This is a genomic window from Amycolatopsis sp. NPDC051061 (genome assembly GCF_040682935.1).
GTDB lineage: Bacteria > Actinomycetota > Actinomycetes > Mycobacteriales > Pseudonocardiaceae > Amycolatopsis.
Map to the genome: position 1 here is coordinate 1 of NZ_JBFBBZ010000056.1, position 57,328 is coordinate 57,328.

Sequence of the window (57,328 nt, forward strand, 5' to 3'; positions counted from 1 at the left end):
GGCAGCTGGCCGCACGCGGGACCGAAGACGTCGGCGTTGGTGGTCATGCCGTTCGACGCACCCGAGTCGGCGCTGGACGACGGTGCGGCCATCGAGGACGACGGGGCGGGGGCGCTGGAGCTCCCGGAGGAAGCGTTGTCGCTGCTGCCACACGCGGTCAGGGTGAGCGCGGCGGCCGCGGTGAGACCGATTCCGGCAATACGAAGCTTACGCACGAAAATCACTCCATGAGGTGAATGAAAGCGGCTATTCCCTTGCGGGGAACTCTTTGACTGCTGGTTATTCGGGGCCTGTCCCGGAACGGATTGGTCGTTCGCGAAAGATTTCTCAGGCGGCGGTGAACGTGACGTTGTGCCAGCCGGTCGCGCCGTCGGGCACCGTGCCCGCGCGCATGTCGGTCTGGGTGTAACCGGACTTGTCGGTGGCGCGGCAGAACACCTGGTGCACCCCGGCGGACAGGTCGACCTCGGCCCACCACATCCGCCAGGTGTCGAGGTTGACCTCCTGCGACAGGGTGGTTTCCCGCCACGGCCCCTGGTCGACGCGGACCTCGACCTTCTCGATCCCGGTGTGCTGCGCCCAGGCGACACCGACCACGCGCACCTTCCCCGCGGGCACGTTGGCGAAACCGCGGTGCGAATCGATCCGCGACTCGGTCTTGATCGGGGCCTCGCGGGCCCAGCTGCGCTTGAGCCAGTAGGCCTGCCGGGCAGCCCACGTCGTGACCTCGATGTCGACGACCCACTTCGTCGCCGACACGTACCCGTAGAGCCCGGGCGTGACCAGCCGGGCCGGGAAGCCGTGCTCCAGCGGCAGCGGCTCGCCGTTCATCCCGATCGCGAGCATCGCGCCGCGGCCGCGGTCCTGGGCCGCGGCGACCGGTGTCCCGGACGTCCAGCCGTCGACGCTCGTGCAGAACAGCTGCTCGGCACCGGGTTTGACGCCGGCTTCGGCGAGCAGGTCGGCCAGGTCCACGCCGACGAAGTTGGACGTCGAGACGTAGTCGCCACCGACTTCGTTGGACACGCAGGTCATCGTCACCGTCCGCTCGACCAGCGGCCGGTTGCGGATGTCGCCGTAGCTGTAGCGGATTTCGCGGTCCACCATGCCGTGCAGCCGCAGGCTCCAGTCCTCGGTGCGCAGCTGCGGCACCGACAACGCCGTGTCCACGCGGTAGAACTTGTCGTTCGGCGTCACGAACGGCGGAGTGCCGAGCTTGGCGAAGTCGGCGTCCGCCGGGATCATCGGGGCGGTCCGGGCCGGAACGAGCTTGCCGACCGCCTCCCGGGACGCCGTGGCGTCCCTCGACGAGCCGATCAGCTGACCGCCGAGCCCGGCCGCGCCGGCGCCGACGACGACCCCGGCGCCGCCCAGCAGGAACGCCCGCCGCGACGTCCCGGTCTTCTCGCCGGAACCGGCTTCCCGCCACACGCGGGGCGCGATCCGGTGCAGGAGGAGGAAAACGGCGATCCCCACGACCAGGCTGGCGATCGGCGCGAGCAGCGCCACCGCGGTCAGGTCGGGGCGCTCGAACACGGCGAAGGCACCGACCAGGCCGAACAGGCCGATCAGCACGGCGCCCGGGACCGGCGACCGCCGCGACAGGACTCCCGCGAGCGCGGCGACGCCCAGCATGACCACGGCCATGCTGCCCAGCAGCACCAGCTTGTCGTAGGTGCCGAAGGTGCGGACGGCGAAGTTCTTCAGCTCCACCGGCGTCAGGTCGATCGCGCCGTTGCCCACAGCAAGGTAGGGCGAGGCGTTGACGCTGATGAACCCCGCCACCAGGTGCCCGGCCGCCAGCGCGGCGACCAGCGCCAGGATGCCGGTGAACGCGGCCGCGAAGAATCGCAGCCGGACGCGCGGCGGCGCTGACGGAGTTTCCGGGACGTCGAGCTGGGTAGCGGTCATAACGAGCGTTCGAGACGGCGCGGTCACCGTATTGGTCCGGGCGCGTTTCCCGTATCGCCATCCCTCGAAAGGTGACATCGCTCACCCGATCCACTGTGGACGGCGATGGCCCCACTCTCCTCCGTGCGGGTGATACGCGGGACGGACTGGCCCGGCGTCAAGGCCCGTCGTCGCCCGCAGGCGTGATCCGCCACGCACCAAAGGAGCGGGGCACCGGATTCCTCCGGTGCCCCGCTCGTCCGCTGACCGTCAGACGGTGTGCGGGGTGTGCGCGGCGGTGTTCCAGCCCGAGGCGATCATGGTGGCGTCGCCACCGTTGCCCGCCCAGCCGGAGTTCCCGCCGGTGGTGCTGCTGGTGTTCCACGCGTCACCGGTCCAGCCGGTGGCACCCGTGGCACCCGAGTCGCCCGAAGTCACCGTGGTGGCCGACTTCGTGCCCTCGTCGTGCTTCCAGCCGCGGTGGTGACGGCCCTGCTGCTCGTGCCCGCGGGTCGACGTGACGGCGGTGTTGCCGCCGGTCGAGCCCGAGTCGCCCGAGTTGCCGGACTTTCCGCTCACCGCGGTGTTCTTGCTGGTGGCGCTCCCGGCATCGCCGGAGTTGCCACCGTTACCGCCCTTGGCGGCGCCGGTCACGACACCCAGAACGCCCTGCTCGTGCCGGTTCCAGCCCCAGCTGTGCCCACCGTTGTCGTTCGTGGCGGAGTTCTGGCCCGTGCTCACGACGGTGGCGTCGCCACCGTTGCCCGCCCAGCCGGAGTTCCCGCCGGTGGTGCTGCTGGTGTTCGTCGCGTCGCCGGTCGAACCGGTGGCGCCGGTGTCCCCGGAGTTCCCCGAGGTCACCGTGGTGTCGCAACGCGCCAGCACGCACAGGCCGTAGGCGCTGTTGCCGCCGGTCGAGCCCGAGTTCCCGGAGTTGCCCGAGTTCCCGCTGACGGCGGTGTTGCCGCTGGTGGCGTTCCCGGCGTCGCCGGAGTTGCCACCGTTGCCGCCCTTCGCGGTGCCGGTCACCGAGCCCAGGACGCCGCGGGCGCCCCGCGAGTCCGCGGTGTTCGTGCCGGACGCCGCCGACGTCCCGGAGCCGCCGTTGCCGGCGTTCCCGGAGTGGCCACCGGTGGTGGTGCTGGTGTTCGAGGCGTTCCCGGTCGAGCCGGTCGCGCCCGTGTTCCCGGAGTTGCCCGAGGACACCGAGGTGCTGCACTTGGCCAGGACACAGACGCCGTAGGCGCTGTTGTGCCCGGTGGCCCCGGAGTTGCCCGAGGTGCCGGAGTTCCCGCTGACAGCGTTGTTGCCGCTGTTCGCGTTCCCGCCGGCACCGGAGTCACCGCCGTTGCCGCCGGCCGAAACGCCGGAGACCACGGAGTGCAGCGTGTTTCCGAGCCCGCCCAGCGGGCCCGAGTCGCCGGTGTCCGCACTGGCCACCGCGCCGCCCAGCAGGACGAACCCGCCGGAGATGAACGCGGCGGTCAGGCCGCGTCGTACGTACTTGTGCATGACTTCCCTTTCCTGCTCTCTGTCCATTGTGGATTTCGAGGGTGGAAAGGGTGCGTCAGCTCGGATGGTCGTTTCCGTAGAAGACCAGCCAGTACAACGACGCGTGCCCGCCCGGCGGAGCCCGCCGGGTGCGGTCCGTGCCCGGCACGGTCGAACCGGACCCGGTCACGGCGTACTCGCCGCCGTGCTGCCCGGCCGATCCCGCCGACATGGAGCCGCTCGCCGCAGGTGCGGCGGGCGCCGGTGGCGTGGTGCCACCACCGTCCGGGCCGGACATCCGGCTTGCCGTTTCGCGGTCGGGCCGAACGCTCGCGGGCGACCCGGAAGCCGCGGAGGACGTAGCACGCTCCGGCGCTGTAAAGGGCGCCTCGGACCGACCGGTCGCCCCCGGCTGCGCCGGAGCGGGCCGGACATCGTCCGGTGGAGTCGTCGTCTTTCCGGCGACGGCCTCGACCGCGGAATCGGCCCCCACCGCGCGCACGACCGGCTCGGTCACCGGAGCGACCGCGTGCAGAACCGGCCGGAGCACCGGCTCGGTCACCGGACGCACCACCGACAGCACCGGCGCGACCGCCTTCACGACCGCCCGCGTCACCGGTGCCAGCACCGGCTCCACCAGGTCGGTCACCGGCGTGACCACCGGCGCGACCCGCGACGACGCCGTGTGCACGACGTCGGTCACCGGCCGCACCAGCGGGTCGGCCCGCTGGACCGCGGCCCGCAGCGGCTGTTCGGCCGCGGACAGCAGACCGGGCCGGTCCGGGTGCTCCGGCGACGACCTCTCGGCGGCGTTCGCGGTGCCCGACTTCAGCACCGCCAGGACCGCGAACCCCACCAGAGCGCCGGCGACCAGGAGCACTCGCGCCAACGCCGAGCGCCCGACGTCTCGCTCGTCCTCGAACTGGGAAGAATTCATCCATCTCACCTCCCTTCGAGTGCGAATTTCACCCGTCAGTGGGCTTTCGCCACGAGATCGTCACCGGATTGGGGGATGCGGCATTCTTTTTTTCTTTTCTGCTCTGGGGTTTCTACCGGGCAGTAGTGGGTAATCGTCGCGGCTTTTCGGTCCGGCGCACCTGTGAGAACGCCCCCGGCGATCAGGAACAGCCGGACCGCGCCTCGGCGGTGTCCCGCAGCCGGTGCACCCAGTCGGCGAGGCCCTGGTCGAGGGCCTGCTGATTGCCGGGGACATCGGCTTCGACCGGCGGCCCCGCCCAGGACTCTTCGGTGGTCGCCAAGACACCGCCCCTGGCCGGCTCGAACGTCCAGAGGTGCACGCCGGTGATGCCGTTCACGAGAGCGCCCCACGCGGTGCAGCGCACCGACTCGACGGTCTTGATCGTCGATTCGACGTGCATGTTCTGGGGCGACCAGGAGAACACCGAGCCCGGCCGCAGCGGCCCCGGCGTCTCCTTGTGGGCCGGGGCGATCTCCGGGATCCAGCTCTGCCAGTGGTCGATGTCCGTGTGCCGACGCCAGATTTCCGCGAGCGGCGCCTTGATGAGCACGCCGGCCCGGCTGACCACCGGCGCGGTCTTGTCGACGGTCACGCCCCGGCATTCCTGGAAGGCAGGTGAACCGGCCGAGGCCACCGTCTGCGCGGACAGCGTCATCGCCGCGCCCAGGGTCACGACGCCGATGCCGCGGAGAAGGGTGTTCGTCAAAGTCATTCCTTTCAGAAGATGGCGAGCGGGTTCACCGGCAGGCCGGTGGTGCCGAGGATGCGGGGCACCGCGGCCACGAACAGGAACGTGTGACGGCCCTGCTCCCGGCAAACCGCGACGAGTTCCTCGCCGCGGGCGCCGTCGATCAGCACCAGGCCGAGACGGCCGAGTCCCAACCGGTGCAGCGCACCGGGAAAATCGCCCTTCAGCGGCGGAGACGCATCACCGATGTCCCCGGCGTAGATCGCGATTCCGCGGTCGTGCATCCACCGGACCGCTCCCGAGGTCATCCCCGGCAGGGCCCGGCCGTGATCGGGAACCCGGTCCCAGCCCGCCCGCACCACCAGGGCGTCACCCGGCTGCACCACGACGTCCGCCCGCGTCGCCGCGGCCTCCAGGTCGTCGGCCGTGACCGCGTGCCCGTCGGGCAGTTTGCCGTCCGGAGCCAGATCGAGCAGCACGCCGCGGGTCACGATCCCGCCGGCGAACACGTCCGCGGCGCCGTGGGTCACGCCCGCGGGTCCGGAGCTCTCCGCCTGCGCGATCCCGGGGTAGACCTGCCCGTCCACGACCATGTGTGACAGCGCGTCCAGGTGCGTGACCTCGGGGTGGTGCGTCGTGACGAGCATCAGCTCGGCCATCGCCAGTGGCGGCGAGCCGGTGAACGACATGATGGTCTGCACGCCCGTGGTGTCCGCCCGCAGGGCGGCCATCGGCCCGCCCATCAGCGGCGCGGCCGGGGTCTTGCGGGCCAGCGAGACCGCCGATCCCGTACGTGCCTGGGCGACGCCGCGCGCGCGGGCCTCCGCGGTGATCAGGTTGACGGTGCCGAGCTGATCGGTGTCGCCCCAGCGCCCCCAGTTGCTCGGGAAGTCGGCGGGGTCGAAGTCCATGATGGTCCTTTCGTCCGGGAGATCCGTCAGCCGGGATCGTCACCGAACCGGCCCGCGACCGGAAGCCCATCCGGTGCCCATCTGGTGCCCGTCCGGACGGGCACCGATGGATACAGTCGGGTGCATGACTTCACTCGGACACACCGTGCGGGAGCTGCGTCGGCGGTCTTTCACCGGTCGGGACGAGGAAATCGCCGTCTTCCGGGACGCACTCGGCGCTCCCGGCGTGCTCTTCGTGCACGGGGCCGGCGGAGTGGGCAAGAGCGCGCTGCTCGACGCGTTCGCCGGCATAGCCACCGAGAAGGGCCTCGATCCGGTTCGGGTCGATGCCCGGCACCTGACCCTCGGGCGGGGAGCCCTGCCTGCCCCGTCCGGCGGCGCGCCCGCGGTGCTGTTGATCGACACGTACGAACTGCTGGAACCGATCGACGACTGGATCCGCGAGCACTACCTGCCGTCCCTTCCGGCGTCCTGCCTGGTGGTGATCGCCGGGCGGCGAGGGCCCGGACCGCGGTGGCGCGCGGACCCGGCCTGGCGGGAACTGACGCGGGTCGTCGCGCTCGGCAACCTGTCGCCGCGGGAGGGGCTCGCCTACCTGATCGCTCAGGACGTCCCCGAGGACCTGCACGACCGGCTGCTGAAGATCAGCCGCGGCCACCCGCTCACCCTGTCGCTGATGGTGGATGCCGTGCGCCGCGGCGCCGCGCCGCGAACCCTGTCGGACCTGCCCGGCGGGGTGGGCGCGTTGCTGGCGCAGCTGCTCGACGAAGTGCCGAGCACCCGCCATCGCGCGGCGCTGGAAGTGTGTGCGCTGCTGCTCGTCACGACCGAGGACCTGCTGCGCTCGATGGCCGGCGGCGACGCCGGTGAGCTGTTCGCCTGGCTGCGGACGCAAGCGTTCATCGAGGAGTCCCCGTACGGGCTTTATCCGCACGACGTGGTCCGCGACGCCATCACCACCGACCTGCGCTGGCGTGACCCCGCCCGCTACGCCGACCTGTACCGCAGGAAACTCGCCGTGTTCCACGACCAGGTCCGGGCGATGACGAGCGAACGGGAACGGCTGGATCTGACGGTGCTCACCGTCGTGCTGAACGGCACCCGTTCTCCGCACGCCGCGCTGGCGTCGCTGCCACCGACGATGCAGGCGTACGCCGACGATCTGCACGAGGGTGACCGGTCGCCGATCGTCGCCATGACCGCCGAGTGGCAGGGCCACGAGCAGGCCGAGCTGGTGGCGTACTGGATGGAGCGCCGACCCGAAGCCTTCCGGGTCTTCCGCACCGCGACCGGCGAACCGCACGGTTACGGCGCGCGCCTGGACTTGACCGAGGCCGACGTCGGCGCCGACCCGGGCACGGACGCGATGTGGGAGTACGCCTCGAAGCACGGGCCGCCCCGCGCCGGCGAACGGATCCGCGCCTGGCGCTTCTTCCTCGACCGCGACCACGGCCAGCGCCCGTCACCGTCGCTGACGCTGTTCGTCGCGTGGCAGATGCTGGACATCCTCCTGATCGGCGACGACACGGCGTGGAGCTTCGTGGGCGCGTTCGACGACGGGGGGCTCTGGACACCCTCGATGGAATCTCTCGACTTCTGGGCCGCTGACGAAGCCGGCTACACCATCGGCGGGTCGCGGTACCCGGTGTTCGCGCACGACTGGCGCCGAACCGGCATCGCGGGATACACGGATCTGCTGCACGCCCGTCAGCTGGGGGCCCCGACGCGGCCCGCCGGGCAGGCCCTCGGCGAAGCGGTGCTGTCCCAGCCGGAGTTCACCGACGCCGTCCGCGCCGCCCTGCGCACCTTGCACACACCGGAACTCCTGCGGTCGAACCCGCTGGTGCGGTCCCGCATGGTCCGGCAGCACGGACGAGCCGACCGCGATCTGGTCGAAACCTTGCGGGAGCTGCTCGACGAAACCGTTGCCGCGCTGAAGCCCGATCTCCGAGTGCTGATCGATCGCACGTTCCTGCGCCCGACCGGTGTTCAGGAGGTTGTCGCGGATTCGCTGCACCTGTCGTTCAACACCTATCGGCGGCACCGGGACAAGGCGATCACGCGGCTGACCGAACTGCTGTGGGATCGCGAAACCGGAAGTCGTCGTGGGTAACCGGTTCCCCGTTCCAGGGGCCGGTCCGGACAGCGAAAGGCTCCTGGCCGGCGTCGCCGCCGGCCAGGAGCCTTCACCCGCGCTGGATCAGCCGTCGGATTCGGCCGACGGGAGGTACGCGCCCGGCACCCAGTCCGGGGCGAACACCTGGTTCTCCCCCGGGTAGGGCTGCTGCCAGCCGTGCGTCTGGTACCACGTGAAGTGGTTCATCTGCGCGGGGTTGGCGTAGTCGGCGACCGCGTTCGGGCCGGTCAGCCGCTGGTGCGTCGTCCACTCCTGCCACTGCGCCGCCACCTGCTCCTTGTCCGCCGGCACCGCCGACGACGGCACCGGCGCCGCAGCGGGGTCGGGCGGGGCCGGGGTGTCCGGGCCGCAGGCCGGCTGGGTCGCCAGGCCCGCCGTCAGCGACGTGCGGTTCGGCACCGCGGTGAACGGCGTGTAGTCCGGCTTCCGGGTGAAGGCCGCACTCATCGGCGTCGCCGCGCTGTCCTTCTGGTTCATCGGCTTGACCCCGAGGATCTGCTCGATCGTCCGGATCATCGTGATCTGCGAGTAGTAGTGGCTGTCGACGACGCCGTGCTGGGCGTACGGGCTGATGATCTGCACCGGCGCCCGGTGGCCGTCGACGTGGTCGAGCCCGGCCTGGGAATCGTCCTCGACGACGAAGATGGCCGAGTCCTTCCAGTACTGGCTGTGCGAGATCTCGTCGACGATCTTGCCGACGGCGAGGTCGTTGTCGGCGACCTGGGCGGCCGCGTTCGGCGGGCCGCCGGTGTGGTCGCTGGACAGCCAGAACATGTTCAGGTTGGCCGGCCCGTGCTTCTCGAAGTCGTCCTTCCAGATCTGGTAGCGGTACTGGTCCGGCACCGCCGTGTCGAACTTCGGGAAGCCCGGCACCGACACGTCGTTCAGCGACGGGATCGGCGACGACGACACCAGCGGATACGCCGAAGGCTCGCCGGTCGCCGCCATGTTCTTGGCGTCGCAGTACAGGTTCTGCCAGCTCGCCCCGGCGGGCTTGGTCAGGAACTGCTGGAACTCGCCGAAGTCCCGCACCGACTTCCCGGCTGCCTGCGCGCCGGTCCACAGGAACCCGGAGCTCTGGTGGCCGAGCGCGTCGTCCTCGGTGTCGTAGCTGCGCAGGTACTCCCCCGCCGACGACTCGGTGTACTCCGGGTTGTCGGCCTGCATCAGCCAGTTGTGGCCCTCGGCGGAGTTCGTGCCGATGTCGTAGGTGTTGTCGTACAACCCGAACTGCTGCTCCAGCGCGTGCTGGTTCGGCGTCACGTTCTCGCCGAACTGCGTTACGGCCGGGTCGCCGTTGCCGCGCGCGTCGTCACCGAAGACCTGGTCGTAGGTGCGGTTCTCCTTGACCAGCAGGAAGACGTGCTTGATCGTCGACGGGTCGCCGAGCCGCGCCGGCACCGGGACCGGGCTCCGGTGGCCGTTGTCGTGCGCCACCTGCACCGAGTCGTCCGTCCAGCCGTTCTGCTTGAAGACCTGGCCGGTGTAGCCGCGGATCGCGCGGTCGTCCGGCAGCCGGAACTTCTGCACGCTCGACGTCGTGTCGTGCGTGCCGTGCCCGGCCGCCGTCGTCGGGCGCAGGGCGTCGATGCCGCGGGTGTTGGAGACCACGACGTCCTTGCCGACGGTGGTGATCGCGGTCGGGAAGTAGTCGGTCGGCAGCAGGCCGACGTAGCTCACCGGCTCCTGCGCCCGCTGGTAGCGGTAGACGGCGACCGCGTTGGCGCGGCCGAGCGTCACCAGCAGGTGGCCGTCGTCGGTGAGCGTGACGCCGTCGGGCTCGTACCCGACCGAGGCCTGCGGCCACGGCTGGGTCGCGATGGTCTGGACGACCTTGTCGCGGCCGGTGTCGATGACGGAAACGGTGTTGCTCGCGGTGTTCGTGACGAACACCGCACCGTTCTTGAAGTACACCGCGGTCGGGTGCAGGCCGACGTCGATGCTCTTCGGTGCGGCGGCCGCGTTCGCCAGGTCGATGACGCTGACCGTGCCGCTGGTGGTGGCCCCGGTGACCGGGCTGGCCGGCACCTGCGTGTTGTAGGAGTTCAGCGTCGGCTCGCCGGGCCGCGCCGCGCGCCCGCCTTCGTCGCTGACGTACAGCTTGTTGCCGGCGCGGACGAGGTCGCGCGGCGCGTTGCCGACGGCCCAGCTCTGCTTGATGGCGCCGGTCGCCGCGTCGAGGGCGACCACGCGGTTCTGGCCGTTGACCGCCGAGTACACGGTCGTACCGTCGGGCGAGAACACGGCCTGGGCCACCAGCGCGTGCTTCGCGCCGTCCGCGGGGATCTTGACCGACGCCGGCGCGGCGACGGTCCCGTCCGGGTTCACCGTGAACCTGGTGTAGCCGTCGGTCTGCGCCAGCCACAGCGCCTTGCCGTCCGGGGAGTACGTCGGTCCTTCTTGACCGACGTCGTTGCCGGGGATGCGCAGGTTCGCCGTCGCGGAGTTGCCGACGAGCTGCTGCACCTTCCAGCTCTTCAGGTCGACGATGGTGAGCGCGATCCCGCCGTCGGTCGTCAGCGCGGCGAGGTGGGCGCCGTCGGGGCTGACCGCGGACGCCATGATCTTGCCGTTGTTCACGACCAGCCGGTCGCCGATCGGCTTGAGGTACTGGTCGGCGGAGACGACCTGGCCGTTCTCGGTGACCTGGCCGACCTGGTCCTTGCCGAACTGCGCGGTCGACGCGACACCGACGCCGGTGCCCGTCGCGATCAGCACGAGCGTGGCGGAACCGGCGGTCGCGTAGCGGAACCGATGACCGCTGAAGTGACCGGGAAGGCGAGCCTTCCCGACACGCCGTCTGCGGCGTGTTACCTGCATCGGGTTATCCCTTCGGGGTGGAGGAGAGCAGCTCGACGTTCCCGTCGAACTGCCAGAGTGGGTTGGGTTGGTCCCCCGCGGGGGACCGCACCTGGAAGTAGCCGTTCACTTCCTTCGGTCCGTCGCCGTCGGCGACGTACCGCCCGTCCGAGGTGAGGTCCAGCTGGTAGATCGCCGACCCCGTCGCCGCGATCCCGGGCAGGTGCCAGGAGACGACGCAGCGCCAGTCGTTGCCGGGGCCGTCCGGTTCGACGAGGCCGTCACCCTTGGTGCAGGCGGCCGTGGCCGCCAGCTGCGCTTCGGTCACGTCGGGCCGGTTGAGCTGCCCGGCCTGCAGGCGGTAGAGGTGCGCGAACGCGGTGGCGAGCGACCGCTGGACCTTGTCCTGGTCGATCCCGGATCCGGTGGCCGGCGTGGCGACGGCGACGATCCCCGCCGTGACGGCGAGCAGGCCGGCCAGCGGCAGCACACCGACGGTGAGCGCGCGGCGGCCCGAGCCGTCGTGAGCCGGGTTGGTGAAGTCGCGGCGCACGAAGAGCAGGTAGGCGAGCGCGGTCGCGACGACGGCCCACGCCAGGCCGACGCCGACCGCGATGAGCAGCGGCCCGAGCTGGGCCGGGTCGGTGAACAGGCCGTTCCACGCGATGAAGGCGTAGCTCGGCAAGGCGAGGCGGACGGCGACGGGCAGCGGCAGCAGCTGGGCGAGCGCCAGCACGAGCGCGACGACGGCGGGCAGCAGCAAGCCCATCGGCGAGCGGCCCCAGACGACCGAGCCGAGCAGCCCGATCGCCCCGAGGGCCAGCGTCGGGGCGAGCACGCAGACCCAGGCGAGCAGGACCTGCACGGCGGCCTCACCCGAGGTGAGGAGGTGGCCGTCGAGACCGACGAGCGGCCGGTTCCCGGCGGCCAGCACCCCGCCCACCGCACCGGAAACAGCCATCCCCGCCACCAGCACCAGGATCACGGTGAGGCTGGCAAGCGCTTTCGCCACGAAGATCCGCCGGGTGGACCGGACCGCGACCAGCAGGTGGCGCCAGGTGCCGAGCCGGTCTTCGGAGGCGAAGACGTCGCCGGCGACGACCGACGTCAGCAGCGGAAGCGCGTACGTGCCCGCGAACCCGAGCATCACCAGCGGCCCGGCCCAGCCGGTGGTGTTCATCCACCGGCCGAAGAGGGTGTCGACGGGCAGTGAACTCTGCTCGCTCACCACGGCGACGAACAACGCGGGAGCGAGCCAACAGGCGAGGACGAGCAGGCGGATGCGCCAGGCGGCGAACAGCTTGACGAGTTCGAAGCGGTAGCCGCGGGCCACGGGAACCGGCCGGGCGGCCTCGGCGACGACGGTCATCGGGTGGCCTCCGGCTGTTCGGTGAGGGCGAGGAAAGCGGCTTCCAGCGGGGACACGACCGGCGCGAGCTCGCGCACCGCGATGCCGTCCTTCGCCAGCCGCAGCACCAGTTCGTCGAGCGCCGGCGCCAGTGCGCGCACCACGAACGCGTCGTCGTCGCCGTCCGCGAGGCGGATCCCCGGTGCGGCGGTGACCAGGGGTCGTGCGGCCCGCGGGTCGGACGTCCGCAGCCGATAGCCGAGTTCGCCGTTTTCGGCGGAGAGCTTGCCCAGCGGGCCGGTGAAGACGACGCGGCCGGTGGCGAGGATGGTGACCTCGGAGCACAGCGCTTCGAGGTCGTCCATCCGGTGGCTCGAGAGCACCACGGTGGTGCCGTCGGCGGCGAGCCGCTCGAGGACGCCGTGCACGTGCTTCTTGCCGGCCGGGTCGAGGCCGTTGGCCGGCTCGTCGAGCACCAGCAGGCGGGGCTCGGTGAGCAGCGCCGCGGCGAGGCCGAGCCGCTGCCGCATGCCGAGGGAGAAGCCGCGCACCCGATCCTCGGCGACGTCGGTGAGGCCGACCTCGCCGAGGACGTCGTCGATCTTCGCGGTCCGCCGGTCGCCACCGCGGAGGGCGGCCAGCGCGGCGAGGTTCTGCCGGGCGGTGAGCGAGGGGTAGAGACCGGGGCCGTCGACGAACCCGGCGACACGGGCGAGGGTTTTGCCGACCGGCGCGCCGAGGATCTCGAGCCGGCCCTCGTCCGCGACGGCCAGGCTCAGCAGCAGGCCGAGCAGGGTCGTCTTGCCGGCGCCGTTCGGGCCGACCAGCCCGTGGATCCGTCCCGGTGCCACGTCGAAATCGATGCCGTCGAGTGCGACGACGTCACCGAAGCACTTGGTGATCCCGCGCGCTCTCACTGCCGGCGGTGCGTCCATGGGTCCCTTTACCTTCGTTCGTGGCTGACGCCAGAAACTTAGGGACCGCAAATGACTGGGAGCGGGCAATGAAGGTGAACGCTCACCGAACGGGGAACGACCGGCATGCGCAAGCCCGGTGAAATGTCCGGGTTAAGCCCGCCTCTTGCCTGCGGTTAACCCGGGCCTTACCCGGCGGCGCACCCCCAGCCGGTCGAAGGTGAAGGGCCGCAACACTTCCGGGCGCTTCCCGTCGAGGGCCCAGTTCGCCAGCGCCTCACCGACCGCCGGGGCCAGCGCGAAGCCGTGGCCGCTCCAGCCGGTGCCGGCGAACACCGTCCCGTGGCCCGGCACGGTGTCGATGACCGGGATCAGGTCGATGGTGCTGGTGTCGGCCCGGCTGTTGTCGACGGCGAGCACCTCGGCGCCGGCCAGGGCCGGGATGGTCGCAGCCGCGTCGGCCAGGCTGGCCCGCAGGACCTCCGGATCGGGCGTGCCGACGCCGCTCGGCGCGTCCCAGCCGCCCGGCCGGCCGCCGGACAGCATCACCTGTCCCTCGTCGGTCATCTTCACCGAAAGCGAGCGCCGGGTGTGCCCGACCTGGTGGTTCAGGGAAAAGCCCGGTGGTGGCGCGACGAACGTGACCTGGGTGGCCTTCTCCCACACCGGCAGGCTCAGGCCGAAGGAGTCCGCGAGCAGCCGCGGCACCGCCCGGTTGGCCGCGAGGACCACCCCGCGGGTGACGCGCAGTTCGTCGCCCTCGGCCAGGCGCAGCGTGACCGAGCCGTCGGGGTGCGGGACCAGCCCGCGCACCGCGGTGTGCTCGAGGATGCGCGCGCCCAGCTCGCCGGCGGCCTTGGCGAACGCCCTCGTCGTCGCCGGGTGGTCGCCCGTGCCGTCGTCGGGGGTGAGCAACGCGACCCGGATGTCGCCGGCGAGGCCCGGCTGCAGTTCGTCCAGCCCCTCGCGGTCGACGACCGAACACGGGATTCCCGCCGCCCGCTGCGCTTGCGCCCGGGCGGGCAGGCTCTGCCAGCCCGAAACCCCGGCGACTTCGACGTCGTAGACGCTGAGGAGACCGTTGCGCCGGTAGCCGGTCGGCGCCCCGAGCGCCGGGTCCAGCTCCGGCCAGAGCTCCATCGCGCGGCGCGCCAGCGGCAGTTCCCTCAGGTCCCGGCCGCCGGCGCGGACTCCCCGGCGACCGGGGCCGCCCGACGCGCCGGACGCGAGCTCGTTCTCTTCCAGCAGAACGACTTCCGCGCCCCGGCCGGCGAGGTTCCACGCGGTCGCGGTGCCCACGACACCACCCCCGATGACGGCGTACTCGACGGAATGCACGTGCGATCCCTCCCTTTCAGCTGACCCGCTCGAGGAACCGGCGGGTGCGGTCTTCGCGCGGGGCGTCGAGGACCTGACCCACCGGTCCCCGCTCGACGATCCGGCCCTGGTCCATGAAGACGATCGTGTCCGCGACCTGGCGGGCGAACCCCATTTCGTGCGTGACGATGACCATGGTCAGGTCGTCGCGGGCGAGGTCGCGCAAGACGTCGAGGACCTCGCCGACCAGCTCGGGGTCCAGCGCGCTGGTCGGTTCGTCGAACAGCATGAGCTTCGGTTTCATGCACAGGGCCCGTGCGATGGCGACGCGCTGCTGCTGTCCGCCGGACAACTGCGCCGGGTAGCTCGCGCGCTTGTCGGACAACCCGACTTTCGCCAGCAGTTCGTCGGCACGCTCGACGGCCTCGCGACGCGGCACGCCGAGGACGCGGACCGGCGCCTCGATCAGGTTCTGCAGCACCGTGAAGTGGGAGAACAGGTTGAACTGCTGGAACACCATCCCGATGTCCCGGCGGGCGCGGCGGGCTTGGCGCGGCGTCGTCTCCTGCAGGTCGCGGCCGGCCCACTGGTAGCCGACCAAGCCGCCGTCCACGAGGATCGAGCCCGCCTGGATCTTCTCCAGGTTGTTGATGCACCGCAGCAACGTGCTCTTCCCGGATCCCGAAGGACCGATCAGGCAGACGACCTCGCCGGGCCGGACGACCAGGTCGACGTCGTGGAGGACGTGCAGGGCGCCGTACAGCTTGTGCACACTCCGGATCTCGATCGCCGACGTGGTCACAGGCCCGCCTCCCCGCGGTTGAAGTGCCGTTCGATGCGTCGCTGGGCGACGGTGAGCAGAGCGGTGATGACGAGGTACCAGAACGTCACGACCAGCAGCAGCGGAATCGTCTCGTAGGTCCGCGCGTAGATGATCTGGGCGCTGTAGAGGAGTTCCGGCATCGCGATGACGCTGACGATCGACGTCGTCTTCACCACGTTGACGAACTGGTTGGTCAACGGCGGGACGATCGCCCGCATGGCCTGCGGCATGATGATCCGGCGCAGCGCCAGCGAGCCCGGCATCCCCAGTGCTTCGGCCGCTTCGCGCTGACCACGCCCCACGGAGATCAGCCCGGCGCGGAAGATCTCCGCGCAGTACGCCGATTCGTGCAGGGTGAGCCCGATGATGGCGGCTCCCGCCACCGTGATGACGGTGTTCGTGTCCACCGCGACCAGGTGCCCGAGGGAGAGCTCCGGGTACAGCGCGGCCAGGTTGTAGAGCAGGAGCAGCAGAACGAGCAGCGGAGTCGCGCGGAAGACCCAGACGTACGCGCCCGCCGCCGTCGTCAGCACCTTGTTCGCCGACTGGCGCATCACGGCCAGGACGACCCCGAGGACGATCGACAGCGCCATCGAAATCACCGCCAGTTCGACGGTGTGCCCCAGCCCGAGCAGGAGCGACGGGCTGAAGAGGTAGTGCCCGAACGCCGGCCAGGAGAAGTTCTCGTTCGTGACGGCGGACACGAGGACCAGCGCGACGACCACCGCGGCGACCGCGCCGGCGATCCACGTGCCGTACTTCTTCCGGCCGAGGATGCGGGCCGGGGCCGCGTCTTTCGTCACGAGGTCGGGGGAAACCATGCTCATGACCGTCCCTTCAGGATCTCCGTGGCGTCGAGGTGGTTCTCCTGGAGGCCCCACTTGTCCAGGATCGTGCGGTAGGTGCCGTCGGCCATCAGGCGGCGCACGGCTTCGTGGACGGCGCCGGTCAGCGGCGAGTCCCGCTTGAGGCCCAGCGCCACGATCGCCCGCTTGTACCGCCCGGCCAGCCGGAACAGGTCCGGCGACCGGCTCGCGACGTACTGCGTGAGCGAGATGGAGAAGTACAGGACGTCGATTCGGCTGCTGCGCAGGGCGAGCACCGCGGCGTTGCCGTTGGGGAACAGGCTGACCCGCCAGGCGGGCCGCCCGGCCTCGGCGCAGGTGCCGGCCGCCTGGTCCAGCTGTCCTTGCTGGACCGACCCGACCACGACGCCGACCTCGCGGCCGCACAGGTCCGCGTAGGTGTTCACCGCGAAGTTCGTGCGGTGGCTCGCCAGGAAACCCTGCCCGCCGTTGTAGTAGGTGACGAAATCGGCTTTCTTCCGGCGCTCCGCGGTCGGGCTGAGCGAGGCGAGCACCAGGTCGTAGCGCCCGGCGGCGAGCCCGGGCACGACCGCGTCGATGTTGGTGGGGATCGGGTCGGTCCCGACGCAGAACACGTCGGCGATGGCCTGGCTCAGGTCGCGGTCGAAGCCGATGATCGTCGCGTCGTCTTCGGCGTAGTAGGCCATCGGCGGCGTCTCCGGCACCATCGCCACTTGGAACGCGCCGCGCCGGCGGACGGGCGCGGGCAGCGCCGCGGTCATCGCCGGGTCGCAGCGGCCGTGGGGCCGGGCAACGAGCGCGGGGTCGGCGGCGCCCGCCGAGCCGAGCCCGCAGCCGGTCAAGGTCAGGATCGGGACCAGTACCGCCGCGAGCAACCGGGGTGTCCGTGGCATGTCACTACCTCCGCCCATCAGGGTGATGTAGTGTGTACTTCATGAATTCAAGAATGTCTAGTGGGGACTAGATGGAACCCACCCTCACGAAACGCATCGCTCAGGTCCGTGACCAGCTGAGCGCCGGCGGGATCCGGGTGGTCGACTTCTTCGCCCGCCACCCGGCCGAAGCGTCGGTCTTCTCGGCGCAGGAAATCGCCCGGCGCGCGGAGGTCAGCGACGCGACGGTCATCCGGACGGTCAAGCAGCTGGGCTTCGGCGGCCTCGGCGAGCTGCGCCGCGCGGCCGCGGCGGTGCTCAACCCGGTCCGCGACCCGGAGCGGACCCTCGCCGACCACCTGACCAGGTCGGACGACGGCGGCCAGCTCCTGGCGAAGATCAGCCTGGACGCGGCCGAGCTCGTCCGGGCCCTCCCCCGGTCGATCCCCTCGGAGACGTTCGAGGCGGCGGCCGCCACCCTCGCCGCGGCGGCGAACACACTGGTCGTCGGCTACGGATCGGCGCTCCCGGTAGCCGATTCACTGGCCCTGGGCCTGCGCCGCATCGGCCGGATCGCGGCGGTGACCGGCCTGACGGGCTACAACTTCGCCGACGAGCTCGGCCAGCTGCGGCCGGACTCCGCGCTGGTGCTGGTCGCGCCGTTGCGCCACGTGCGCGAACACGACGTGGCGATCAGCGAAGCCTTGCGGATCGGCTGCCCGGTCGTGCTGATCACCGAGATGCTGGCCAGCCACTTCGCGGACCGGGTGGACACGGTGCTCGTGACGCCGTCCACGGAGAACTCGCTGCCCAGCGGCCTGGTGTGCCAGCTTCTTCTCGTTGACGCGCTGCTCTTGGCGGTGTCGGCGGCCGACCCGGCCCGGGCCCTGGACGGCTGGAAGGCCACGAACCGGCTGCGGACGGAACTCGTCGAAGGGAGTCTCGACGTCCCGCTGACCCCGTCGATCGCGGCGAAGTTCTCGTTGCCGGGCAAGGCAGGTCCCGAGGCGCCCTGATCACCGGCCCACGACGGCCGTCACCTCTGCTTCGATCAGGATCTCCGGGTCGAACAGGATCTCGACGCCGATCAGCGCCGCGGGTGGCGCGTCGTCGTGATGCCCAGCTCTTCCCTCGCCTGTTCGACGCCCGCCCGGAAGGCGTCGTACATCTCGCGTCGCCACCCGGCCGCGTACCAGGTGACGCGGACGACGTCGGCGAACGTGGCACCCGCCGCGGCGAGCGACTTGGCGACATTCCGGTACACCTGCGCGACCTGTCCCGTCAGGTCGCCGGGCGCGACCAGGGTGCCGTGCTCGTCCCACGCGACCTGGCCGGCGATGTGGACCTGCCGACCGCCGGTGGCCACGGCGACGTGGTGGTAGTCGGGGACCACTCAGCCAGATCTCCGAGGCCCCGGGCCGCCGGATCCGGATGAGCGAGCTCGCCTACCTGACGAACGGCTCGCTCTCCCGGCTGTCCAATGTGGTCAAACGCCTCGAGCACCGCGGCTGGGTCACCCGCTCCCCCGACCCCGGCGACGGCCGCTACACCCTCGCCGCACTCACCGACGCCGGCCACGAAGTCCTCGTCACCGCCGCACCGGTCCACGTGCGCTCGGTCCGCGAACTGGTGCTCGAGCCCCTCACGAAAACCGACTGGCAGGCCCTCGCCCGCATCGCGGCCAAGCTCCGCACCCGCCCGGCCGACTACGGCGACGCTCCACGCTAAGCCGCCAGTTCCCGGTGACCGGTTTCGGCGGTCACGAGGGTGGCGGCCATGCTGATCAGCGCGGCCACCACGACGGCGATGGCCACGCTGGTCCCGGTTCCGGTGCGGCCGACCAGCCACACCGCGAAGATCGGCGCGGTGCCGCCGAACAGCGCGGACGCGATGCCGAACGCCAGCCCGCCGCCGCTGACCCGCACCCGGGTCGGCAGCAGCTCGAGCATGATCGGGATCTGCACGGCCTGGTGCAGCCCGATCGGGATCACGATGGCCAGCTGAGCCAGCAGGACGAACCCGAACGTCCCGAGGCCCATCAGCAGGAACACCGGCACCGACAGCACGACGAACAGGATCTGGGCGGCGAAGAGCACCGGACGGCGCCCGACCCGGTCCGCCAGCCGGCCTGCCAGCGGGATCACGCACATCATGACGCACTGCGCGATCAACGCGCTGGCGAAGGTGGCGCGCTCGCCGAGGTGTGCGTGGCCGAGCAGGTACGTGGGGACGTAGGTCAGGAAGATGTAGAACGCGAAGAAACTGCCGCACAGGAACACGCCGAGCAACCGCAGGATCTGGCCCAGGTAGCGGGCGTTCGTCATCAGTTCGACGATCGGGGCCCGAGCCACTTCGCCGTGCTCGGCCAGCTTTTCGAACTCCGGGGTCTCGGTGAGCTTGGCCCGCACGAACCAGCCGACGGCGCCCAGCGGCGCCGCGATCAGGAACGGGATGCGCCAGCCCCACTCGGCCAGCGCTTCGTGCGGCAGGACCGTGGACAGCAGCGTGGCCACCAGCAACGCCAGGATGCTGCCCGCCGTCGCGCCCACCTGCACCCAGCTGGCCGAGAAGGCCCGGCGGCGGGCGGGCGCGTGCTCGAGCACCAGTGAACCGGCCGCGGGAACCTCGCCGCCGGTGAAGATGCCCTGCGTCAACCGGCAGAGCACCACCAGCACCGGCGCGGCCACGCCGATCGAAGAAGCCGAGGGCAGCACGCCGATCACCGCCGCCGAGAGGGAAGCGCCGAAGATCGTGACCGCCAGGATCCGGCGCCGGCCGAGCCGGTCGGCGAAGTGGCCGACCACGATCGCGCCGAGCGGACGCGAGACGAACGTCGACAGCAGGCCGACGAAGGTGGCCAGCAGACTGGCCACTTCGCTGTGCGCCGGGAAGAAGTGCGGCGACAGGAACACCGCGAAGTAGCCGTAGATGGTGAAGTCGTACCACTCGATGACCTGGCCGGCCGCGCCGCCGACGCGCACGGTGAGCTGGCGCGGCGCACGGCCCGTGGAACTGTTGCTGGACTTGAGAGTGGGCATCGTCGACCCCTTTTCCGCGCGGCCGCACGCCGGTTCGGAGCGGCCCGAGTCACGGGCCGCCGGCCGCCGGTGGGTGCTGGCGCGCTGTGCGATTCGCTGGTCCCGGGGGGGTCCCGGGTTATCGCCTCTCGCCGCAAGAACGACGGGCGATGAGTTCGGGCCGGAAGGTCAGCCGAGCCGGCTCACCGGGGTTGCCGATGATGAGCTCGGCCGCTTTCTGCCCCATGCGGTAGGAAGGCTGGGCGACGACGGTGATGCCGAGGGCGGGAGCCCAGGCGAAGTCGTCCATCGTCACGAAGCCGATGTCGTCCGGAATGGACAGTCCACGCGCGATGAGCGCCGAGTGGACGGCGACCGTGCGCCGTCCGGTCAGGCAGACGAGCACGTCCACCGGCTCCGGCCGCGCCAGCAGCGCCGCCACCGCGGCGTCGGCGCGTTCGTCGCGGTCGATGGAGATCACCGCGTCCGCGGCCAGCCGGACACCGCTCTCGGCCAGTCCTCGGCGCAATCCGTCGGTGCGGTCGCGCTGGGAAGGCCGGCCACCGGAGACGACGACGGCCACCGACCGGTGCCCGCAGGCGAGCACGTGGCCGGCCATCAGGCGGCCGGCCGCGACGTTGTCCAGCGCGACCGAGTGCAGGTTGGCCTGGTCCTCCGGCGCCGGGCGGGCGACGATCACGCACGGGGTGCCGCCCGCGGCCATGCGGCGGGTCCGCTCGTCGGTGGAGTCGCCGGTGGTGACCACCAGGCCACGGACCCGCTGCTCGTCCATCGTCTGCACCTGCGCGACTTCGTGGCCGGACCGGTGGAAGGTGTTGGCGAACATGACCAGGCTGCCGTTGGCGTCGGCGACCTCGTCGATCCCGCGCATCAGGTCCAGGTAGAACGGGCTGCGCAGGTCGTCGATGATCACGCCGATGGTGTTGGACCGGCCGGCGAAGATGCTCTTGGTGAGGGCGTTCGGCGTGTAGTCCAGGCGGGCCACCGCGTCCCACACCCGGGTGGCGGTGTCCTCCTTGACGGCGCCGCCGTTGAGCACGCGCGACACCGTCGCCGCGGACACCCCGGCCGCCGTCGCGACATCCCCGATGGTCGTCCGCTTCACCGTCGGCCCCTTCCCGCCTCGCCGTCATGCCGCGACCCGCTCGCCTTCGCGCACGACCGTCCGGCCACCGATGATGACGGTCCGGACGCGCGGCAGGTCCGCCGGGTCGGTCAGCACCAGATCGGCGATCATGCCCGGCGCGGCCCGGCCCCGGCGGGGCGCCACGCCGGGGATGGCGGCGGCGACGTTGCCGGTGGCCATCGCGATGGCGGCGGGCAAGGTCACCACGCCCGCTTCGACCGCCCGGTCGACGGCCAGCAGGATCGGGTCGTGGAAGCCGCCGGCGTAGTCGGTGGAGATCGTGTCCACGAGCCCGGCCTCGAACATCGCGAAGAGCAGGTCGGGGCCGCTGGTCAGCCGCCGCGCGCCGAACGTGTCCAGCGTGGAGACGTCCACGGTCGCACCCAGTTCCTTGAGCTGCTCGGCGTGCCGCAGCGCCTCTCGCAGCTCGAAGCTGGAGTGGTTCGAGTGTCCGGCGATCAGCGGCACTCCGGTGCGGGCGACCGACGCGACCTGCGTCATCGACGCGGCCGCGTTGTGCACCAGCACCGGCACGCCGGCCCGCGCCGCGTACTCCCCCGCCTCACGAAGGCCGTCGAGAGCGACGTCGAAGGCGGGCAGGATGATCTCCGAAACGAGCTCACGGATCTCCTCGACCGGCATCTTGCCCCGCAGGCCGGCGGTTTCCAGCGCCTGCTCGACCGCGTCCCGGTCGAACGACGACGCCGCGATGTGGCGGCCCAGCACCGCGACCTTGAGCGCGTCCGCCTGCCGGGGCGTGATGGTCACCCCGGTGCGCCGGGCGACCTCGGCCGGGATGTACAGGTAGCTGGCGCCACCGCCGCCGAGCGTGTGCCCGGCGCCGATCTCGCCGAGTGCAACCGCGCCGGCCTCGACGGCCCGCTCCGCGGTGAAGGCCCGGCTCTCGTCGGTGAGGCCGCCGCCGTCCGCGATGGTCGCCGCGTGCAGGCAGGCCGGCGTGTTGCACGAGGCAGGCCGGACGTTCACCGGGTGGTCGTCGTTGGTGCCGGCCACCGAAGCGGCGGTGACGAAACCGTCCACGCACAGCACGCTCGTGGTGCCTTCCAGCAGGTGCCGGTCCAGGTTCGCCCGCACCTGCTCCGGAGGCAGCGCTTCGTGGCCGCTGGGGAACAACGGGCCGTACGCGGTGCCGTGGGTGTGGTTGTTGATCAGGCCGGGCAGGGCCAGCAGGCCCGCGGCCTCGAAGAGCTCGTCGACCCGGCCGTACTCCTCGGCGGCGCGGGTGGGGACGATCTCCCGGATCGTGTCGTCCTCGACCACGACATCGACCTGGGGCCGGACCGGGCCGCCGGTGCCGTCGACGAGGTCGCAGCTGTGCAAAACCTTGGTGCGCAAGAGATCCTCCTTCAGAAGCGCTCGAAGCGGAAGGCCGACAATTCCGCGGAGTGGTCTTCGCCCAGCGCTTCCGCGGCGACCAGCGCACCGGCGTGCACGCTGAGCGTCGCGCCGCTGTGCGAGACGGCGAAGTGGAAGTTCGGCAGACGTTCGGCGCGGCCCAGCACGGGCAGGCCGTCGCCGGGGATGGGCCGGACGCCCACGCGCACGCTCTCGACGCTCGCCGCGGCGAGCCCCGGGTACAGTGCGCGCCCCGCGGTGACGACCTCGTCCACGGCGGCGGCGTCGACGCTCGTCTCGCCGGAGTCCGAGACGCGCACAGCGCCGTCCACCTCGTGCGTGTGCAGCAGCAGGCGGCCCGCGCCGTCCGGCCGCAGGTGCACGTGCGGGGCGTGGATCACCCGGCCGACCGCGACCGCCACCGGGGAGGTGTGGATCAGCACCCCGCGGGTGTTGCGCATGGGCAGGTCCAGCCCGGCCAGCGCCGCGACACCGGCCGCTTCCGGCCCGGCACAGTTCACGACCGCGTCCGCCGGAAGCGCACGCCCGGAGGCCAGCCGCACGGCGCGCACTCGCGAGCCCGCGACGTCGAGGCCGGTGACGGCGTCGTTCCAGACCCGGTCGACACCGGGACCGGCGAGCAGGTGCCCGATCATCCGGGCCGGCTCGATCCAGCCTTCGTCCGGGAAGTAGGCGATGCCGTCACCGGGCAGTGCGTCCGGGTTCACGTCCGGTTCCAGCCGCAGCGCCTCCGCTCGCGTGAGCCAGCGCGCGCCGTAGCCGTAGCCGGTCACCGATTCGACCTTCCGGCGCAGCTGCTCGAGCTCGGCGGCGTCCGCGGCCCATTCGAGGTTCCCGCCCTCGTGGTACCAATCGCTGCCGGGAACCGCGGCGGCCAGCTTCCGGTGCGCTTCCATCGCGGCCACGCTGAGGTCGTGGTACGGCCGTGGTTCCTTGCCGTTGGAGTTGGTCCACGAGAAAGTCGCACCCGACGTGCCGCCCGCCGGCGCCCCCGAGTCGACCACGGTCACCCGCGCGCCACGCCGCGCCAGCTCCGAAGCGACCGCGGCGCCGTAGACCCCAGCACCGACTACTACCACCTGCGCCGCCATGCGTGACCTCCCAGTTGATCGATGTAACTAGTTTCAGTAACTAGTTACATCACTAGAACACACGAGTGCCTGGACGTCAATGAGCGGCCGGCCAGGGCCAGAGTGCGACCACGTCGCCTCACCAGGCGTCGGTCAGCCGGCGAGGGCCTGCGTGATTTGGCGGGTGGTTTGCGCGGCGATGCGGGAGTTGACGGCGGCGTAGGAGATATAGGCGTTCAACCCGGTGGCCAGGGCCCAGTCGCGACCGCGTCCAGGTGGCATCGTCCACACCGAGCTCACCGAAGTCGATGACAGCGCTGAGGCGGCCGCCGGTCGCCCCTGCCGCCGATCGCGCGCTCGGTCCCACTCGTGACAGCCGCCGATCCGCGCCGAAGGATCAGTCCACCGGCATCGTCACCAGGCTGATCATCCGGCGCGTGCGGTTCCCGCCGGGATCTTGCCCCATCCGAGCGGCGACAGCTTCGCGGATCACGGTCAGCAGTCCGGTCATCTCGGCGTCGGTCAGCCACAGTGCGGCCTGCTGGTAGGTCACGCCGTCCGCCGTGGGGTCGGTCGGTTCGGGGGCCAGGTAGCGATCGAAGTCGGCCAGCAGGCCGCCGACGAACGCCGTGAACGTCCTGCGGTGGTCGTCGGTCGTCATGGCGGCCCGGTCGGATGTGTCGATCTCGGCCCGGTCCCAGGACAGCCGGTAGGTGCGTTCGATGGTGCCGCGCACGCGTTTCTCGTCGAGCACCTCGAGCACCCCTGCGCCCGCGAGGGCCGCGACGTGCCGGTACATGGTCGCGTGCGGGATGTCCGGCAACCGCTCGCGCAGCTGCGCCGTCGTGGCCGGGTGGCCGTCGAGGAACGTCCGCAGGATGCGTAACCGGACGGGGTGCAGCAGCAGGTCGAGCGTGGCCATGGACGCATCCTCCCATCTCTGATACTAATATCAAAACTGATACCAATGGAGGCGGACATGACGTACCCCGGCACGAGCACGGGCACAGCCGATCTGCGGGAACTGCAGCTGACGGTTCCGGCCGCCGACGGCCTCGCCCTCGCCGCGACGCTCACGCTGCCCGCAGGCCCCGGCCCGCACCCGGCCGTGCTCTGCCTGCCCGGGTCCGGAAAGGTCGACCGCGACTCCAACGCCGGCCGGGTGCGCATGGACCTCGGCCGCCCGCTGGCCACCACCCTCGCCCGGCACGGCCTGGCCTCGCTGCGCTACGACCGCCGCGGCGCCGGCGCCACACCCGGCGATTGGCACACCGTGGGATTCCTGGACAACCGGGCCGACGCCGAGGCCGCCCTGCACGCTCTGCGTGAGCACCCGGACATCCGCCCGCACGACGTGGGCGTGCTCGGGCACAGCGAAGGCGCCGTGCACGCGATGTGGCTGGCCGCCCACGCTCCCGTCGCCGCCGCGGCCTTCGTCGCCGGCTATGCCCGCCCGGGCGACCAGGCTGTCCGCTGGCAAGGCGCCCGGCTCGCCGACGCGCTGCCCCGGCCCGTCCGCCCGCTGCTGCCCGTCCTGCGCCGCGTCGCCGCCCGGCAGCTGACCCGGCTGGCCGCCACCACCACCGACACCGCCCGCATCGGCGGCGTCCGGATCAACGCCCGGTGGTGGCGCGAGCAACTGGCCCACGACCCCCGCCCGGACCTGGCCGGCATCCGGGTTCCGGTCCTGGCCGTCACCGGCGACAAGGACACCCAGGTCGACCCGGACGACCTGGACGTGATCGCGCGCCTGGTGCCGAACGGTGCCGAAACCCACCGGATTCCCGGCCTGACCCACATCCTGCGCCGCACCGACGGCCCGGCGTCCGTGTTCGCCTACCGCCGGCTGCTCCGCTCCCCGGTGGACGACGAACTGCTCGCCACGATCGCCCACTGGCTGGCCACGCGGCTTCGCTGAGCCGCCCATTTCGCGCCCGCTACTGCCTCGAAAGCGCCCAGGGCATGAACTTCTCGACGAGCGCCCGGCTGAATGGGCGCACCAGCGCCTGCAGTTCGGCGCAGGCGGACTCGCCGATGTGCGCGTAGGGAGTCACGCTGTTCTCGTCGGTCGCCTTCTCGATTTCCGCTCGGCGGGCCGCGCCGTCGGGCGTGAACGTCAGGTCGGCGTCTTCGGTGAGCCAGCCCCGCGCGCGAAGGCCGCTGACGGCCGCATTCCAGTCGGCCTCGGACCACGCCCGGGAGGTGCGCAGGGTCTCGGCGGGGACGGCACCGGAGGCGGCGTGGGTGACGAGGGCTTCGATGCCGCTCAGGCGGGCCGTCAGCAGGGCGGCGACGTGTGCGTCGCCGCGGTATTCCCGGAGCAGGGTCTGCGCGTGCCACAGAACCAGGTGGGGCTCGGCGGGCCACGGAAGGGCCGCGTGGGCCGCGAACAGGGGCCGGCCGGTGACGTCGCCGATGACTGTCTCGGCGGCCGCACGCAGGAGAGCGGCGGCTCGGCGCATCTCGGGTGAGGTGATCGCCTCGCCCAGCGTGGCGCGCAAGGCCTCATCGGCCGCGGCGTAGCGGGCGGCGCGGACAGCGGCCGGGTCGGTCACGGACCAGGCACCGGCGATCGACTCGGCGACGAGCCCCGGATTGAAGTTGTAGAAGGTGGCGACGACGACCGGCGCCGGAACCGCACCGAGAGCCGCCGACCTCGACGCGAAGTAGCCGGCGCGGCCACGCAGGCCGAGTTCCCCATACGCGGCAACGGCTTCCGGGGCGAAATAGATCATTCCGTGGTAGGGCTCGAGGAATCGCCAGGTCCGCCGCGCTACGTCGATCACCGGGCCAACATACCATCCGGTCGGTACGGCCGGGCCCCTCTCGCGGCGCGGCGGCCCGTTGCCGTCGCACCCTGGCACCGGAACGCACGGTCATGCCGATGAGCGTAGGTTCGTCTGGCGACGGTCGTGCCCGAACCGTCCGGATTGGCTGGACCAGAGTGGGCCGGCTTGGCCGCTGTTTGTCCTCTATGTGGCCAGTGATTGTCTTGGGTTGTATGGATGCCGTGTTCGGCGATTCGGCCAGGGACCGGTAGGATTCGTTACGTGAAAGACATCTTCATCTGCCACGCGAGCGAGGATAAGAACACCGTCGTGCGGCCACTCATCGACGCATTTAATCGGGCGAATATCACTTATTGGTACGACGAGGCGGAAATCAAGTGGGGCGAGAGTATAACTGAGCGTGTTAACCATGGGCTGCGCGAATCGCAGTTCTGCTTGGTCATTATCAGTGCGGCCTTCATGGGGAAGCCCTGGCCGAAACGCGAGTTCTTCGCCGTCCTCAACGATGAGGCCGCGAGCGCCGGGAACACGTTATTACCGATTTTTGTCGGGACTCCCGAGGAGCAGCAACAATTCCGCGGCGAACTGGCAATGATCAACGACATGAGCTACCTCGGCTGGGAAGACGACCCGGCGGCCGTGGTTGCTGCCCTGCGCGTGCGGCTGGGTCACGACGTCGCGGCTAACACCATGCGCGTCTGCCATGTGTCGTCTGAATACCCACCGCATGTGTTCGGTGGTCTCGGTGTGCACGTCGAGCACCTGACCAGGGCGCTTGGGGCGCACCTCGACGTCGAAGTGATGCTGCCGAGTGCCGGCAACCAGGAGTACTGGGATTTTGATTCCCGTGTGCAGCCGAACGGGATGGCAAGGGTCGAGACCTCATATGCGAATCCCACGTCCTGGCTTGCTTTTGCCGAATTTGCATCGCGAGAGATCATTAGAAGAGCGAAGGAGAGTCGTCCAGACGTGATCCATTGCCATGACTGGGTGACGGTGCTCGCCGGCATCAAGTGCCGCTGGGAACTTGGCATACCTCTCGTCATGCATCTACATTTGCCGAACTATAGTACACTGTGCGCTTCGGTCGAGAATCTCGGATTAGTCTGCGCCGACCGCGTCACCGTCAATAGCAAGGCGATGTTGGAAGAGTTGGAGGGCCGACGACTGCCTCTACGGCATCCGCCAGTGATCATCAAGAACGGTGTCGATCAAGTCGTCTTTCGCCCCTGTGACGATTGGCCTGACGGAGACGGCTACCTGCTCTTCGTCGGTCGCCTGGTCGAGCAGAAAGGCGTAGAGTATCTGCTACGCGCGTACCAGTATGTTCGCGTTAAGTTCCCAAATGTTGGATTGAAGATTGTCGGGAACGGCGGCCTGAGCGACTTCCTGAGACGGCTCGCCACAAACCTGGAACTGTCCAACGTAGAGTTCATAGGATGGAAGTCTGGACGAGAACTGGCTGAGTTGTATCAGCGTGCTTCCATCGTCGTTGTCCCGAGCATCTATGAGCCGTTCGGCATGACAGCCCTGGAAGGCCTAGCATGTGGGCGCCCGGTCGTGGCCAGTAGGGAGGGGGGACTGCGTGAGATCATCAGGCATGGAAAGTACGGATTCCTTGCCGAGCCGATGGACGAGTTGGGCCTGGCGCAATGGATAATAACGTTGCTCGCAGACCCGGACCTGCGGAAGCGAATGGGTGAAGCCAGTCGCGAATACGTACAGAAGGATTACCTGTGGTCAGATGTTGCGGGTAAATTTCTCCAACTGTACGACGAACTCAAGGAAAAACCCGTGGACCTGACTGTACCCGACAAGGCTCAAGAGTTCATTGACCAAACCTGGAACCTTGCGCAAGAAATGGGATTCAGGCCCCTCCTGCTGAGTAATATGTTTGACCAGGGAGGATCATCATGAAGGCGGAAATCTTTTACTTGAAGGGCGACGAGGATCGACGTAAGCATATCGAGAGAACCCTCAGGCGGGAGGTTTTCGATCACATCGACGTAGACCACGTGGCCATACAAAACGATTACGGTACGGTGAATGCGCCAACCGAAGTGGACAAGATCCTGCGCGTCTATCTGGACCGCCTGAGGGCCTCCATGATCCGAGTAACAGATTTCAGGATCGTCATCAGCGACTCATCGGGCTATTGGTGTTACATGGGGTACGAAGGCGGGCGGTCGAGAGACCCGGAGGTTGGCAAGTTCATACGGATTTCGTACAAAGGTTTTTGCTCCCTCTTTCCCGCGGTCGCGATCATGGATCGAATGGTTATGGCACCTCAAGGTATTCACGAGATACTGAAGGCCTCGTCAGAAGTGTCATGGATGCTTAGGCCTCTAGACCTCCATGGGCTTTCGCTGGTCAACTTTGAGCAGAGGGATTTCATTGAGGATGAGATCCGCAAGGTCGCTAGCCAGATGCGTAATGAGACTACGAAGTTATGCGCTCGGTATGTACAGGCCAGAAGACTTCAAAGCCCGGACTTCGACGAATTGTCGATCTTGCTCGGCGTCGATGAGGCTTATCTCAGGATGCACCAGAGCCACATCAAGGCATCAAGAATAAAGCTCAACACTAAGGTCCTCAGCGAACCCTTACGCATAGGCAAGTTATCCACCGTGGTCCTCCAGATCACCGACGAGTCCGAGAACATGCTGGGACGGGTCCGGGTACAAGTTCGCGGGCCCAAAGGCGCTCTTGTTCGCGACCCCGTAGCGGAGATCCTGCATTTTACGAATGATGACATGAGATCACAGCAGATTCAGATAGGCGTGAGGCCACTGGCAGTGCCCTATTGCCCACTAGAAGTTCTATTCGTACCCGATCCTGCGTCTGAAGTACACATCTCCTATCCCGTTCCTGTGATACTCGACGTACTGAGTTAACTCGCCAGTCGCCGATCAGCGACAGCTCAACTCAGGAATCGCACTGTCACGACAGCCGCTCCATTCCACCGTCCTGTCATGCCGCAGAGCGGTCGTTCGTCAGGGCGTACGCTCATTCCGAATTGCGGACGCCGGGAAACGTACGGCGTCCGCCCGGTCAGTCTGCGAGGGTTGCCTCATGACCGAGCACCTGAGGCCGAAGGTTCGGATCGTGCACCTGACCGGTCCGGCATTCCACGCTCTCGCACGTGGCGACCTGGCGGCGGCGAACGCGGTCAGTCCGGTCCCCGTCTCCGCTTACTTCGCCGGCCCGGACTGGCGCGGAGTGTGGCAGATGCGCAGCAGACAAGTGGAAGAAGACCCGGCCGGCGCGGCATGGGTCACCGGCGTCATCTGGGACGAACTGCGGCAGGTGGCCGTGGGCCGGGCCGGCTACCACGGGCCTCCCGACCCGTCGGGGACGGTGGAGATCGGCTACGCCGTCGAACCGGTGCACCGGCGCCGCGGCTACGCCCGCGCGGCGCTGGAAGCCCTGCTGCGCCGAGCCGCCGACGAGCCACGAGTGCGCACCGTTCGGGTCACCATCAGCCCCGGCAACCTGGCTTCCTACCGGCTGGCATCGCAGTACGGCTTTGTCGAGATCGGCGAGCAGTGGGACGACGAGGACGGCCTGGGGATCATTTACGAGGTCGCCGCGGGGCAGTTGTAGACATCCGCGGGGCCGACTCCGTCGCGCAGCGCGGTGAACAGCCGCTCGAGGCGCACGCGGTGGTCCTGCACGACGGTGTTCGTCGGTTCGCCTGCGATGCGGCGGCGTGCGGTCTCCACCAGCATCGCGCTGTAGCCGGCGATGAAGAACGCGGCGAGCAATGTCGCGTCACCCTCGAAGGTCGGGTCGCGATCGAACTCCTCGGCCAGCGCCCCTTGAAGTTCGAACATGATGGCTCGCGCCCGCGCGAGGAGCGCGGGTGATCCCGCGACCGTCCGGAAGAAGGGCACGGAACGGTCGGCGACACCGGAGAGCGGGTGTCGAGCGTCGAGGAGGCGGAAACTCTTATCCCGCAAGGACGTCAGCACGTCGACGCCCGGTGCGCGGTCACGGACGGTCGAGCGCAGCAGGTCGACCGCGTCGGCCGCGCGGTCCATGAAGAGGTCCTCCTTGCGCGGGAAGTGGTTGAAGACCGTCACGCTCGAGACGCCGGCCTCGCGCGCGATCTCGGCGACGGTGACGGCTTCGTACCCGCGCTCGAAGAACAACCGGTTCGCGACCTCCAGGATCCGTGCGCGCGTCCGCGGGCCGCCGCGCTCGCTGGTTCTGGGCATGCACCCCCCTCTCTTGTGTGACTAAATTTAGTGAGTTAGGTTAATGTTCGGTCCACCACCGGGCAACATCATTGTCGACGCCACCCCAGCGAGTCGCGTCGATCGAGGGGTCGAGTCATGAGCGAGCGCACGTTTCCCGCTCCGTCCACGGTCAGTGAGCAGGCGCGGGCCTGGCTCGCCGTCGAGGGCGGCGAGCTGTCCTATCCGGCCGCCGGGGACACCGAGGCGTGGCTGGCGATGGCCGAGCAGGCGAATCGATCCACGGTCCGGCGGTTCCCGATCTCCGAACTGCCGGTCCGCGTCGAGGATCTCGGCGTGGACGGCGCCACCGTGTACGCCGCGCGGCCCCACGGAGTCGAGGAGAAGGCGGACGAGGCGGTCTTGCTCTGGATGCACCCCGGAGGTCTCCTGGTCGGCGGCGGGGACGCGTGCCGCGCGACGACAGCCAGGACCGCACTGTCCACAGGCATGCTCACGTGGGGCCTGGACTACCGGCTGCCACCACTGCATCCGTACCCTGCCGCACTTGACGACGCGATCGCCGTGTACCGGCGCCTGGTGCGGGACCGCGGTCCGTCGCGGGTGTTCGTCGGAGGCGACTCCGCGGGAGGGAACATCGCCGCGGCCCTCCTGCTGCGCGCCAAAGACGCCGGACTGCCGATGCCCGCGGCCCTGGTGCTCAACAGTCCGCAGGTCGACCTCACCGAGGCGGGCGACACCTTCCAGACCCTGGCCGGCGTGGACAACGTTCTCCGCAGCTTGCAAGCGACGAACGCCCTCTACGCGGCAGGAGCTGATTTGCGGGAGCCGTATCTCTCCCCGCTCCTCGGTGACCTGTCCGGCTTCCCACCCACCTTCCTGCGCAGCGGCACCCGCGACCTGTTCCTCTCCAACACCGTCCGGATGCACCGCGACCTGCGCGGCGCCGGTGTGGAGGCCGAACTGCACGTCTTCGAGGCCATGCCGCACGGCGGATTCGGAGGCGACACCCCGGAAGACCGGGAAGCCGCCGCCGAACAGCGTCACTTCCTTGATAAGCACGGCGCCTGGCGGCACCGCGCTCGGTCAGCAACCGTTCAAGAGAAGAAGGACTCATGAAGGCAGTCGAGTTCAGCCGGTTCGGGGACCCGGAGGTCCTCGAACTCGTGGACCTTCCGGATCCGCGCCCGGGCCCCGGTCAAATCCGGATCGCGGTGCGCGCCGCCGGGATCAACGCGAGCGACTGGACGAAGCGTCAAGGTCTGCTGGACCAGGAGCTCCCGCAGACCATGGGCCACGAAGCGGCGGGCATCGTCGACGAACTCGGCGACGGTGTCACCGATGCCGCCGTCGGCGACCGCGTGTTCGGGTTCTCCGCCGTCAGCGGCGCACAAGCGGAACTGACGGTGCTGTCCTGCTACGCCCCCATCCCGCCGTCTCTGGGCTTCGCCGAGGCCGCGGCCGAACCGGTGGATGGCCCTCGTCATCCTCGGTCTCGCCCAGCTGATGGACATCCTGGACTCCACCATCGTGAACATCGCACTGCCGACCGCCCAGCGCGACTTGGGATTTCCCGCTGACTACCGGCAGTGGGTGCTGACCGGGTACGCACTCGCGTTCGGGAGCCTCCTGCTGCTCGGCGGTCGGCTGTCGGACTTCTTCGGACGCAAGCGGCTGTTCCTCATCGGCGTCGGCGGATTCGCTGTCGCGTCGGCGTTCGGCGGCGCCGCCGGGGACTTCGGGATGCTGCTGGCCGCACGGATCGCCAGGGCGTGTTCGCCGCGATGCTCGCACCAGCGGCGTTGTCGCTGCTGTCGGTCACGTTCGCCGACGACGCGAAGGAACGCGGCCGCGCGTTCGGGATCTTCGGCGCGATCTCGGGCGCCGGTGGGGCACTGGGGCTGCTGCTGGGCGGCGTCCTCACCCAAGGCCTGTCGTGGCGGTGGTGCCTCTACGTGAACCTGATCATCGCAGCGGTCGCCTTCGCCGGCGGCATGGCCTTCCTCCGCGACGGCGATCGACCGGAGCGGACCCGGCCCGACATCGCGGGCACGGTCACGGTGGTGCTCGGCCTGATCGGCATCGTCTACGGCCTGGGCACTGCCGAAACGCACGGCTGGAACGACCTCCGGACGATCGGCCCGGTGATCGCGGGCGTCGCGCTCGTCGCCGTCTTCGTGCTGATCGAACGCCGTACCAAGCACCCGTTGCTGCCGTTGCGGGTGATCCTGGACCGGGTCCGCGGGACGGCGTACTTGTCACTCGGGATTTCCGGGATCGGGATGTTCGCGGTCTTCCTGTTCCTCACCTACTACCTGGCGATCACGCGGGGATTCACCCCGCTGCAGACCGGAGTGGCGTTCCTCCCGATGATCGGTTCGGTGATGGCCGGAGCGGTCTTCTCCGGTGCGGTGCTCCTGCCCCGCACCGGGCCGCGGCCGTTCGTCCCGGTCGGCTGCGTCCTGTCCGCGATCGGCATGGCGATCCTCACCGGCATCCACGCTGATTCCGGCTATGCCGGAGCCGTGCTGCCGGCCCTGCTCGTCACGGGCATCGGATTCGGACTGATCTTCGGTCCGGTGCAGAACGCCGCGACCAGCGGAGTCCGGTCGCACGACGCGGGAGTGGCGTCCGCCCTGGTGACCACCGCCCAGCAGATCGGTGGGTCCATCGGGACGGCGGTGTTCAGTTCACTCGCCACGACGGCGACCGCGAAGTACCTCTCGACCCACGCCGCGACCGCGGCACAGCCGGCGACGATCACCGAGGCGACCCTCACCGGCTACCACCTCGTGTTCTGGACCGCAGCAGCGATCTTCCTGGGCAGTGCCGTCCTGGCCGCGCTTCTCTTCCGAAGCGGCCCCCTCCCACTGCCGATGAACTCACCAAGGAAACGTTAGGAACACGTAGATGACGATCACCCTCCGTCCAGAAAGCACCGTGCTGGGCTGGCACACGCTCGACCCCCACAGGTAGAGGGGTATGTGATCGGAGTGGAGGAGTTCGAAGCGGGTTACGACCGCCTGCTCGCGCCGCTGGCCGAGGCGGGCACGGAGCTGATTCTCATCGAGCCGTTCCTCCTGCCGATCCACGACGTCGTCGAAGCCGGTGTCGCGCGTGCTCGCATCGGAACGGAAAAGAGGAAGGAATGGCGCGCCGACTTGGACCCGAAGATCGAGGCCATGCGCGAACTCGCCCACAAGTACGACGCGCACCTGCTCGCCGCCCGCGAAACCGGCGATCGTCTCGGCGACGATCTCCGGGGCGCCGCTTGGCCCCGGTCAGGACGATCTCCACAGGGCTGCGTCGATCGGACCCTACCCGGCGACTCGGACGCGTACCCGGCCGCATGCCCAGCCTGAAGATCGAAAATTTTCATGGGGTTGTCGATCCCGGCTACCGTCGTTCGACGCGTAGTCGAAGGCACCCGCAGCGGGCGGGCACTCAGGGCACGATCACCGGCTCCCCAGACACCGAGGACACTCCCATGACTGAACTGAACGCGGACACTGCCCGGCGCGCGATCGTCGAACACACCCGGCGTCTGGCGGAATCGGCCGCCGCGGCCGGGCCCGACGCCGCCGTGCCGACAGCCCCGAAGTGGACCGTCACCGACCTGGTCGCGCACGTGGGCCAGACCCAGAACTGGGTCGCGGAAATCATCGAGCGGCGCGTCACCGACCCCACGCGGCTGCCCACGGAGATGGCCGCGCTGCCTGCCGATCCCCGCGACTGGCCGGCGTGGCTGCCGGAGTCCGCGCAGCGGGTGGCGAGCGCGTGCTCCGATGACGCGCTCGACGCGCCGGTGTTCAACGCCGCGGGCGACCAGCGGTCCGGGACGCGGTTCTGGCTGGCCGGCATGCTGAACGAGGCGGTCCTCCACGGCGTCGACGCAGCCAATGCCGCGGACCGGCCGGCCGACATCGCCACCGCCCTCATCGACAACCACCTCGCGATGCTCACCTCCCCCACCGGGGACATGCAGCGGCCCGAGTCCGCCCACACCCTCCGGGGCACCGGGCAGACCCTGCAGTGGCGGGCCACCGACACCGCGGACGACGCGGGCGCTTGGTTCGTCGAACGGCGGCCGGACGGTGCGACGTGGCAGCCCGGAACCCGGCCGGCCGACGTGACAGTGACCGGCCCGGCACGATCACTACTGCTGATCCTGACCCGACGGCTCCCCCTCGACGACCGCGAAGCCACCGACATCAGCGTCGACGGCGACACCGGCTTCGCCCAGCACTGGCTCGACAACACCGCCCACGCCAGCAACTGAGAAGCCCGATTTGGCGCAGGACACGGCATCGAAGATGCTAACCGAAGGGGTCGGCTGGTAGCCGGCCGACCATCGGTTGTCGATCGCAGCTCACGCGACCTCGAGCCGGCACATGACGAACTGCCTGCCGGCCGTCGCACTGTTGTTCGTTCCCACCGCATGGACGAGGACGCCGAGCCAACCTCCCGAACGAGTCTTGAGAGACCCGCGCACCGGCCGGCTTCGCTCACCGGGATGATTCGCGGAGTACCCAATCAGGTCCAGTACGTCATCGATGTCGTCCCCGTGGACCATCGCTCGAAGACTGCTGTTCGCGGGCACCGGAACATCGATGTGCGTGAAGTCGTCACTCGTGACGACGACCGATTCGTGCACCGCGTCCACGACGATGAGCGGGTCGGTGACGATCGCCGCGAAAGCTCCGAGCTGCCGCATCAGCGGACCGGACACCGCCTGGTGCACCTGGCTCAAGCCGACCTTCGCGGAGAAGCCGACGTAGTAGCTGTCGGATTTCCTGCGTCCGACCGCTCGGACGCCGCACCGCGACCGCGTGGTGACGTGCCGCTGTTCCATGAACATGATCAGTGGCTTGTCGATCTCCGCGTCGCAGAAGTCCTGCATCATCGCGGTGATCAGGACACGGAAGTCGTCGGTCAGGACGCTGTCCAAGAACCGGTAGGGATCACGGCCGGTCGCCCCACCGTGCCAGTCGGCGGTCGGCGGGTCGACACCGTAGAAACGGGGCGCCTCCTCACCCCACCAATGGCGCAGCGACCCACCACTGCCCGGTGCCGGTTCCTCCCACTCCCAGACCGCGATCGGCGGCCTGGCCGGAAACGGCTCTCCCGCCGGGACGTAACACGCCTGCAGAGCGACGAGCGAACCATCACGGCCTCCCAGCGCCGGTTTGACTCGGACATCGAATGCGTCGTAGCCGTAGTGCACCGTTGCCCGCTGCTGGATGCAGGTCTTCCGAGCACTTTCGATCAGCGGCGCGACGACCTTCCTGAGAACGATATCGGCGTTGTTCAGCGAAACGCCGGCGTAAAGAGCATCTCCGATCGCGTAGAGCAGGCTGCCTTCGTCGAGAGCGAGCCACTGACACTCGTGGCGTCTGCTCTTCGGGTGACTCGTGGTCACGACCACTCCCGGAACTGATGAAGTTGTGGTGCGGCCCGCGGTTCGTCCGGCTGCCTGCTCAACCGGACGATTCCGGTCAGGCCGGGTGATTTTCCAAAAAGTGCCGCCGTCGGTGCACGACACGGCTCGCGCTCCGGATAGCGCGGAATGCAGGCATTTCCGGCTCGACTCCCGGCCAAGTCCGGTGCCTCATCGGCCACCACGACCACACGGCGTCAAGCGTGCTCATCCGACCCCTCCCCGGGTGCGGCTCTCACGTTGTGTCGAGAGCCGAGCCCAAGAAGCCTAAACGATCAAGCCGTGGCAGGTATAGACCAAACGGGTGGATATCGAACACCTGAGCCACTTCGCTCAGCACCACTACGGTGACACTTGCGTCCGAACGGACCTGTTCTCCAGCAACGGATGACGCGTAATGTCCGCTGCGGCACGCGCCTGAGTCGGCGCGCCCTTCGGCCCACTCTCACGTCCCTCGAGGTGTGGCTGTCGGCAGTACGAGATGCCGGAGCGGCCCGTACTGCCGCCATATCCACGAAACGCCATTGGGTGGAGCCGGAAGGCTCCGAGGGGAGTTACCTTTCCATGCGACGAAATTCGTTGCGGCACTGTGTGCTGCGCATAATCACTGTCACCTCGGCCGTCGCGCTGGTCGCGGCGGTTCCGGCGACCGCGTCCGCGGCTTCCGAGCCGACGCAGAACGGGGTGCCGCTGCCGGCGTCCTGGACCCCGTCGGCCAAGGTCGACCGCACGCCGACCGGTATCCCGGCCGCCCGGCTCTCGGCCAGACCGGCGCGGACGGCGCCGAGATCGGCGCAGTCACCCCGGACGGTGACCTGCGCGATGGGTGCGCCGGTCGGGACGCAGCCGTGGTTCGCGATGGACCGCTACCCGATCTCCGACCGCACCGAGCTGCTCGTCAACCGGTCCGACGGCAACGCCGTGATCACCGATCGGGAGCTGACGGTCAAGGGCACCGGGCTGGACATGTCCTTCGACGCCACCTACAACAGCCGCGATTCCTGGGGAAACGAGCTGGGCGGGCACTGGACGGTTTCCGCCGGCCACGACATCTACCTCCGGGTGATGCTCGGCTCGGTCATCGTCCGCGACGCGACCGGGTACTGCTCGGAGTACACGCAGAACGCCGACGGCAGCTACACCACGCCGTCCGGCTCGCACGCGACGCTGACGAAGCTCGCCAATGGCACCTACCACCTCACCCAGGACGACTCCGGCCAGGTGTGGTCGTTCACCGGTGACGGGCAGCTGTCGTCTCAGGCCGACCGCAACGGCCACTCCATCACCTACCGCTACAACGCCGACTATTCGCTGGCCTCGATCACCGACACCCAGGGCCGGGTCACCACGCTCAACCGCGACGGCAACGGGCGGCTGCAGTCGGTGACGGACCCGACGGGACAGGTCGCCACGTCCTACAGCTGGGATCCCACCAGCGGACGCATGAACGGGATCACCAACCGAGCCGGGGACAAGACGAGCTTCGGCCTCGACGCCGACGGCCACATCACGTCCCTGACCACCACGCTCGGGCGGGTCTACACCCTGACCTACGACGCGAACGGCGTGGTGACGCAGGTGGCCGAGCCGAACTACGACGGGGTCGCCGGCACCACCGGCTACGCCTACGGGTCCGGCACGACGACGGTGACCGACCCGAACGGGCACAAGACCACCTACACCTTCGACAACCAGTACCGGCAGACCAAGGCCACCGACGCCCTCGGCCACAACCGCGCCCAGTCCTGGTCCGCCCACGGTGATGTCGCCTCGCTGACCGACGGGCTGAACAACTCCACCACCTACGACTACGACCCGCTCAACAACCTCAAGGGCGGCAAACTGGCCACCGGGGCGACGATGAGCGTCGGCTACACCGACAGCGCCCACCCACACCTGCCCACCCAGGTCGCCGACTTCTCCGGCAACAAGGTCAGCAGCAGCTACGACACCTCCGGCAATGTCACCGCGGTGCACTCCGGCGCCCTCAACGCCGACGTCGCCAGGTACACCTACGCGCGTGGTCTGGTCGCCACGGCCATCGACGGCAACGGGCACACCACCGCCTACGGCTACGACACCGCCGGGAACCTCTCCACGGTCACCCCGCCGCTGCCGCTGAAGCCGACCACCTACACCTACGACTCGCTCTCGCGGGTCACCAGTGTCACCGACGGCAACGGCATCAAGCTGGTCTACGGCTACGACAAGCTCGACCGCGTCGTCTCCGTCGCCAAGGCCGACGGCACCGGGCTCGCCGCCTACACCTACGACAAAACCGGCAACCGCACCATCGCCAGCACGGCCGGGGCCACCCTGACCAACAGCTACGAACGACGCCTGTTGACCCGCGTCGTGCGCACCGCGGGCACAACCATCGGCACCGCGACCTACCACTACGACCGCGCCGGCAACGTCACCGCCGTCGACGACGCCACCGGCTGGATCTACTACGGCTACGACGCCGCGAACCGGCTGACCTCGGTCAAGGACCAGGCGAACAAGACCACCACCAACGGCTACGACAACGCCGACCACCGCACCTCCGCCACGCTGCCCGGCGGCACCACCGAAACCATCACCCTCGACAAATCCGCCCGGCAGACCGGGATCACGGTTAAGAACCCGGCCGGAACAGCGGTGTTCTCGACCTCCTACCGCTACACGCGGCCCGACGGCACCGACACCGGCCAGGTCCAGTCGCGCACCGACGCCGCCGGCACGGCCGACAACACTTACGACGGATTCGGCCGTCTCACCAAGGCCGGCGCTCGCACTTACAGCTATGACAACGCCGGGAACGTCACCGCCGGCGACGGCCACACCTACACCGTCAACAACGCCGACCAGATGACCAAGATCGACAGCACGACCGTCGGCTACGACGGTGCCGGGAACCTGACCACCACCAACCCGGGCGGCCAGGCGAACTACAGCGACACCAACCAGCTGACGTCGGTCACCTCCGGCACCAGCACCCTGTTCACCGCGTCCTACGACACCCTCGACCAAACCCAGCCGGCGTCGATCACCGAGCAGTCCGGGTCGAGCAGCGCGACGCATGTTTTCACCCACACCGCGCTGGGCATCTCTCGCACCGTGGACAACGGCGCGAACACCACCTACGCCCACGACACCGACAGCACCCTCACCGGGCTCGTCGACACCGCGGGCAAGCACCACAACGCCATCACCGACTACCAAGGCAGCGTCGTCGCCCTGGTCGACGACTCCGGCGCGGTGACGGCCACCTACGGGTACACCCCGTACGGGTTCAACACCAGCATCACCGGCCCGGCGGGATCGGCCAACCGGCTGCGCTGGCTCGGCAGCTACCAGCTCGCCAGCAGCCAGTACCTGACCGGATATCGCCACTACAGCCCGGTTTACGCCCGCTTCACCCAACCCGACCCGACCGGGCAGGAAGCCAACCCGTACGCCTACGGCCAAGGCGACCCGGTCAATCGCACTGACCCCACCGGCACTGTTTCAGCAGGCTGCGTGAATACGGGCGCGACTGCCATCTTCGCTCTGCTCGGAGCGGCAGGAACATGGGCCTCCACCGTCGCCACCGGCGGCATAACAGCCCCCCTCGCGGTGGGGACGTCCTTCACCACGGTCGGCGCCATCGGCGGCGCGGTACTCGCCTGCCGTAACGGCTAGACTGAACCAACCTGACACGAGGAGAACCAAAGGTGATGAGCAAGTCGGTGAGCATAGCTTTTACCAGTTTTTCGGCAGTTCTGCTCATCGCTCTCGTAATCATGTCAATAATCTGGCGCAATCCCATTTCGATTGTCATAACGGCCATCTTTGCGCTGCTGTTTCTTTACTCGGCTATCGCTCTCAAACGGAATTGGGCGAAGCTGGACTGAGATTGGTTGTCGCCGGCCACCTGACGGGGCCCGTGGTGCCGTCGGATGGCCGGGTGGTGGTTCCCTTCACCGATGAAGGGGACCACCACCGGATGAGCGACCGAGGCGGCCACCACCCTTGCCCCGCCAGGAAAGCGAGAGCCGACACCTCAGTCGGTATCGGCCCGCGACTACCAGGTGACCGCCGCGTACGAGTCGCCGCGGCACGTCGACCCGGCCGTGCTCATCGACATCGCCGAGTGGCTGGCGTCCCACCGGAGACGGTAGGCGCGATCAGCCCTGGTCGCGCTCCTGGCGGTCGACATCGACGTGGAGGAACGCCGCGGAAGCGGCTCCATCTCGCGCTCACGCCGATGTGCGGACGCCGGCGAGGAGGCTCCCGTCGAGCTGATCGTTCGTCTGTCAGGATGCCGAGATGCCACCTCGTGCGCGTGTGGTCGATCCCGGCGGTCTCGCCCACTGGTGCCTGGAGCATCTGGGTAGCTCGCCGGCGGAGGAAATATTCAGGTCCGGGCACTTGTCCGCGGTCATCGGGCTCCGGCTGGCCGATGGCCGTGACGTCGTGGTCAAGGTTCGGCCGGACGCGCCGCGGGTAGCGGTGTGCATCGAAGTTCAGCGTCGCCTGTTCCAGGCCGGCTACCCCTGCCCGGAACCACTCACCGGCGCCGCTCCCTTCGGTGGTGACATCGCCACCGCGGAGGTCTATGTCCCTGGCGGCGCCGTGCTGCCGAGCGCGGACCGCGCGGCCTCTGTCTTCGCTGAGGCGTTCGCGTGGCTGATCCGGCTGGCCCCCAGTCCTGCTGAGATGCCCGCGCTCGGCCCGGCACCGTCGTGGGCGGCCTGGAACCACGCCGGGGGCGGCCTGTGGCCGCGCTCGGAGGACTCCGATGTCGACCTCGACAAGGTGTCCGGCGCGGAGTGGATCGACGACGCCGGGCGTCGTGCTCGCGACCGGTTGCGGATCGGCGGGTCCGGCGCTGTGCTCGGCCACTGCGACTGGCTGGCCGGCAACCTGCGCTGGAGCGAAGACGCGCTGCTGGTGGTGCACGACTGGGACAGCGTGACCGCGGACAGCGAAGACGTCCTGGTCGGCTTCGCCGCCGCGCTGTACTCGACCGTCGACGCGGACAAGCCGGCCACCGTCGAGGACACGCGGCGATTCCTCGTCGCGTACGGCCGTGCGCGTGGCCGGGACCTCAGCGCCGACGAACTTCAACGCGCGTGGGCGGCGGGCGTGTGGACCAGGGCCTATGACGCCAAGTTCCAGCACGCGGCCGGGCTGCCCGTCACCTCACTGTCGGAGAACGAGGCCGGCGAGCGCCTCCGTCGTGTCGGGATCTGCTCGACCGAAATCGGCGGAGGCCGGGTGTCGGATCCCGGGTGAGCCGTTCGTGGAGCAGGTGAGCGGCCACCACGAGGAGCGCCGCCAGTAGCCACAGGGGATGACATGTCTCACCCGGAACCCGTAGCCCGCCGCATGTACGACCTCGTCGAGCCCATCGGCCTCGTGCCCTACTTCGCCGACGAGTCGGACGAGGCCCTGATGGCACTGGGCCTGCGCAACCAGTGGGACGCCTACTTCGCCGGACGGGCCGCCCCGCTCGGCCGCACAGCGCCGGCCGAACTGGTCCACGCCGTCTTCTACAACTTCGCCCCCGGCGAAGTGGCCCGCCACCTCCCCCGCGTCTGGGACCTGACCACGCCCGAGGCCGCGCTGGCCGCCCGCGAGCGGGGATGCGTCGCGGGCATGCGCCGGATCCTCGGCGAACGCGCCGACGACCCCGCCATCGCGCGCGCCGGCGACCTCCTGCTGACCGCGGCGACCAGCGCACCGGTGGAGGGACGCGCCCTCTACGCCGCCCTGCGCGCGCTGCCGGTTCCGCAGGAGCCCGTCGCCCGGCTGTGGCACGCGGCCACCCTGCTGCGCGAGCACCGCGGCGACGGCCACATCGTCGCTTTGGTGACCGAGGGCATCGGCGGGACGGAGGCGCACGTGCTCCACGCCCTCTCGATCGACCTGCCCGCGAAGGAGTTCGGCCGCGTCTGGTACCTTCCGGCCGCGCAGCTGACCGCGGTCATCGACGGCATGCGCACCCGCGGTCTCGTCGGGACCGACGGCTGGCTCACTGCCGCCGGCCGGGCCACGAAGGCGCGAGTCGAGGCGCTGACCGACCGGCTCGCCGAGGCGCCGTACAACGCACTGAGCCCCAGCGAGCTCGACCGCCTCGTCACCGACCTCGAGCCGGTCTCGGCTGCCTTCCGGACGGTTTTCCCGTTGTAGCCCGGCGGGGCGGATCAGCCGGGCGCGGTCAGGGTGCGCAGCCGGTCGAAGGACTGCCGGATGGCGTCGCGCAGGTCGAGGTCGTCGGCGGCGTCGACCCACCGTTGGAAGGCGACCCGGTACACCGCGGCGCCGGTCTCGGCGGCGAGGGTGGCTTCGACGTCGTCGATGCCCCGCCGTCGAAGCCCGTCGGCGAGCGCGGCCGACATGTGGGCGAGCTTGCTCAATTCCCGTTCACGGAGTTCGGCGTTGGCCGTGATCACCGCGTGCCGCTGCCGTGCGAGTTCGCGGTCGGATCCGATCAGGTCGGCCGCGGCGTCGAGCGCGGCCGCGACGACCTCCAGCGTCGATGCCGACGCGGGCGCCGCCTCCAGCGCGGCCGATGACTTCTCCGCCATTTCGGCCGCCTTGTCGAAGAGGACCTCACGCTTGTCGGCGAAGTAGCGGAAGAAGGTGCGCGCGGTCACCCCGGCCCGGTCGGCGATCTCGACCACCATGGTCTGCTCGAAGCCGCGTTCGAGGTACAAGGCCAGAGCGGCCTCGCGCAGTCGGTCGCCGGCTCCAGGCTCCCATCGTCCCATGGGGCGAGTGTAGAGCTGCCACACAGTGATGTCAGCTGATGACATCACTGTGCTAGGCTGATGTCATCAGCTGACATCACTCGGCGTTCAGCCCCACCGAAGGGAAAAACCATGCCCACAACCCCGGATCCGGCCGCGGCACAGACGTTCATGGTGGTCGGAACCCTCCGCGACGACACGGACCTCACGGAACTCGCCGCCTTGCGAGAGGACGAGCGGAAACAGCTGGAGATCCTGCGCACGGACGGGAGGATCGGCGCCCACTACGTCTCCCCCGCCCGGCGGGCGACGTTCGTCGAGATCATCGCCGCCGACGAGAACCAGGTCGCGGACACCCTGGCGACACTGCCTTTCGCCCGGTTCTTCGATGCCGACGTCTACCCGACCATTCCCCCGGACGCGGCGGAAGCCGCGCACCGAGCGCGGTCGTGAGAACTCGTCCGTTTCCCCCGATGGAGAGATCGATATGAGAAGTCTCCAGAAGTTCCCCCTCGGTAAAGCGCTCATCTCCTTGACCGCGGCGGGAACCCTGGTCGGCCCGTACCTCGCCGACTGGAACGAAACACACATCCACAATCCGGCATGGCCGCCGCACGCCAAGTTCCACAACGCCCAGACCATGAGCATGGGTGCCGGGCTATCCCTGGCGACGCTGTACCACCTGTGGAAGCCGGGCCGTTCGCGTGCCGCACTGGACAGTGCGACCATCACGGCAAGCCTCTACTTGCTGACCCAGCTCTCCGCCGGGCTCTATCCGGGAACCGCCAGCGCCGACCCGCCCCGCGAAGACAACTGGCAGCAGCTCAAGTTCGCCCTCCCCGGCCTCGGGCTGGTCTTGCTCGGCTACGTGGTCGAGCGCTACCGGATGACGAAGACGCGAACCTGAGAATACGGCCGCTCCTAGTACTTTCGGCCGATGTCCGCACGGCGAAAACCCTCCGAAAGACGTGAGCCATTTCGGGGTTCTTGTCCTGGCGCCGGTTCGACCGCCAATCACCGTCCTAATGTGGCGGTGCTTCGTGATCTTGAACCGGAACAGAAGAGGGGACCCATTTTGCCCACCCGGACCAGATTCCTCGGCACCACGCTCGCGGCAGCGGGCACCGTGGCGGCGCTCGCGCTCGCCACGGCCGTTCCCGCGGCCGCGGCCGTGCCGTCCACCGTCGAGCAGGACGTCGCGCAGCTGTACCAGGACGTCACCGACCTCTACAACGGCCTGCCCGCGAGCGCGCTGCGCAACGTCGACCGGCTCATCGAGTCGCCGATCCCGCAGATCGGCCCCCGGAGCCAGGCCGCGCAAGGCCCGATCCCCGGCTGCACCGAGGGTTCGCTGCTGACGTACGCCAACAAGCTCGCGTCACAGCTCACCCCGCTCGAGAGCCAGGCGCTCGACGCACTGTCGGGGCTCAGCCAGCTCTACGTCCAGGGCGTCGCGTCCGACAAGGCCCCGCAGGTCTTCGGCACCGACGGCCAGTACACCTCGCGCGCCACCGACACGATCGGCAAGCTGCGCGGCTTCTGGGACATCGAGAGCTGGAACATCCAGCTCGTCGCCTGGAAGGGCACCGATCTCGGCAGCCAGGCGAAGATGGCGCAGACCTTCAGCCTCGGCCTCGCGCCGGCGAAGGTGAAGGCCGCCGCCGCGCTCGCCACCAAGGTGCTCTACGAAGTGCCGGGCATGCAGGGCGGCCGCAACCCGCTGCTGACCCTGAACGCGTTCTCCGCTCCGGCCGACAGCCTCGGCGGCAAGCGCGTGGCGCTGGGCGACGGCCTGCTCGACACGGTGAACCTCCTCGGGTTCGACGACGTCTCGGTGGAGTCCGTGGTCGGCCACGAGTACGGCCACCAGGTCGACTTCGCCCACGAAAACTACCCGCGGAACGAGTCTTCCGAGATGGGCCCGGACGCCTACGGCGGCTACTTCGTCGCGCACGCCAAGGGTTTCAGGTGGGACGCCCGCACCCAGCAGGAGGTCATCTACCTGGACGCCTCCATCGGCGACTGCTACCACAGCCACGGCACCCCCGACCAGCGCAAGGCCGCCGGTGCCTGGGGCGAGAAGCAGGCGACGAGCCAGGGCAACCCGAACCGGATCGTCCCGTCCGCCACGATGATCGAGAAGTTCCAGAAGGAATACCCGAAGCTGATGCCGCCGGCCACTGATCAGCCGGCCGCGGCGGCGGTGGCGGCGGCTCACGGCTGAGCCCCGGTTCCCGTCGGCGGGCCGTCTCCCCGAACCGGGGGAGACGGCCCGCTTCCCGGGAGATCGTCCGTCCGAAGTGGACGAAGTCAGCTCCCTGACCGGGTCAGCGCCCGACGCCAGTACTCGGTGACCGGCCGCCGCAACCGTTCGGTGTCGACGGCTGCCGGGTCCAGCAGTCGCTGCAACCCGATTCCGCGGAGTTGCCCGACGACGGCGATCGCGACGTCGCCGGGTTCGACGTCGGGCCGGATGGTGCCGTCGTCGATGCCCGCCACGACATCCTCGCGCAGGTCGGCGCGGAACTGCTCGTCCCGCTCGCGGAAGATCGGGGCCAGTTCCGACGCCGTGGCCGCCTCGGCCCACAGCAGCAGGAACGCCCGGCTCAGCACCCCCACCCCGCCGAGCGCTCCGACGTACCCGTCGACCAGCCGCAGGAGACGGTCCAGACCGGGCTTCAGCCCGTCGAGCCCGGGTACGAACCCGGTCTGCGTCGCGCGCGCCAGGCGTTCGAGGAGCACCTGCTTCGATCCGAAGTGATGAGTGACCAGCCCCCGGCTGTACCCGGCTCGCTCGCCGACCCGCGCCAGCGTCAGTGAGCGCACCCCCTGGTCGACGACCAGTTCGGCGGCGGCGCTGAGCAACGCGGCTTCGGCCTGGTCACGGCGCTCCTGCTGGGTGCGACGGGCAGTGGTCATGGAAAGGATCGTACAACATACTTGTCATCCGACCAACAAGTATGGCAGTCTGGCGACGTGACCCAGAAGGCTTTCACCGCGGCCTGGAGCGACGTCGACGGTGGCCGCTGGCGCCACTTCGGCCCCGGCGACCGGGTGCTCGTGTTCGGCGCGCCGGATCCGGCGACCGGGTGGTCCCTCGTCCGCCGCGGCGCGGTCACCGACGTCTCCGCCGAAAGCATCGGCGTGGACTTCGGCGCGGCCGGCCAAGCGGTGTTCACCGCCGGCGACGGGGTCCGGATCAGCCACGTGGCCGGGTCCTGCCGATGCGTGGTAGCCCTTTAGCGACCGCAGTTCGTCGAATCCCCCGCGGGGTGCCGGGTGGGTACCTGCAGCGCGGCGCCGGGCCTGACCTGGCGCACGTCACCGCCGCCGACCCGGACCGGCAGCGGCGGACCGGCGCGCAAGGTCAGTTTCGTGGTCTGCCGGCCGACGGACACGTCGAACGTGCGGCCGTGCCACTTGACCCCGGTGAGGTCGACCCCCGGCAGCTGCGGGGGCAGGAAGGGGTCGACGGTGACCGCGTCGGTTCCCCAGCGCAGCCCGGTGAACCCGTAGAGGAACTCCTGCAGGTAACCGCCCTGGCCGGTCGTGAAGTCGAACGCCCCGCCGGTGCGGGTTTCGTACCACTGGTCGAACGGTGCGGCCAGGTACGGATCCGCACTGGTGCGCAGGGAGTTGTAAACGGCGCAGCCGGGAGACCCGAGGGCCGAACCGGCGATGACGGCGATCGCGTCCGTCATGGACGGACCGTTCGGGTCGGTGCGCGCCTGGTAGTAGTCGAGGTCGTTTTGGGCGAGGGCCGGTGCCATCGGCAGGGCCCAGGGGTATTGCAGCAGCGTCACGTCGGCCTGCTTGACGGTCTGCCCGGCGTACCCGTCGAACTCGGGATGGATGTTCGCGCCCGCGTCCACCGGGATCTTCAGGCCGTCGGCGACCTTGCCCCACGCCGGATCGGCGCTCCGGCCGGCGATCCCCGCGGCGCGGATCGCGATGCGCAGCGAGGCTTGTGCTCCGGCGTTGGTGGTCACGCTGTTGTCGACGTTGTCGTGGTACTCGTCGGCGCCCTTGACGTCCTTGATGGCGTACCCGCCGGCCGGGTCGGGCACGGCGCGCGTGGCCCAGTAGTCGGCGATGCCCCGCAGCACGGGCCAGGCCTTGTCCCACAGCCACGCCTTGTCGCCGCTCGCTTCGTAGTACTGCCACTGCGCCAGGGCGATGTCGGAGTTGATGTGGATTTCCTGCTTGCCGTCGGGAGACCAGTCCGGCGTGGTCTCCTTGCCGGTCAGCGCGCTCTGCCAGGGGAACTTGGCGCCCTTGATCGGATGGTCCGGAGTGGACAGTGCCGCGGCGGCGGCCTGGGCCGCCGGCAGGCGCTGCTGCCGGTAGGTGTTCGCGTCGGCGGCGATGTCGGGGTACTGGGCGAGCAGCGCCGGGTACATCCACGTTTCCATGTCCCAGAACACGTGGCCGCTGTAGCCGTCCGAGGACAACCCGCCCGGGCTCGCGCTCCACACGACCCCGGCGCGCACGCTCGCGAGCAGGTAGAACATCGACGCGTGGACCTGCGCGGTCATGGTGGCGTCCCCGGGAACCGAGATGCTCGACTGCCACAGCCGTGACCACGCGTCGTCGTTGCGGGCCAGCGCGCGCTGGTAGCCGTCTTCGGCGGCGCGGGCCGCGGTCTTCGCGGCGGCCTGGCGCGGGCTCGCGGCCGCGAGCGGCCGGTCGGTGTCGACGCTGGAGGCGACGCCGACGTACTTGGTGACCCGCAGCGGTTGCCCGGCGCGGACCGGGAAATCCGCGCGCTGGCCGGCACCGCCGTCACCCGGGTCGGCGAGCGCCCGGGTGGGCACCGTCTTCCCGTCGACGCGCAGCACGGAGTTCACCCCGGCGGTGACCAGGTTCCCGTCGCTCACGACGGTCTGCGACAACGTCGCGGTCCGCCCGTCCACCCGCGAGTCCGTCGTCGAAGCGTGGTCCAGTCCACGGCCGTCTAACTCGTCGACGACGGTGGCCGTTCCGCTCCAGTGCGGGACGGCCCGCACGCTCACCGTGCCGAGGTGGCCGTCCGCACGGTTGGCGTTGACCTCGTAGGCGAAGCTGGTCATGTCACCCGCGGGCGAGGTCCAGTCGAACGCCGTGGTCAGCACCCCGGTGCGCAGGTCCATCGACTGCCGGTAGTTCGTGGTGGTGCCGACCGAATCGGAGGCGACCTGCGTCGGCGGCTGCGCGCCGTCCGGGTACAGCGCGAGGTAGTCGACGTTCACCCGCGCCGTGTCCCCGTCGGTGACGGTGATCTCGAGCGTGTTCGCGCCCGCGTTCAGGGTCACCGGCACGGTCACCACCGCCCAGTCGTCCCAACTGGCCAGGCTGGGCACGGACAGCTGCTGGAGCGTGCCGTTCACGCCGATGTGGACGGTCTGCGGGCTCCCGCTGCCGTTGCCGTAGCGCACGGCCAGCGTCGCCGGACCGGCCGGCGCGTCCCGGATCGGGATGACGTCGGTGCCGCCGACCGTCGGAGTGTCGTTGGTGTTCAGCCCGGCCAGGTAAGCGCCGACGGTGGAGCCGGGGTGAGAGCTCTCGACGAACGCGCCCCCGGAAATCTTCCCGTAGGAGGTGGGGCACAGCCGCCCGAAACCGCAGGACCACTCCCCCAGTCCGTAGACGTCGCCGCCGCGCCCGAAGCCGAGCGTGGTCCAGGTCGGCAGACCGGCGCGCTCTTCCTGCCCGGCCGAGGGCGCGCCGTAGAAGCCGGCGAGCTGGGACTGGGTGACGATGGGCTTGCTGCTGTACCCATGGCCCGCCGCGGGCACCCGGGCGCCGAGGTAGCCGTTGCCGACGAACGTCGGGGAGTAGTTCTTCGAGGTGTCGGTCGTGCTCAGCACCCAACCGTCGCCACTGCCGGCGTGCCCCGGAGCAGGGGTGGCCGAGGCCGGCACCGTCATGACGCCCAGCAGCAGGCAGCCGACGGTGACCAAGAAAGCCGCTCGGCTCGTGTGCACGCTTCGCCTCGTTCTGCCGGCGCCACCGGCGTCGCCGTACTTCGTCATCGAACCGGCACCTCTCTCGCGGCGGCCCCCACGCCAATATGTTGCGGGTAACAACATATCGGCCGATCCCGGGGCTGGTAAAGACGGCGGACCGGGATCTCACGACAAACATTTGCCGGGCGACTGAGGGCGATCCCGAGCCGGCCGTGTTCCGGCACTTCGGCCCGGGCGAGGGCGTGGTACCCGATCAGCCCGGCGCACAACAGCGGCGCCGGCTCGTCAACAGCCTCAACCGAGCTTGAGATTCTGCGCGATCACGTTGCCCGCGTACGCGTTCACACCGAGCCTCCCGGACGCGTAGGCAGTGTCGGTCGCGTCGATGAGCGGGTCGGCGCCGTCGCCCAGCCATACCCGGATCCGCGATCCCGCGGTCCGGACCGTCACGTGATAGGTGCGGCCCTCGACGACCGGCGTCGCGTGGATCGCGATGTCCCTGCCCGGCCGCCACAACTTGACCAGGCCGCTGGTGTCGATGGACGCCGTGTAGCCGGTTCCGTCCGCCGCCGCCCGGAAGGTCAGGCCCGCCGCGGTCCCGTTGGTGACCGACAAGTCGCCTTGATAGGTGAAGTCCGTTCCGGTGCGGTCGCTGAGGAAGAAGCCGTCACCGGCCGCGTTCCCGCGCAGGCCGGCCGGAGTCGTGGTCCACGTGCCGCTCGGCGCTGTCCAAGGCCCCGAGGGGAAGGCGGTGAAACCGCCTGGGCCGGTGTTCAGGTTCTGGACGGTCGCCACTCCCCCGTACGCGTTCGCGCCGAACAGTCCGGACGGGTACGCGGTGTCCGTGGCGTCGATGACCGGGTCGGCGCCGTGGTCGAGCCAGACCCGGATGCGCGAGCCGGTGGTCTCCACACGCAGGTGATGGGTCTGTCCCTTGGCGATCGGTGTCGCATACGTCGCGATGTCACGCCCCGGTCGCCAGAGCTTCACCACGCCGCTGCTGTCGATGTTCGCCGTGTAGCCGGCTCCTTCGGCGGTGGCGCGGAACGTCAGACCCGCCGCCTGGGCGGTGTCGAGCCGGACATCGCCCTGGTACACGCCATCGGACCCGCTGCTCGCGCTCAAGTAGAACCCGTCTCCGGTGGTCTGCGCCCGCTTGCCGCCACTGGTGTCGGTCCACGCGCCGCCGGCCGCGTGCCACGGACCGGCGAGGGTGCTTTCCAAAGTGGACTGATCGGTGCCCCAGCTGGTGCTCAACCGCGTGAACGTCGCGTTCTTGAGGCTTACCTGGCCACCGGTGGCGAACAGCCGGATCCCCTGGCTCACCGCGGCGGAGTCGAAGTTGACGTTGTCGGCCAGCGAGAACTTCCCGCCGTCGGCGAACACCTCGAGCTGCCCACGGTCGACCAGCAGCCGCACGCTCACCTCGTTCCCGCTGGGAGCCAGTGGTTTGCCGTAGAGCGTGCCGGCGGCGCGGTCGTAGGCGACAACCCGGTCGGCCGTGCCGTCGGAACGGCTGTGCAGCGCGAACCCGAACTGGCTCGCGGTCGCCCCGGCCAGGTCGAACGTGGCGGTGATCTCGTAGGTGTCGGCGCGGATCCCGTCGAACAGGTTGCGCCCGTCCCGGACCGTCTCGTTCCGCCAAGTCCGGCTGTCGGCGCGCAGCGCGCTCAACTCGGTGACCGGCGTGCGCGTCACCACGGGACCGTCCGGCGAGTCGACCAGGCCGAGCGTGACCGGAAAGGTCGCGTTGCCGGTCCAGCTGCTCCCGCGGTTCCCGCCCTGCCACGCCATCTGCACGGCGCGGCCGTCAGGCGTGCCGGTGAACGTCTCCGCCGCGTAGAACGTGCCGCCCGCGTACGTGGTCCCGAGGTTCATCTTCTTCGGTTGCGGGCGGTCGGTCCGGAACGTGCGGCCGTCGAACGTGCCGACGACGTAGTCGCTCGACGCCGAAGTCAGCACCCACCGCCCGCCGAGCGGGAACAGGTCGGGGCACTCGAAGAGCCAGTCGCCCGCGTACCGGCTGGCGAACGTCCACTTCAGCAGGTTCGGCGACGTGTAGAGGTCGACGCCGTTACCGCCCCGGTTCGACCAGACGACCATCACCCACTGGTTGCGGGCAGCGTCCCACCCCACCTTCGGATCGCGGCTGTCCGCCGGGATGTCGATCTGCTTGCGCCCCCCGTCGTAGGACTGGAAGCTGCGGCCGTCGTCGTTGCTGTAGAACACGCTGACGCCGTTGGTGTTGGAGAACACCACGATCGGGTCGAGCGAGCCGGTCTTGAGTCCCGACGTGTTCGCCTTGTCGACCACTCCCCCGCCGGAGAACAGCGTGCCCGGGTGCACACCGGGCTCCAGTGCGACCGGTTTCTGCGTCCAGCGCACGAGATCAGGGCTCGTCGCGTGACCCAGTGCATCGTGTCCCAGTCCAGGCCGTGCGGATTGTGCTGGTAGAAGAAGTGGTAGTGCCCGTTGGCGTAGACCAGTCCGGTGGGGTCGTTCATCCACCCCGACTGCGAGCTGAAGTGGAACTGGCCCCGGAACGGCTCCGAGTAGGTGGTGGCCGGGTAGGGGAACTCCGGGTAGTCCCAGGCGGCTCCGGCGCTCGCCGGAGTGCCGGGAGCCAGGACGGCCGAGGCGACCAGGAGCACGACCGCGAGCATCCGGCGGACCATGGGACCATCCTTTCACGACACTCCGAAGTGGACGTTCACAGGCGGTCGAGCGGGACGGCCGCGGCCATGGCGCGGTAGCCCGCGTCGCCGGGGTGGAGGTGGTCGCCGGAGTCGTAGCCGGCGAGCATCGCCTCCGGGTCGGCCGGGTTGCGGATGGCGGCGTCGAAGTCGGCCCAGCCGTCGAACACCCCGCCGTTGTCGCGGATGAAGGCGTTGACCTCATCGCGCGCCGCCAGGTGCGCGTCACTGCTGCAGGTGCACCCCTTGATCGGGGTGAGCGTGCCGGCCAGCACCCGGATGCGGGCCGCGTGCAACTCGGCGGCGATCTCCTTCAACCCGGCGATGACGTCGGCGGCGCTCGCGCCGCTGTTGATGTCGTTGATGCCTTCGAGGACGATCGCGGTCCGCACCCCCGGCCGGCTGATCAAGTCGTGGTTCAGCCGGGCCAGTGCGCTGACGCCGGCCGTGCGGCCGTCGGGGACGCCGCTGAAGGCGTCCTGCAGGATCCGGTTGCCGGAGATGCCTTCGTTCACGACGGCGCGACCCGGCAGGCGCCGGGCCAGGAAGTCCGGCCAGCGGCTGTTCGTGTTCGGAGTGGACAGATAGCCGTCGGTGATCGAGTCGCCGAACGCGACTGTGGTGCCGGTGCCGCCCGGGCCGGTCACGTCGATGCCGGAGAGGATCGTCCAGAAGCCGAAGGTGCCCGCGGACGGGAACTCGGCGACGTCCGCCGTGTGGTCCCCGGTGCCATCCGCCGTGGTGTACATGTCCTGCACGGCAACGCTGTGCATGGGCGCGTTGGTGACGGTGCCCTTCAGGTACAGGCTCACCAGCAGGTCGGCGCCGGCGGGCACGGCGAACGGCACGGGGTCGCTGACGGCCTGCCCGCCCGCCGGGAGCGCCGCTTCGCGCTGCCCGCCGAAGGTCAGCGTCACCGGTGTGCGTGCCGGGACCGCGCCCGCGCCCCGGACGGCGATGGTCGCGTGGCCGATGACCAGCGGGCCGGGGTCGTAGGCGTTGTCCAGCCGGATCCGCACCTGGGAGCCGCCGCGGCTGGTGTGCTCCACCATCCGCAGCGTGCGTTCGGTCCACGGGCCGGCGGCGAGGCCGTCGTCCGTGGCCGTGGCCCACGTCGCCGTCCACGGCCCGGCCGCGGGCCGGGTGCCGATCGAGAAGACGTGCAGGGCCCCGCCCGAAGTCGTCTTCGGCAAGGTGACGGCGGTGACCGGAACGCCGGGGTCGAGCGGGACCGAGACGGTGTAGAGCTTCGCGGAGAACGCGCTCGGCCCGGCCGGGGTGTTCCAGCGCGGGAACGCGACCGTCAGCCGGTCGGTCGGGCCGAAGAACCAGTCCGGCGCGCCCAACCGGAAGTCCTGGAGGTGCCCGCCGGCGTACTCGAGCTGCCCGGTGCCCTCGGTCGCCGTACCGGTGCTGGTCACGAGGAACGACAAGGCGGCGCCGGCGAACCGGTCGCGAATGCGCTGGCCGTCGGCGACCACGTTGTCGGGCGTCCCCGGCGCGGCGGCGGGCAGCCGCATCGGCGCGCCATCGACCGTGACGACCCGGCCGCGGTCCCAGCCGGCGGCGGTGAGGTCCTCGGCGATGAGGCTGTGCCCGCTGCCGTCCAGGTTCGCCGACGCCGGCGCGCCGGCCGGGCTGGTTCCGGCGTTGTCGAACGCGGCGGCGAGGCCGGGGTAGGTGACCGCCGCGTCCGCCGGCCCGGCCGGCACCAGCAGCCCGGCGACCAGCACGGCGACCGGCAGGATCCGTTTCACGAGGTCCTCACAGGGGTCCAGGCGCAGTGGTGAACTTCGGCGTTCCCACGGGTGACAACGTTGTCGGCACGCAGCACAAACGCCTCGCCGGTCGTCAGCTTTCCCGGTGGTGCCCGCCAGTACTATGAAACGTTTCAAGCATCATGTCACCGCACTCGCGACGCTCACAACCGCCAAAGAGGTGAGCACGCGCCCTGAACTCCTGAGCGCCGCCAGACGAAGAGCTCGCGGTAGATCGTGTACCAGCTGAACGCCCACACGAGCACGGCGGCTCGTCGCACCCATCGCAGCGGCCGGTCGTGATCAGCCGGCACGGCGAGCCCGCTTCAGGATGGCGACGCGCAGCGTTTCCGCCGGAACACCGGTCGTGTGCAGGATCCCGATTCCGCGCGCACACTGCCGGCCTGAGTGTCCGGAAGCCTTTCTGGGCGACAGCCGTCGTACTCGTGGTTTCCTCGCCCTCCTCGCTTCGGCGAGTGACTTCCTGCCCTGGGCCAACGGTCGTCGCCGGCGGCGTGGGGTACACCCTCCGCACGGCGGCGCTGCAGGACGACACCTCGGTGCCGGCTGCGCTGCCGCCGGCCCCCGGCGAGCTTGCCCGTCCGGCGCCGGCCCACACTTCGCCGCTCGGGACGTGTCGACCTTCCGCGGCATCACGCAAGACACGCTGAACCTGCTCAACGGCGGGAACCAAGCGGCCGCGACAAGCCGGGTCGACGACCTCGAAATCCAGTGGGACAACTCCGAAGCCCGGTTGAAGCCCAAGAACCGGTCCGAGTGGACGCAGGTCGACGGGAAGATCGACAAGGTCCTGCGCGAGCTCCGGGCGACCAGCCCGGACGAGGCCGGGGAAAGGCCGCCCTCACCACGGTCCTGGCCACACTCGGCTGATCGGCGCCCATCCGCTCAGAAGACGTCGCCCGGGCAGTACCGAGAGGACGGTCAGCCGCTGTGGCCGTGCTCGATCGCGCCCATTTCGTGGCCCTCGAAACCGTCCGCCCCGAAGCCGTGCACGGCACCCACGACGATCGCCGCGGCGAGCAAGAGTCCGATGAGGACGGTGACGATGATCAGCAGCCGACGACGACCGGGCGTGGGTTCGCTTGCCCGACCGCGCACCACCGCGAGATCGGCGGCGAGCGCCGCGCGAGCGGCAGCCAGGATCTGGCGCCATCCCTTGGGGGCATGCTGCTCCGGTGCGGGCAGGTCGGCGGTCATCGAGGCCAGTTCGTGCCGGTAACGGATCTCCTCGAGGCGGCCGAGGCGTTCTTCGACCTCGTCCATCGTCAGCCGGCCCTCCCCGGCCGCCGCGCAGAGCTTGGCCCGGACCTCCTCACGTTCCGCGTCCGAGCAGCGGATCCCCTCGGGCACAGTGGTACCCGGCGCGTTCTCACTCATCATTTCCTCTTTCGCTCCGAAAGCACTTCTCCCGAGGCTAACCACGGAAATCGGAGCAGGACGCCCGCGAACGTTAATCTTCGATGAGAGTTCGGCTCCCGCGCGAGAACCTCAACTACAGTTACGGTGTGTCATCGGCAACGGGACGAAGGGACGCCGGGTGCACTTGGTGATCGTCGACGACGAGACGGCCGTGCAGGACTCGCTGTCGCGCACGCTGCGGTTCGAGGGCTACACCGTCTCCATCGCGGGTGACGGAGCCGCCGGGCTCACGCTGATCCGCGACGAGACCCCCGACGGCGTGCTGCTCGACGTCACGATGCCCGTGCTCGGCGGCCTGGAGGTCTGCCGGGTGCTGCGGGCCGAAGGCAACACCGTGCCGGTTCTCATGCTGACCGCGCGCACCGCCGTGACCGACCGGGTGGCCGGTCTCGACGCCGGTGCCGACGACTACCTGGTGAAGCCGTTCGCGCTGCAGGAACTGCTGGCCCGGGTACGCGCACTGCTGCGCCGCACCGAGTACAACGTTCCGGCCGCTCCCGCGGCGCTGCGCTTCGCCGACGTGGCGCTCGACCCGGCGACCCGGGAAGTGTTCCGCGGCGACCGCGCCCTGCACCTCACCCGCACCGAGTTCGCGATGCTGGAGACGTTCCTGCGCCACCCCCGGATCGTGCTCACCCGCTCCGTGATGTTCGAGCACGTCTGGGGTTACGACTTCGGGGCCGCGTCCAACGGGCTCGACGTCTACGTCAGCTACCTGCGCCGCAAGCTGGAAGCCGACGGCCAGCCCCGATTGCTGCACACGGTGCGCGGCGTCGGGTACGTACTGCGCGAGGAGCCGCTGTGAAGCGGCCCCGCTGGAAGAAGCTGTCGCTGCGGGCGCGGCTCGGCGTCCTCGTCGCCACCGCGGTCGCGCTCGCCGTCGTGACGGTCTCGGCGATCTCCTGGGGTATCACCCGGGCCGACCTCTACGACCAGTTCGACGCCCGGCTGCAGTCCTACGCCCAGCTCGCCGCGAAAGCCTCCTCGCCCGAGGAAGCGCTCTCGACCCTGCGCTCCACCACCACCAAGTCCGGGCCCGACCGGAACAACGGCCTCACCGTCGAGTTCCGCTCGGCCGCCGGCGCCGTCACCGCGATAGCGGGCGCGATCCCGGAACTCCCGCCCCCGCCGCCGGAAGCGCCGTTCTCCGTCAGCCGGGCGTCCAACGTCCACCGCGGCGACGGAGACCGGTTCCGCATGTGGACCGCCGCGCGGTCCGACGGGGGCACGGTCCAGGTCGCGCAGGACTCCGAAGACGTCGAGGACAGCTTGGCCCGGCTGGGTTTCTGGCTGCTCGTGGTGTCCGCCGCCGGAGTGCTCGGCGCCACCGTGGTCGGCCGGGCGATCGCCCGCTCGGCGCTCCGGCCGGTCGACGACCTCACTTCCGCCGCCGAAAACGTCGCCCGCACCCAGGAGCTGTCGGCGGCCATCGACGTCACCGCGTCCGGCGAAATCGGGCGGCTGGCCACATCGTTCAACGCGATGCTCACCGCGTTGAGCCGCTCCCGCGACGAGCAGCAGCGGCTGGTCGAGGACGCCGGGCACGAGCTACGGACGCCATTGACGAGTCTGCGCACCAACATCGAGCTGCTGATCCACGCCGACGCGAACCCCGAGCGTGAGCTCTCGGCCGACGACCGGTCCCGGCTGCTGACCGACCTCGACACCCAGGCCGTCGAGCTGACGGCCCTGATCGGCGAGCTGGTCGACCTGTCCACCGGGGAACGGCCGAGCGAAGCCGAGGAGCACCTCGCACTGGCCGACGTCGTCACCGCGGCCGTCGAACGCACCCGGTCGCGCTGGCCGAACGTCACCTTCGGCGCCGAGCTGGCCGATGCCGACGTGCTCGCGCGCCCGGCCGCCCTCGAACGAGCGGTGCTGAACGTGCTCGACAACGCCGCGAAGTGGTCACCGGCCGGCGGGAGGGTGCAGGTGACCATGTCGGTCGAGAGCGAGACGGTGCGTGTCCGCGTCGACGACGAAGGCCCCGGTATCCCCGAGGCGGATCTGCCGCACGTGTTCGAGCGGTTCTACCGGGCCGACGCCGCCCGCGCGCTACCCGGCTCCGGACTGGGGCTGGCCATCGTCGAACAGGTCATCGTCCAGCACGGCGGGCGAGCCTCGGCCTCCCGCGCCGACAGCGGGGGCGCCCGGTTCGATCTCGTGTTTCCGCTGACCGCTTCTTAAGGAAACTCAGCGCGATCTTCATCGAACTCTCATGGACGGCCGACACCGTCTGAGGGGTGACTCCACGGACCGCGCTTTCGCCCACGCCCCTGGCGACGCTGACGCTGGTCATGGCCGCCGTCGCGCAGGCGATCATCGCCGGGCTGACCTTCGGGCTCGCCGGCCGCGTCAGCCCCTGGCGTGACCCGGTCAGCGACTACGCCTGGCACCGCGGCGGCCGGCTGCTGTTCGCGATAGCGATCCTGCTGCTGCTCGCGTGCGCGGCAGCTCTGGCGGTCGCCGCGCAGCTGGCCGCGCTGCCTCGTGGCCCGCTGGTGAGCACGCTCTTCCTGTTCTGGGCGGCCGGGCTCGTGGTGGTCCTGTTCTTCCGGAGCAGCTTCAGCGCGGCGGACCCCACGGTGTCCGGCGAGATCCACCGTCTGGGCGGGGCGGTGCTGTTCGCCAGCCTGCCGCTCGCGGCCTGGGCGTTGAGCACCCGGTTGCGAGCCGAGCCCCGCTGGCGCACCGCGGCCCCGGCACTCCGGCGCGGCGCGATCGCCGGAGTCGTGACCACGGCCGCGT

Annotated in this window: 47 protein-coding genes and 5 pseudogenes (1 of these 52 cut by a window edge); 22 read left to right on the forward strand and 30 right to left on the reverse strand. The window is 69.8% G+C overall.

Annotation, left to right across the window (positions count from 1 at the left end):
- From AB0N03_RS44045 to AB0N03_RS44070, 6 genes and pseudogenes are all read right to left on the reverse strand, one after another.
- Positions 1–215, reverse strand: a pseudogene (locus AB0N03_RS44045) (fasciclin domain-containing protein); the annotation flags it as partial.
- A 112-nt stretch (positions 216–327) separates the two neighbouring features.
- The gene (locus AB0N03_RS44050) at positions 328–1,911 is read right to left on the reverse strand and encodes a molybdopterin-dependent oxidoreductase (RefSeq protein ID WP_364385923.1); all 1,584 of its coding nucleotides are present in this window, start codon (positions 1,909–1,911) and stop codon (positions 328–330) included.
- A 249-nt stretch (positions 1,912–2,160) separates the two neighbouring features.
- A complete protein-coding gene (locus tag AB0N03_RS44055; protein ID WP_364385925.1) occupies positions 2,161–3,402 on the reverse strand; it encodes a hypothetical protein in 1,242 nt (413 codons plus the stop codon).
- 55 nt (positions 3,403–3,457) lie between these two features.
- Positions 3,458–4,318: a hypothetical protein gene (locus AB0N03_RS44060; protein ID WP_364385928.1), complete on the reverse strand. Its 861-nt coding sequence runs from the start codon at positions 4,316–4,318 to the stop codon at positions 3,458–3,460.
- A gap of 181 nt (positions 4,319–4,499) precedes the next feature.
- Positions 4,500–5,066, reverse strand: coding sequence for an SRPBCC family protein (locus tag AB0N03_RS44065; protein ID WP_364385931.1), 567 nt, complete (start codon positions 5,064–5,066; stop codon positions 4,500–4,502).
- Between the two features lie 11 nt (positions 5,067–5,077).
- Complete coding sequence (locus tag AB0N03_RS44070) at positions 5,078–5,959, reverse strand: cyclase family protein (protein WP_364385934.1); 882 nt, start codon at positions 5,957–5,959, stop codon at positions 5,078–5,080.
- Between the two features lie 124 nt (positions 5,960–6,083).
- Here AB0N03_RS44070 and AB0N03_RS44075 point away from each other — a divergent pair, with 124 nt between their 5' ends.
- Positions 6,084–8,072 carry an ATP-binding protein gene (locus tag AB0N03_RS44075; RefSeq protein ID WP_364385937.1) on the forward strand — a complete coding sequence of 663 codons (1,989 nt, stop codon included), beginning with the start codon at positions 6,084–6,086 and terminating at the stop codon, positions 8,070–8,072.
- 87 nt (positions 8,073–8,159) lie between these two features.
- On the opposite strand, the gene AB0N03_RS44080 is transcribed toward AB0N03_RS44075, so the two are convergent.
- From AB0N03_RS44080 to AB0N03_RS44110, 7 genes are all read right to left on the reverse strand, one after another.
- Positions 8,160–10,916, reverse strand: a complete 2,757-nt coding sequence (locus AB0N03_RS44080) for a bifunctional YncE family protein/alkaline phosphatase family protein (protein ID WP_364385940.1) — start codon at positions 10,914–10,916, stop codon at positions 8,160–8,162.
- 4 nt (positions 10,917–10,920) lie between these two features.
- Positions 10,921–12,264 (reverse strand): ABC transporter permease, encoded by a 1,344-nt coding sequence (locus AB0N03_RS44085; RefSeq protein ID WP_364385942.1) that lies wholly within the window; start codon positions 12,262–12,264, stop codon positions 10,921–10,923.
- On the reverse strand, positions 12,261–13,178 hold the full coding sequence (locus AB0N03_RS44090) for an ABC transporter ATP-binding protein (RefSeq protein ID WP_364385945.1): 918 nt from the start codon (positions 13,176–13,178) through the stop codon (positions 12,261–12,263). The genes AB0N03_RS44085 and AB0N03_RS44090 overlap by 4 nt, the downstream gene beginning before the upstream one ends.
- 132 nt (positions 13,179–13,310) lie before the next feature.
- Positions 13,311–14,495, reverse strand: coding sequence for an FAD-binding oxidoreductase (locus tag AB0N03_RS44095; protein ID WP_364385948.1), 1,185 nt, complete (start codon positions 14,493–14,495; stop codon positions 13,311–13,313).
- A gap of 16 nt (positions 14,496–14,511) precedes the next feature.
- A complete protein-coding gene (locus AB0N03_RS44100) occupies positions 14,512–15,276 on the reverse strand; it encodes an amino acid ABC transporter ATP-binding protein (RefSeq protein WP_364385951.1) in 765 nt (254 codons plus the stop codon).
- Positions 15,273–16,124 carry an amino acid ABC transporter permease gene (locus tag AB0N03_RS44105; RefSeq protein ID WP_364385954.1) on the reverse strand — a complete coding sequence of 284 codons (852 nt, stop codon included), beginning with the start codon at positions 16,122–16,124 and terminating at the stop codon, positions 15,273–15,275. Before AB0N03_RS44105 ends, AB0N03_RS44100 begins: the two co-directional genes overlap by 4 nt.
- Positions 16,121–17,017 carry a transporter substrate-binding domain-containing protein gene (locus tag AB0N03_RS44110; protein ID WP_364385957.1) on the reverse strand — a complete coding sequence of 299 codons (897 nt, stop codon included), beginning with the start codon at positions 17,015–17,017 and terminating at the stop codon, positions 16,121–16,123. Before AB0N03_RS44110 ends, AB0N03_RS44105 begins: the two co-directional genes overlap by 4 nt.
- Positions 17,018–17,088: 71 nt before the next feature.
- On the opposite strand from AB0N03_RS44110, the gene AB0N03_RS44115 reads away from it, so the two are divergent.
- Positions 17,089–18,012, forward strand: a complete 924-nt coding sequence (locus tag AB0N03_RS44115; RefSeq protein ID WP_364385960.1) for a MurR/RpiR family transcriptional regulator — start codon at positions 17,089–17,091, stop codon at positions 18,010–18,012.
- A gap of 71 nt (positions 18,013–18,083) precedes the next feature.
- On the opposite strand, the gene AB0N03_RS44120 is transcribed toward AB0N03_RS44115, so the two are convergent.
- Positions 18,084–18,389 carry a RidA family protein gene (locus AB0N03_RS44120; RefSeq protein ID WP_364385963.1) on the reverse strand — a complete coding sequence of 102 codons (306 nt, stop codon included), beginning with the start codon at positions 18,387–18,389 and terminating at the stop codon, positions 18,084–18,086.
- Here AB0N03_RS44120 and AB0N03_RS44125 point away from each other — a divergent pair.
- Positions 18,389–18,724: pseudogene (locus AB0N03_RS44125) on the forward strand (MarR family transcriptional regulator); the annotation flags it as partial. The gene AB0N03_RS44120 and the pseudogene AB0N03_RS44125 overlap by 1 nt on opposite strands.
- Here the strand turns inward: AB0N03_RS44125 and AB0N03_RS44130 are convergent.
- From AB0N03_RS44130 to AB0N03_RS44155, 6 genes are all read right to left on the reverse strand, one after another.
- On the reverse strand, positions 18,721–20,034 hold the full coding sequence (locus tag AB0N03_RS44130) for an MFS transporter (RefSeq protein ID WP_364385966.1): 1,314 nt from the start codon (positions 20,032–20,034) through the stop codon (positions 18,721–18,723). The pseudogene AB0N03_RS44125 and the gene AB0N03_RS44130 sit on opposite strands and share 4 nt — an antisense overlap.
- Before the next feature lie 118 nt (positions 20,035–20,152).
- The gene (locus AB0N03_RS44135; RefSeq protein WP_364385969.1) at positions 20,153–21,139 is read right to left on the reverse strand and encodes a LacI family DNA-binding transcriptional regulator; all 987 of its coding nucleotides are present in this window, start codon (positions 21,137–21,139) and stop codon (positions 20,153–20,155) included.
- Between the two features lie 24 nt (positions 21,140–21,163).
- On the reverse strand, positions 21,164–22,516 hold the full coding sequence (locus AB0N03_RS44140; protein ID WP_364385972.1) for an amidohydrolase family protein: 1,353 nt from the start codon (positions 22,514–22,516) through the stop codon (positions 21,164–21,166).
- An 11-nt stretch (positions 22,517–22,527) separates the two neighbouring features.
- Positions 22,528–23,628 (reverse strand): FAD-dependent oxidoreductase, encoded by a 1,101-nt coding sequence (locus AB0N03_RS44145; protein WP_364385975.1) that lies wholly within the window; start codon positions 23,626–23,628, stop codon positions 22,528–22,530.
- 132 nt (positions 23,629–23,760) lie between these two features.
- The gene (locus tag AB0N03_RS44150; protein ID WP_364385978.1) at positions 23,761–23,889 is read right to left on the reverse strand and encodes a hypothetical protein; all 129 of its coding nucleotides are present in this window, start codon (positions 23,887–23,889) and stop codon (positions 23,761–23,763) included.
- Between the two features lie 115 nt (positions 23,890–24,004).
- Positions 24,005–24,529: a helix-turn-helix domain-containing protein gene (locus AB0N03_RS44155; RefSeq protein ID WP_364385981.1), complete on the reverse strand. Its 525-nt coding sequence runs from the start codon at positions 24,527–24,529 to the stop codon at positions 24,005–24,007.
- A gap of 57 nt (positions 24,530–24,586) precedes the next feature.
- Here AB0N03_RS44155 and AB0N03_RS44160 point away from each other — a divergent pair, with 57 nt between their 5' ends.
- Positions 24,587–25,525: an alpha/beta fold hydrolase gene (locus tag AB0N03_RS44160; protein ID WP_364385984.1), complete on the forward strand. Its 939-nt coding sequence runs from the start codon at positions 24,587–24,589 to the stop codon at positions 25,523–25,525.
- 19 nt (positions 25,526–25,544) lie between these two features.
- Here AB0N03_RS44160 and AB0N03_RS44165 read toward each other — a convergent pair whose 3' ends face one another.
- Positions 25,545–26,393: a hypothetical protein gene (locus AB0N03_RS44165; protein WP_364385987.1), complete on the reverse strand. Its 849-nt coding sequence runs from the start codon at positions 26,391–26,393 to the stop codon at positions 25,545–25,547.
- A gap of 264 nt (positions 26,394–26,657) precedes the next feature.
- Between AB0N03_RS44165 and AB0N03_RS44170 the strand changes: the two genes are divergently transcribed.
- From AB0N03_RS44170 to AB0N03_RS44180, 3 genes are all read left to right on the forward strand, one after another.
- The gene (locus AB0N03_RS44170) at positions 26,658–28,313 is read left to right on the forward strand and encodes a glycosyltransferase (protein ID WP_364385990.1); all 1,656 of its coding nucleotides are present in this window, start codon (positions 26,658–26,660) and stop codon (positions 28,311–28,313) included.
- Positions 28,310–29,290: a hypothetical protein gene (locus tag AB0N03_RS44175; RefSeq protein ID WP_364385993.1), complete on the forward strand. Its 981-nt coding sequence runs from the start codon at positions 28,310–28,312 to the stop codon at positions 29,288–29,290. The genes AB0N03_RS44170 and AB0N03_RS44175 overlap by 4 nt, the downstream gene beginning before the upstream one ends.
- A 178-nt stretch (positions 29,291–29,468) precedes the next feature.
- A complete protein-coding gene (locus AB0N03_RS44180; RefSeq protein ID WP_364385995.1) occupies positions 29,469–29,999 on the forward strand; it encodes a GNAT family N-acetyltransferase in 531 nt (176 codons plus the stop codon).
- Here AB0N03_RS44180 and AB0N03_RS44185 read toward each other — a convergent pair.
- Positions 29,972–30,613 carry a helix-turn-helix domain-containing protein gene (locus AB0N03_RS44185; RefSeq protein ID WP_364385998.1) on the reverse strand — a complete coding sequence of 214 codons (642 nt, stop codon included), beginning with the start codon at positions 30,611–30,613 and terminating at the stop codon, positions 29,972–29,974. The two genes, AB0N03_RS44180 and AB0N03_RS44185, sit on opposite strands and share 28 nt — an antisense overlap.
- Before the next feature lie 117 nt (positions 30,614–30,730).
- Between AB0N03_RS44185 and AB0N03_RS44190 the strand changes: the two genes are divergently transcribed.
- From AB0N03_RS44190 to AB0N03_RS44210, 5 genes and pseudogenes are all read left to right on the forward strand, one after another.
- Complete coding sequence (locus tag AB0N03_RS44190; RefSeq protein ID WP_364386001.1) at positions 30,731–31,711, forward strand: alpha/beta hydrolase; 981 nt, start codon at positions 30,731–30,733, stop codon at positions 31,709–31,711.
- Positions 31,708–32,061 (forward strand): annotated as a pseudogene (locus tag AB0N03_RS44195) (alcohol dehydrogenase catalytic domain-containing protein); the annotation flags it as partial. The gene AB0N03_RS44190 and the pseudogene AB0N03_RS44195, both read left to right, overlap by 4 nt.
- A 37-nt stretch (positions 32,062–32,098) precedes the next feature.
- Positions 32,099–33,492, forward strand: a pseudogene (locus AB0N03_RS44200) (MFS transporter).
- Positions 33,493–33,576: 84 nt separating this feature from the next.
- Entirely contained in the window at positions 33,577–33,954 is a 378-nt protein-coding gene (locus tag AB0N03_RS44205; protein ID WP_364386004.1) for a hypothetical protein, read from the forward strand.
- Positions 33,955–34,079: 125 nt separating this feature from the next.
- Positions 34,080–34,871 (forward strand): maleylpyruvate isomerase family mycothiol-dependent enzyme, encoded by a 792-nt coding sequence (locus tag AB0N03_RS44210; RefSeq protein ID WP_364386007.1) that lies wholly within the window; start codon positions 34,080–34,082, stop codon positions 34,869–34,871.
- 90 nt (positions 34,872–34,961) lie between these two features.
- On the opposite strand, the gene AB0N03_RS44215 is transcribed toward AB0N03_RS44210, so the two are convergent.
- Complete coding sequence (locus AB0N03_RS44215) at positions 34,962–36,017, reverse strand: hypothetical protein (protein WP_364386010.1); 1,056 nt, start codon at positions 36,015–36,017, stop codon at positions 34,962–34,964.
- A gap of 576 nt (positions 36,018–36,593) precedes the next feature.
- Between AB0N03_RS44215 and AB0N03_RS44220 the strand changes: the two genes are divergently transcribed.
- From AB0N03_RS44220 to AB0N03_RS44230, 3 genes are all read left to right on the forward strand, one after another.
- Positions 36,594–39,692, forward strand: coding sequence for an RHS repeat-associated core domain-containing protein (locus AB0N03_RS44220; RefSeq protein ID WP_364386013.1), 3,099 nt, complete (start codon positions 36,594–36,596; stop codon positions 39,690–39,692).
- Between the two features lie 729 nt (positions 39,693–40,421).
- Entirely contained in the window at positions 40,422–41,288 is an 867-nt protein-coding gene (locus AB0N03_RS44225; protein WP_364386016.1) for a hypothetical protein, read from the forward strand.
- Between the two features lie 63 nt (positions 41,289–41,351).
- A complete protein-coding gene (locus AB0N03_RS44230) occupies positions 41,352–42,185 on the forward strand; it encodes a MarR family transcriptional regulator (protein ID WP_364386019.1) in 834 nt (277 codons plus the stop codon).
- A 14-nt stretch (positions 42,186–42,199) separates the two neighbouring features.
- Here the strand turns inward: AB0N03_RS44230 and AB0N03_RS44235 are convergent, their stop codons facing one another.
- Positions 42,200–42,766, reverse strand: coding sequence for a TetR family transcriptional regulator (locus tag AB0N03_RS44235; protein ID WP_364386022.1), 567 nt, complete (start codon positions 42,764–42,766; stop codon positions 42,200–42,202).
- A gap of 111 nt (positions 42,767–42,877) precedes the next feature.
- Between AB0N03_RS44235 and AB0N03_RS44240 the strand changes: the two genes are divergently transcribed.
- The 3 genes from AB0N03_RS44240 (at position 42,878) to AB0N03_RS44250 (ending at position 44,969) form a co-directional block, all read left to right on the forward strand.
- Positions 42,878–43,198 carry a hypothetical protein gene (locus AB0N03_RS44240; RefSeq protein WP_364386025.1) on the forward strand — a complete coding sequence of 107 codons (321 nt, stop codon included), beginning with the start codon at positions 42,878–42,880 and terminating at the stop codon, positions 43,196–43,198.
- 34 nt (positions 43,199–43,232) lie between these two features.
- Positions 43,233–43,652, forward strand: a complete 420-nt coding sequence (locus AB0N03_RS44245) for a DUF6640 family protein (RefSeq protein WP_364386028.1) — start codon at positions 43,233–43,235, stop codon at positions 43,650–43,652.
- Positions 43,653–43,820: 168 nt separating this feature from the next.
- Complete coding sequence (locus tag AB0N03_RS44250) at positions 43,821–44,969, forward strand: hypothetical protein (RefSeq protein ID WP_364386031.1); 1,149 nt, start codon at positions 43,821–43,823, stop codon at positions 44,967–44,969.
- Between the two features lie 86 nt (positions 44,970–45,055).
- Here AB0N03_RS44250 and AB0N03_RS44255 read toward each other — a convergent pair whose 3' ends face one another.
- Positions 45,056–45,664, reverse strand: coding sequence for a TetR/AcrR family transcriptional regulator (locus AB0N03_RS44255; protein WP_364386034.1), 609 nt, complete (start codon positions 45,662–45,664; stop codon positions 45,056–45,058).
- Between the two features lie 57 nt (positions 45,665–45,721).
- Between AB0N03_RS44255 and AB0N03_RS44260 the strand changes: the two genes are divergently transcribed.
- On the forward strand, positions 45,722–45,988 hold the full coding sequence (locus AB0N03_RS44260; protein WP_364386037.1) for a hypothetical protein: 267 nt from the start codon (positions 45,722–45,724) through the stop codon (positions 45,986–45,988).
- Here AB0N03_RS44260 and AB0N03_RS44265 read toward each other — a convergent pair.
- The 5 genes and pseudogenes from AB0N03_RS44265 to AB0N03_RS44285 form a co-directional block, all read right to left on the reverse strand.
- Positions 45,985–48,708, reverse strand: coding sequence for a glycosyl hydrolase family 65 protein (locus AB0N03_RS44265; RefSeq protein ID WP_364386039.1), 2,724 nt, complete (start codon positions 48,706–48,708; stop codon positions 45,985–45,987). The genes AB0N03_RS44260 and AB0N03_RS44265 overlap by 4 nt on opposite strands.
- A gap of 276 nt (positions 48,709–48,984) precedes the next feature.
- Entirely contained in the window at positions 48,985–50,484 is a 1,500-nt protein-coding gene (locus AB0N03_RS44270; protein ID WP_364386066.1) for a GH32 C-terminal domain-containing protein, read from the reverse strand.
- Positions 50,467–51,365 (reverse strand): annotated as a pseudogene (locus tag AB0N03_RS44275) (glycoside hydrolase family 32 protein); the annotation flags it as partial. The pseudogene AB0N03_RS44275 and the gene AB0N03_RS44270, both read right to left, overlap by 18 nt.
- Before the next feature lie 35 nt (positions 51,366–51,400).
- On the reverse strand, positions 51,401–53,140 hold the full coding sequence (locus tag AB0N03_RS44280) for an SGNH/GDSL hydrolase family protein (RefSeq protein ID WP_364386042.1): 1,740 nt from the start codon (positions 53,138–53,140) through the stop codon (positions 51,401–51,403).
- Between the two features lie 942 nt (positions 53,141–54,082).
- Entirely contained in the window at positions 54,083–54,538 is a 456-nt protein-coding gene (locus tag AB0N03_RS44285) for a DUF1707 domain-containing protein (RefSeq protein WP_364386045.1), read from the reverse strand.
- 160 nt (positions 54,539–54,698) lie between these two features.
- Between AB0N03_RS44285 and AB0N03_RS44290 the strand changes: the two genes are divergently transcribed.
- The 3 genes in view from AB0N03_RS44290 to AB0N03_RS44300 are tightly spaced (at most 56 nt apart) and all read left to right on the forward strand, a layout consistent with a single transcriptional unit that may run on beyond the window.
- Positions 54,699–55,385 (forward strand): response regulator transcription factor, encoded by a 687-nt coding sequence (locus AB0N03_RS44290; protein ID WP_364386048.1) that lies wholly within the window; start codon positions 54,699–54,701, stop codon positions 55,383–55,385.
- A complete protein-coding gene (locus AB0N03_RS44295; RefSeq protein ID WP_364386051.1) occupies positions 55,382–56,767 on the forward strand; it encodes a HAMP domain-containing sensor histidine kinase in 1,386 nt (461 codons plus the stop codon). Before AB0N03_RS44290 ends, AB0N03_RS44295 begins: the two co-directional genes overlap by 4 nt.
- Before the next feature lie 56 nt (positions 56,768–56,823).
- Positions 56,824–57,328, forward strand: the 5' portion of a protein-coding gene (locus AB0N03_RS44300) for a DUF998 domain-containing protein (RefSeq protein ID WP_364386054.1). It continues 161 nt past the right edge of the window; only the first 505 of its 666 coding nucleotides appear in the window; the start codon lies at positions 56,824–56,826; its stop codon lies off the right edge, out of view.

Coding starts and splice junctions, on each gene's coding strand:
- AB0N03_RS44245 (WP_364386028.1), top strand. CDS start 43,233: ATGAGAAGTCTCCAGAAGTTCCCCCTCGGTAAAGCGCTCATCTCCTTG.
- AB0N03_RS44190 (WP_364386001.1), top strand. CDS start 30,731: ATGAGCGAGCGCACGTTTCCCGCTCCGTCCACGGTCAGTGAGCAGGCG.
- AB0N03_RS44090 (WP_364385945.1), bottom strand. CDS start 13,178: ATGGACGCACCGCCGGCAGTGAGAGCGCGCGGGATCACCAAGTGCTTC.
- AB0N03_RS44085 (WP_364385942.1), bottom strand. CDS start 12,264: ATGACCGTCGTCGCCGAGGCCGCCCGGCCGGTTCCCGTGGCCCGCGGC.
- AB0N03_RS44160 (WP_364385984.1), top strand. CDS start 24,587: ATGACGTACCCCGGCACGAGCACGGGCACAGCCGATCTGCGGGAACTG.
- AB0N03_RS44240 (WP_364386025.1), top strand. CDS start 42,878: ATGCCCACAACCCCGGATCCGGCCGCGGCACAGACGTTCATGGTGGTC.
- AB0N03_RS44080 (WP_364385940.1), bottom strand. CDS start 10,916: ATGCAGGTAACACGCCGCAGACGGCGTGTCGGGAAGGCTCGCCTTCCC.
- AB0N03_RS44050 (WP_364385923.1), bottom strand. CDS start 1,911: ATGACCGCTACCCAGCTCGACGTCCCGGAAACTCCGTCAGCGCCGCCG.
- AB0N03_RS44285 (WP_364386045.1), bottom strand. CDS start 54,538: ATGAGTGAGAACGCGCCGGGTACCACTGTGCCCGAGGGGATCCGCTGC.
- AB0N03_RS44210 (WP_364386007.1), top strand. CDS start 34,080: ATGACTGAACTGAACGCGGACACTGCCCGGCGCGCGATCGTCGAACAC.
- AB0N03_RS44145 (WP_364385975.1), bottom strand. CDS start 23,628: ATGGCGGCGCAGGTGGTAGTAGTCGGTGCTGGGGTCTACGGCGCCGCG.
- AB0N03_RS44155 (WP_364385981.1), bottom strand. CDS start 24,529: ATGGCCACGCTCGACCTGCTGCTGCACCCCGTCCGGTTACGCATCCTG.
- AB0N03_RS44185 (WP_364385998.1), bottom strand. CDS start 30,613: ATGCCCAGAACCAGCGAGCGCGGCGGCCCGCGGACGCGCGCACGGATC.
- AB0N03_RS44055 (WP_364385925.1), bottom strand. CDS start 3,402: ATGCACAAGTACGTACGACGCGGCCTGACCGCCGCGTTCATCTCCGGC.
- AB0N03_RS44060 (WP_364385928.1), bottom strand. CDS start 4,318: ATGAATTCTTCCCAGTTCGAGGACGAGCGAGACGTCGGGCGCTCGGCG.
- AB0N03_RS44110 (WP_364385957.1), bottom strand. CDS start 17,017: ATGCCACGGACACCCCGGTTGCTCGCGGCGGTACTGGTCCCGATCCTG.
- AB0N03_RS44105 (WP_364385954.1), bottom strand. CDS start 16,124: ATGAGCATGGTTTCCCCCGACCTCGTGACGAAAGACGCGGCCCCGGCC.
- AB0N03_RS44070 (WP_364385934.1), bottom strand. CDS start 5,959: ATGGACTTCGACCCCGCCGACTTCCCGAGCAACTGGGGGCGCTGGGGC.
- AB0N03_RS44075 (WP_364385937.1), top strand. CDS start 6,084: ATGACTTCACTCGGACACACCGTGCGGGAGCTGCGTCGGCGGTCTTTC.
- AB0N03_RS44270 (WP_364386066.1), bottom strand. CDS start 50,484: ATGGCGTGGCAGGGCGGGAACCGCGGGAGCAGCTGGACCGGCAACGCG.
- AB0N03_RS44130 (WP_364385966.1), bottom strand. CDS start 20,034: ATGCCCACTCTCAAGTCCAGCAACAGTTCCACGGGCCGTGCGCCGCGC.
- AB0N03_RS44220 (WP_364386013.1), top strand. CDS start 36,594: ATGCGACGAAATTCGTTGCGGCACTGTGTGCTGCGCATAATCACTGTC.
- AB0N03_RS44115 (WP_364385960.1), top strand. CDS start 17,089: ATGGAACCCACCCTCACGAAACGCATCGCTCAGGTCCGTGACCAGCTG.
- AB0N03_RS44150 (WP_364385978.1), bottom strand. CDS start 23,889: ATGCCACCTGGACGCGGTCGCGACTGGGCCCTGGCCACCGGGTTGAAC.
- AB0N03_RS44230 (WP_364386019.1), top strand. CDS start 41,352: ATGTCTCACCCGGAACCCGTAGCCCGCCGCATGTACGACCTCGTCGAG.
- AB0N03_RS44175 (WP_364385993.1), top strand. CDS start 28,310: ATGAAGGCGGAAATCTTTTACTTGAAGGGCGACGAGGATCGACGTAAG.
- AB0N03_RS44180 (WP_364385995.1), top strand. CDS start 29,469: ATGACCGAGCACCTGAGGCCGAAGGTTCGGATCGTGCACCTGACCGGT.
- AB0N03_RS44255 (WP_364386034.1), bottom strand. CDS start 45,664: ATGACCACTGCCCGTCGCACCCAGCAGGAGCGCCGTGACCAGGCCGAA.
- AB0N03_RS44235 (WP_364386022.1), bottom strand. CDS start 42,766: ATGGGACGATGGGAGCCTGGAGCCGGCGACCGACTGCGCGAGGCCGCT.